The organism is Brevibacterium aurantiacum, from assembly GCF_007558825.1.
Classification (GTDB): domain Bacteria; phylum Actinomycetota; class Actinomycetes; order Actinomycetales; family Brevibacteriaceae; genus Brevibacterium; species Brevibacterium aurantiacum_A.
Map to the genome: position 1 here is coordinate 284,359 of NZ_VLTK01000004.1, position 56,576 is coordinate 340,934.

General features: G+C 64.3%; 54 protein-coding genes (2 of these 54 only partly in view). 21 read left to right on the plus strand and 33 right to left on the minus strand.

What is annotated here, in order from left to right; all coding sequences use genetic code 11:
* Window positions 1–179: the 3' portion of a helix-turn-helix domain-containing protein gene (locus FO013_RS08695; RefSeq protein WP_143922145.1), read on the plus strand. It extends 172 nt beyond the left edge of the window; only the last 179 of its 351 coding nucleotides appear in the window; its start codon lies beyond the left edge, outside the window; it ends in the stop codon at window positions 177–179.
* Between the two features lie 18 nt (window positions 180–197).
* Here FO013_RS08695 and FO013_RS08700 read toward each other — a convergent pair whose 3' ends face one another.
* The 5 genes from FO013_RS08700 to FO013_RS08720 form a co-directional block, all read right to left on the minus strand.
* Window positions 198–485, minus strand: a complete 288-nt coding sequence (locus tag FO013_RS08700; protein WP_143922146.1) for an SHOCT domain-containing protein — start codon at window positions 483–485, stop codon at window positions 198–200.
* Between the two features lie 118 nt (window positions 486–603).
* Window positions 604–1,278 carry a response regulator transcription factor gene (locus FO013_RS08705; protein WP_143922147.1) on the minus strand — a complete coding sequence of 225 codons (675 nt, stop codon included), beginning with the start codon at window positions 1,276–1,278 and terminating at the stop codon, window positions 604–606.
* Window positions 1,275–2,681 carry a sensor histidine kinase gene (locus tag FO013_RS08710; RefSeq protein ID WP_143922148.1) on the minus strand — a complete coding sequence of 469 codons (1,407 nt, stop codon included), beginning with the start codon at window positions 2,679–2,681 and terminating at the stop codon, window positions 1,275–1,277. The genes FO013_RS08705 and FO013_RS08710 overlap by 4 nt, the downstream gene beginning before the upstream one ends.
* Before the next feature lie 92 nt (window positions 2,682–2,773).
* On the minus strand, window positions 2,774–3,355 hold the full coding sequence (locus tag FO013_RS08715) for a ClpP family protease (RefSeq protein ID WP_143922149.1): 582 nt from the start codon (window positions 3,353–3,355) through the stop codon (window positions 2,774–2,776).
* Window positions 3,352–3,996 (minus strand): ClpP family protease, encoded by a 645-nt coding sequence (locus FO013_RS08720; protein ID WP_143922150.1) that lies wholly within the window; start codon window positions 3,994–3,996, stop codon window positions 3,352–3,354. Before FO013_RS08720 ends, FO013_RS08715 begins: the two co-directional genes overlap by 4 nt.
* A 154-nt stretch (window positions 3,997–4,150) precedes the next feature.
* Between FO013_RS08720 and FO013_RS08725 the strand changes: the two genes are divergently transcribed.
* Both FO013_RS08725 and FO013_RS08730 read left to right on the plus strand, forming a co-directional pair.
* Window positions 4,151–4,456, plus strand: coding sequence for a hypothetical protein (locus FO013_RS08725; RefSeq protein ID WP_143922151.1), 306 nt, complete (start codon window positions 4,151–4,153; stop codon window positions 4,454–4,456).
* Between the two features lie 176 nt (window positions 4,457–4,632).
* Window positions 4,633–5,448 (plus strand): YidC/Oxa1 family membrane protein insertase, encoded by an 816-nt coding sequence (locus FO013_RS08730; RefSeq protein ID WP_143922152.1) that lies wholly within the window; start codon window positions 4,633–4,635, stop codon window positions 5,446–5,448.
* Window positions 5,449–5,554: 106 nt separating this feature from the next.
* Here the strand turns inward: FO013_RS08730 and FO013_RS08735 are convergent, their stop codons facing one another.
* From FO013_RS08735 to FO013_RS08750, 4 genes are all read right to left on the minus strand, one after another.
* Window positions 5,555–8,107, minus strand: a complete 2,553-nt coding sequence (locus tag FO013_RS08735; protein WP_143922153.1) for an ATP-dependent Clp protease ATP-binding subunit — start codon at window positions 8,105–8,107, stop codon at window positions 5,555–5,557.
* Window positions 8,108–8,197: 90 nt separating this feature from the next.
* The gene (locus FO013_RS08740; RefSeq protein ID WP_260848066.1) at window positions 8,198–8,788 is read right to left on the minus strand and encodes a DUF3152 domain-containing protein; all 591 of its coding nucleotides are present in this window, start codon (window positions 8,786–8,788) and stop codon (window positions 8,198–8,200) included.
* Between the two features lie 292 nt (window positions 8,789–9,080).
* Entirely contained in the window at window positions 9,081–9,749 is a 669-nt protein-coding gene (locus tag FO013_RS08745; RefSeq protein WP_143922154.1) for a VOC family protein, read from the minus strand.
* Window positions 9,737–10,390 carry a VOC family protein gene (locus FO013_RS08750; RefSeq protein ID WP_143922155.1) on the minus strand — a complete coding sequence of 218 codons (654 nt, stop codon included), beginning with the start codon at window positions 10,388–10,390 and terminating at the stop codon, window positions 9,737–9,739. The genes FO013_RS08745 and FO013_RS08750 overlap by 13 nt, the downstream gene beginning before the upstream one ends.
* 82 nt (window positions 10,391–10,472) lie before the next feature.
* Here FO013_RS08750 and FO013_RS23240 point away from each other — a divergent pair, with 82 nt between their 5' ends.
* From FO013_RS23240 to FO013_RS08780, 7 genes are read left to right on the plus strand one after another with little or no spacing between them, the layout of a single operon-like run.
* Window positions 10,473–10,529, plus strand: a complete 57-nt coding sequence (locus FO013_RS23240) for a putative leader peptide (protein ID WP_353843990.1) — start codon at window positions 10,473–10,475, stop codon at window positions 10,527–10,529.
* Between the two features lie 52 nt (window positions 10,530–10,581).
* On the plus strand, window positions 10,582–12,291 hold the full coding sequence (locus tag FO013_RS08755) for a TIGR04028 family ABC transporter substrate-binding protein (protein WP_143922156.1): 1,710 nt from the start codon (window positions 10,582–10,584) through the stop codon (window positions 12,289–12,291).
* Window positions 12,288–13,343 carry an ABC transporter permease gene (locus tag FO013_RS08760; protein WP_143922157.1) on the plus strand — a complete coding sequence of 352 codons (1,056 nt, stop codon included), beginning with the start codon at window positions 12,288–12,290 and terminating at the stop codon, window positions 13,341–13,343. Before FO013_RS08755 ends, FO013_RS08760 begins: the two co-directional genes overlap by 4 nt.
* Window positions 13,340–14,203 carry an ABC transporter permease gene (locus FO013_RS08765; protein WP_143922158.1) on the plus strand — a complete coding sequence of 288 codons (864 nt, stop codon included), beginning with the start codon at window positions 13,340–13,342 and terminating at the stop codon, window positions 14,201–14,203. Before FO013_RS08760 ends, FO013_RS08765 begins: the two co-directional genes overlap by 4 nt.
* Window positions 14,200–15,888 carry a dipeptide ABC transporter ATP-binding protein gene (locus FO013_RS08770; protein WP_143922159.1) on the plus strand — a complete coding sequence of 563 codons (1,689 nt, stop codon included), beginning with the start codon at window positions 14,200–14,202 and terminating at the stop codon, window positions 15,886–15,888. Before FO013_RS08765 ends, FO013_RS08770 begins: the two co-directional genes overlap by 4 nt.
* Before the next feature lie 10 nt (window positions 15,889–15,898).
* Window positions 15,899–16,942 carry a putative FMN-dependent luciferase-like monooxygenase gene (locus FO013_RS08775; RefSeq protein WP_143922160.1) on the plus strand — a complete coding sequence of 348 codons (1,044 nt, stop codon included), beginning with the start codon at window positions 15,899–15,901 and terminating at the stop codon, window positions 16,940–16,942.
* Window position 16,943: 1 nt separating this feature from the next.
* Entirely contained in the window at window positions 16,944–18,287 is a 1,344-nt protein-coding gene (locus FO013_RS08780; protein ID WP_143922161.1) for an alkylhydroperoxidase domain protein, read from the plus strand.
* A gap of 6 nt (window positions 18,288–18,293) precedes the next feature.
* On the opposite strand, the gene FO013_RS08785 is transcribed toward FO013_RS08780, so the two are convergent.
* Window positions 18,294–18,911: a class I SAM-dependent methyltransferase gene (locus FO013_RS08785; RefSeq protein ID WP_143922162.1), complete on the minus strand. Its 618-nt coding sequence runs from the start codon at window positions 18,909–18,911 to the stop codon at window positions 18,294–18,296.
* Window positions 18,911–19,894, minus strand: a complete 984-nt coding sequence (locus FO013_RS08790) for an NAD(P)/FAD-dependent oxidoreductase (protein ID WP_260848067.1) — start codon at window positions 19,892–19,894, stop codon at window positions 18,911–18,913. Before FO013_RS08790 ends, FO013_RS08785 begins: the two co-directional genes overlap by 1 nt.
* Window positions 19,895–20,008: 114 nt before the next feature.
* On the opposite strand from FO013_RS08790, the gene FO013_RS08795 reads away from it, so the two are divergent.
* The gene (locus FO013_RS08795) at window positions 20,009–20,626 is read left to right on the plus strand and encodes a helix-turn-helix domain-containing protein (RefSeq protein ID WP_143922163.1); all 618 of its coding nucleotides are present in this window, start codon (window positions 20,009–20,011) and stop codon (window positions 20,624–20,626) included.
* Between the two features lie 6 nt (window positions 20,627–20,632).
* Here the strand turns inward: FO013_RS08795 and FO013_RS08800 are convergent, their stop codons facing one another.
* The gene (locus tag FO013_RS08800) at window positions 20,633–21,052 is read right to left on the minus strand and encodes a DUF779 domain-containing protein (RefSeq protein WP_143922164.1); all 420 of its coding nucleotides are present in this window, start codon (window positions 21,050–21,052) and stop codon (window positions 20,633–20,635) included.
* A complete protein-coding gene (exaC, locus tag FO013_RS08805; protein WP_143922165.1) occupies window positions 21,052–22,575 on the minus strand; it encodes an acetaldehyde dehydrogenase ExaC in 1,524 nt (507 codons plus the stop codon). Before exaC ends, FO013_RS08800 begins: the two co-directional genes overlap by 1 nt.
* A gap of 302 nt (window positions 22,576–22,877) precedes the next feature.
* On the opposite strand from exaC, the gene FO013_RS08810 reads away from it, so the two are divergent.
* Complete coding sequence (locus FO013_RS08810; RefSeq protein WP_143922166.1) at window positions 22,878–23,912, plus strand: BUD32 family EKC/KEOPS complex subunit; 1,035 nt, start codon at window positions 22,878–22,880, stop codon at window positions 23,910–23,912.
* On the opposite strand, the gene FO013_RS08815 is transcribed toward FO013_RS08810, so the two are convergent.
* The 4 genes from FO013_RS08815 to aqpZ all read right to left on the minus strand — a co-directional run bounded on the left by FO013_RS08815 (window position 23,909) and on the right by aqpZ (window position 26,240).
* On the minus strand, window positions 23,909–24,361 hold the full coding sequence (locus FO013_RS08815; protein WP_143922167.1) for an SRPBCC family protein: 453 nt from the start codon (window positions 24,359–24,361) through the stop codon (window positions 23,909–23,911). The genes FO013_RS08810 and FO013_RS08815 overlap by 4 nt on opposite strands.
* A 144-nt stretch (window positions 24,362–24,505) precedes the next feature.
* Window positions 24,506–25,129: a M23 family metallopeptidase gene (locus tag FO013_RS08820; RefSeq protein WP_143922168.1), complete on the minus strand. Its 624-nt coding sequence runs from the start codon at window positions 25,127–25,129 to the stop codon at window positions 24,506–24,508.
* An 8-nt stretch (window positions 25,130–25,137) separates the two neighbouring features.
* Window positions 25,138–25,470 carry a GNAT family N-acetyltransferase gene (locus FO013_RS08825; RefSeq protein ID WP_143922169.1) on the minus strand — a complete coding sequence of 111 codons (333 nt, stop codon included), beginning with the start codon at window positions 25,468–25,470 and terminating at the stop codon, window positions 25,138–25,140.
* On the minus strand, window positions 25,467–26,240 hold the full coding sequence (gene aqpZ, locus FO013_RS08830) for an aquaporin Z (protein WP_260848068.1): 774 nt from the start codon (window positions 26,238–26,240) through the stop codon (window positions 25,467–25,469). Before aqpZ ends, FO013_RS08825 begins: the two co-directional genes overlap by 4 nt.
* A gap of 179 nt (window positions 26,241–26,419) precedes the next feature.
* On the opposite strand from aqpZ, the gene FO013_RS08835 reads away from it, so the two are divergent.
* The gene (locus FO013_RS08835) at window positions 26,420–26,635 is read left to right on the plus strand and encodes a hypothetical protein (protein WP_143922170.1); all 216 of its coding nucleotides are present in this window, start codon (window positions 26,420–26,422) and stop codon (window positions 26,633–26,635) included.
* A 3-nt stretch (window positions 26,636–26,638) separates the two neighbouring features.
* Here the strand turns inward: FO013_RS08835 and FO013_RS08840 are convergent, their stop codons facing one another.
* On the minus strand, window positions 26,639–27,709 hold the full coding sequence (locus tag FO013_RS08840) for an AI-2E family transporter (protein ID WP_143922171.1): 1,071 nt from the start codon (window positions 27,707–27,709) through the stop codon (window positions 26,639–26,641).
* A gap of 107 nt (window positions 27,710–27,816) precedes the next feature.
* Here FO013_RS08840 and FO013_RS08845 point away from each other — a divergent pair, with 107 nt between their 5' ends.
* A complete protein-coding gene (locus FO013_RS08845; protein ID WP_143922172.1) occupies window positions 27,817–30,393 on the plus strand; it encodes a M3 family metallopeptidase in 2,577 nt (858 codons plus the stop codon).
* The gene (locus tag FO013_RS08850; protein WP_143922173.1) at window positions 30,368–31,117 is read left to right on the plus strand and encodes a queuosine precursor transporter; all 750 of its coding nucleotides are present in this window, start codon (window positions 30,368–30,370) and stop codon (window positions 31,115–31,117) included. The genes FO013_RS08845 and FO013_RS08850 overlap by 26 nt, the downstream gene beginning before the upstream one ends.
* Here the strand turns inward: FO013_RS08850 and tgt are convergent.
* Window positions 31,114–32,406, minus strand: a complete 1,293-nt coding sequence (gene tgt / locus FO013_RS08855) for a tRNA guanosine(34) transglycosylase Tgt (protein WP_222103592.1) — start codon at window positions 32,404–32,406, stop codon at window positions 31,114–31,116. The genes FO013_RS08850 and tgt overlap by 4 nt on opposite strands.
* A 21-nt stretch (window positions 32,407–32,427) precedes the next feature.
* On the opposite strand from tgt, the gene mmuM reads away from it, so the two are divergent.
* A complete protein-coding gene (mmuM, locus tag FO013_RS08860; RefSeq protein WP_143922174.1) occupies window positions 32,428–33,357 on the plus strand; it encodes a homocysteine S-methyltransferase in 930 nt (309 codons plus the stop codon).
* On the opposite strand, the gene FO013_RS08865 is transcribed toward mmuM, so the two are convergent.
* Window positions 33,332–34,732, minus strand: coding sequence for an FAD-binding oxidoreductase (locus tag FO013_RS08865; RefSeq protein WP_143922175.1), 1,401 nt, complete (start codon window positions 34,730–34,732; stop codon window positions 33,332–33,334). The two genes, mmuM and FO013_RS08865, sit on opposite strands and share 26 nt — an antisense overlap.
* A complete protein-coding gene (hisC, locus tag FO013_RS08870) occupies window positions 34,729–35,814 on the minus strand; it encodes a histidinol-phosphate transaminase (protein WP_143922176.1) in 1,086 nt (361 codons plus the stop codon). Before hisC ends, FO013_RS08865 begins: the two co-directional genes overlap by 4 nt.
* Window positions 35,815–36,030: 216 nt before the next feature.
* On the opposite strand from hisC, the gene FO013_RS08875 reads away from it, so the two are divergent.
* Window positions 36,031–37,506, plus strand: a complete 1,476-nt coding sequence (locus FO013_RS08875; RefSeq protein ID WP_143922177.1) for a malate:quinone oxidoreductase — start codon at window positions 36,031–36,033, stop codon at window positions 37,504–37,506.
* 143 nt (window positions 37,507–37,649) lie between these two features.
* Here the strand turns inward: FO013_RS08875 and FO013_RS08880 are convergent, their stop codons facing one another.
* The 3 genes from FO013_RS08880 to FO013_RS08890 form a co-directional block, all read right to left on the minus strand.
* A complete protein-coding gene (locus tag FO013_RS08880; RefSeq protein ID WP_143922178.1) occupies window positions 37,650–38,474 on the minus strand; it encodes a bifunctional allantoicase/(S)-ureidoglycine aminohydrolase in 825 nt (274 codons plus the stop codon).
* 72 nt (window positions 38,475–38,546) lie between these two features.
* The gene (locus FO013_RS08885) at window positions 38,547–39,854 is read right to left on the minus strand and encodes a DUF6986 family protein (protein WP_143922179.1); all 1,308 of its coding nucleotides are present in this window, start codon (window positions 39,852–39,854) and stop codon (window positions 38,547–38,549) included.
* 105 nt (window positions 39,855–39,959) lie between these two features.
* A complete protein-coding gene (locus FO013_RS08890) occupies window positions 39,960–41,339 on the minus strand; it encodes an NAD-dependent malic enzyme (RefSeq protein WP_143922180.1) in 1,380 nt (459 codons plus the stop codon).
* A 226-nt stretch (window positions 41,340–41,565) separates the two neighbouring features.
* Between FO013_RS08890 and FO013_RS08895 the strand changes: the two genes are divergently transcribed.
* Window positions 41,566–42,351, plus strand: a complete 786-nt coding sequence (locus FO013_RS08895) for an IclR family transcriptional regulator (protein WP_143922181.1) — start codon at window positions 41,566–41,568, stop codon at window positions 42,349–42,351.
* 115 nt (window positions 42,352–42,466) lie between these two features.
* Here FO013_RS08895 and aceE read toward each other — a convergent pair whose 3' ends face one another.
* From aceE to uraD, 4 genes are all read right to left on the minus strand, one after another.
* On the minus strand, window positions 42,467–45,220 hold the full coding sequence (gene aceE, locus FO013_RS08900) for a pyruvate dehydrogenase (acetyl-transferring), homodimeric type (RefSeq protein ID WP_143922182.1): 2,754 nt from the start codon (window positions 45,218–45,220) through the stop codon (window positions 42,467–42,469).
* Window positions 45,221–45,286: 66 nt separating this feature from the next.
* Window positions 45,287–46,171 (minus strand): factor-independent urate hydroxylase, encoded by an 885-nt coding sequence (gene pucL / locus FO013_RS08905; protein ID WP_143922183.1) that lies wholly within the window; start codon window positions 46,169–46,171, stop codon window positions 45,287–45,289.
* A 187-nt stretch (window positions 46,172–46,358) separates the two neighbouring features.
* Window positions 46,359–46,682 (minus strand): hydroxyisourate hydrolase, encoded by a 324-nt coding sequence (gene uraH, locus FO013_RS08910; RefSeq protein ID WP_143922184.1) that lies wholly within the window; start codon window positions 46,680–46,682, stop codon window positions 46,359–46,361.
* Complete coding sequence (uraD, locus tag FO013_RS08915; protein ID WP_143922185.1) at window positions 46,679–47,173, minus strand: 2-oxo-4-hydroxy-4-carboxy-5-ureidoimidazoline decarboxylase; 495 nt, start codon at window positions 47,171–47,173, stop codon at window positions 46,679–46,681. The genes uraH and uraD overlap by 4 nt, the downstream gene beginning before the upstream one ends.
* A 263-nt stretch (window positions 47,174–47,436) precedes the next feature.
* On the opposite strand from uraD, the gene FO013_RS08920 reads away from it, so the two are divergent.
* Together FO013_RS08920 and bcp are read left to right on the plus strand one after the other, a co-directional pair.
* Window positions 47,437–48,600, plus strand: coding sequence for a glycerate kinase (locus tag FO013_RS08920; RefSeq protein WP_143922352.1), 1,164 nt, complete (start codon window positions 47,437–47,439; stop codon window positions 48,598–48,600).
* Window positions 48,601–48,643: 43 nt separating this feature from the next.
* A complete protein-coding gene (gene bcp / locus FO013_RS08925) occupies window positions 48,644–49,111 on the plus strand; it encodes a thioredoxin-dependent thiol peroxidase (RefSeq protein ID WP_143922186.1) in 468 nt (155 codons plus the stop codon).
* Between the two features lie 78 nt (window positions 49,112–49,189).
* Here the strand turns inward: bcp and FO013_RS08930 are convergent, their stop codons facing one another.
* From FO013_RS08930 to FO013_RS08950, 5 genes are all read right to left on the minus strand, one after another.
* Window positions 49,190–50,032, minus strand: coding sequence for a PDDEXK family nuclease (locus FO013_RS08930; protein WP_143922187.1), 843 nt, complete (start codon window positions 50,030–50,032; stop codon window positions 49,190–49,192).
* Between the two features lie 327 nt (window positions 50,033–50,359).
* A complete protein-coding gene (gene allB / locus FO013_RS08935; protein WP_143922188.1) occupies window positions 50,360–51,739 on the minus strand; it encodes an allantoinase AllB in 1,380 nt (459 codons plus the stop codon).
* Window positions 51,740–51,981: 242 nt separating this feature from the next.
* The gene (gene gcl / locus FO013_RS08940; RefSeq protein ID WP_143922189.1) at window positions 51,982–53,778 is read right to left on the minus strand and encodes a glyoxylate carboligase; all 1,797 of its coding nucleotides are present in this window, start codon (window positions 53,776–53,778) and stop codon (window positions 51,982–51,984) included.
* A gap of 116 nt (window positions 53,779–53,894) precedes the next feature.
* Window positions 53,895–54,776 carry a 2-hydroxy-3-oxopropionate reductase gene (locus FO013_RS08945; RefSeq protein WP_143922190.1) on the minus strand — a complete coding sequence of 294 codons (882 nt, stop codon included), beginning with the start codon at window positions 54,774–54,776 and terminating at the stop codon, window positions 53,895–53,897.
* Window positions 54,777–54,820: 44 nt separating this feature from the next.
* On the minus strand, window positions 54,821–55,633 hold the full coding sequence (locus FO013_RS08950) for a hydroxypyruvate isomerase family protein (protein WP_143922191.1): 813 nt from the start codon (window positions 55,631–55,633) through the stop codon (window positions 54,821–54,823).
* A 307-nt stretch (window positions 55,634–55,940) separates the two neighbouring features.
* Between FO013_RS08950 and FO013_RS08955 the strand changes: the two genes are divergently transcribed.
* A protein-coding gene (locus FO013_RS08955; RefSeq protein WP_143922192.1) for a nucleobase:cation symporter-2 family protein crosses the window boundary here: on the plus strand, window positions 55,941–56,576 show its 5' end (the start). The gene runs 927 nt beyond the window's last position; only the first 636 of its 1,563 coding nucleotides appear in the window; it begins with the start codon at window positions 55,941–55,943; the stop codon falls past the right edge of the window.

Below are 56,576 nucleotides of genomic sequence, written 5' to 3' on the forward strand. Positions count from 1 at the left end.
GCCTCAAGGATCCATCGTCGGAGGTCATCGAGGCGATCGCCGTGGTTCTCGGCCTCGCACTCCCTCAGGTCCTCGTTCTCGCTGCGTCGTCCATGACTAGAGCTGCACCCGCGTTCGCAGTCAACGGGCGCTCAGTCCCGCTCAGCGGTGGGCGGGCGCAGCTCTCACTCGTGGCCTGATCCCACAGGCCGGTCGGCTCAGCTCGTCCCGGAATCAAGTTGGTTGGTTCTCAGCACTTCGAGCCGTGCCCGATACTCAGCCTCGTCGATATCGCCTTGGGCGAAGCGCTCAGACAGAGTCGCCTCCGCGTTCTTCGTCGATGCGAAACGGCCCTGAGCATCCGCCCAGGGTGGTCCCCCTGCTTGGCGCCAGCGACGCCGGTTGAGTGTGACGATGAGGGTGACGACCAATCCGATGATGAGCACCCAGAAGATCGGGATGAGGAAGAAGAGCGGCCAGGCCGCGGGTCCGTGTTCCATGTGCATGATGCCTCCTTGTCAGGAATCCACGTCCCTCGTGGATATGGCATCCATCCTTCGCCGACGGGTGCCACGGCGAATCCCCCACCGGGAGTCTCTTCAGGTACTCGCTGGGGATGAGTGCCTACTGGTCGCGCAGCCATCCTGGGGAGACCAACCCGGATTCATAGGCGAGCACGACCAGGTGGACCCTGTCGCGTGCGGCCGTTTTGGTCATGATGCGCGAGACATGGGTCTTCGCCGTCAGAGGGGAGAGGACCAGCCGGCCGGCGATCTCGTCGTTCGACAGCCCCTGACCGACGAGGGCGAGGACCTCACGTTCTCGCTGTGTCAGCACGTCGAGATGCTTTGCCGGCTCCGCCCGCAGGCCCAAGGACATCCTCGACAAGAGGTACCTGGTCACTTCGGGCGAGAGCAGCGCCTCACCTTCGGCAACGACGCGCACCGCTCTGATCAGGTCAACCGGCTCGGTGTCCTTGAGCAGGAACCCGCTGGCACCTGCCCTGACCGCGCGCACGATGTACTCGTCGAGGCCGAAGGTCGTCACCAGCACGACCCGCACATGACCGAGGCCTGGATCGGCTGCGATCGCCTCGGTGGCCCACAGTCCGTCACCGCCTGGCATCCGGATGTCCATGAGCACGACGTCGACCGGCGTCGCTGCAAGTTTCTCCAGCAGCTCTTCCCCACCGGAGGCCTGCACGCGCACGCTGATGCCCGGTTCCGCGTCCAGCAGCGAGGCGAAGCCGGCGCGGACCAGCTGGTGGTCATCGGCGATCGCCACCGAGATATCGCTCATACCTGAGCCTGCCGATCTGATCGTCCGTGTCCGCTGGTCCAGGGCAGCTGGACGCTGATGTGCGTGCCGCCCCCGCTCGCCGAGGTGACCTCGAAGCTTCCGTCGAGGAGCTTGGTCCTCTCCCGCATTCCGATGATTCCGGTGCCCGAGTTATCGTCTCGCCCGAGGCTTGCGTTGTCGGTTCCGTGGCCGTCGTCGCCGATCTCAATGTGAAGGAGCTCGCCGTCACGGGATACTCTGACGTTCGCCTGAGTGGCGTGAGCGTGGCGGACCACATTCGTCAGCGCCTCCTGCACGATCCGGTAGGCGGCCGCATCGGCGGCACTGCCGGGGTTCTCTCGAGTGCCGTCGGCTCTGAGTTCGCGCAAGTCATCGAGGCGGATGGATGGTCGACCCGTCATCGCGGCGATGAGGGCCGGCAGATCGTCGAGGCCAGGCACCGGGGCCAGCGGCTCGGCCCTGCCTTCGCCGACTGTGCCTTCGCCGACTGTGTCTTCGCCGACACTGGCCGGGTCGGGGTCGGCGGCGTCCGAGCGCATCGTGCGGAGCACGGAGCGAACCTCGTTGAGTCCCGTTCGGCTCAGCTCTTTGATGGCGGCGAGCGCGCGTCTGGCCTGCTCAGGGTCGCGGTCGATGAGGTGTTCGCCCACACCGGCCTGCACGTTGATCTGAGACAGCGAATGACCCAGCACATCGTGCAGGTCTCTGGCGATGCGCAGCCTTTCGGCCTCAATCACCTCATGGTGCCGGGCCCGCGCTTCCTCGGCCGCGATCCTCCTGCTCTCGCGCCTGCGTCGGGCGAAGGCTCCGATGCTCAGAGCAATGAGCAGACCGATCGTCGCAGAGGCCACGCGCCCCACCGACCAGTCGACTTCGAGGAAGGAGCCGAGCAGCAGGGCGCCCAACCAGACACCCGCCGCCGAGGCGATGGCCCAGATCTGGCAGCCACGGACCATGGCCATGACGAGAGCGAAGAGGAACGCCGCATAGAACGGTGTCATCTCAGGTCCGGTGAGCCCCTGCGCCCACATTCCGTCCGGACCCTCCCCTGACAAGGGACGATTGCGTGGACCGTGGGCCCACACACCGGAAAGGCTGGATCGTGCCAGTGCGGCCCACACGACAATGTCGACCAGCGTCAGCCCGGCGATGATCGCGACTCTCGGGCCCGGCCAGCGTGCGCACAGCAGGAAGATCACTGGGGACAGCAGGGCCACTGCGATGCGCACGCCGCCGACCAGAGCATCGGCACCATCGTGCGTGGCCATGAACACGGCAACGGGCAGCTGCAGCAGCAGAGCCAGGACGCTCAGGGCAACCAGGCGCAGTCGAGGCCGATGACGGGCACGACGATCAGAATCGGGGTCGCTCGCCTCGGCGGGGGCACGCCTGGATCGGCTCATCCTCCGATCGTAGTCACTGCTGCCGAATTCGGCGTCGTACCACGGGAGTATCCGACTGGACTTCCCGCGGAGTACAGCTGCCTGGGAGCACCTCAGAGGATCTGGTCGACGAGGCCGAAGTCCTGAGCCGCCTGCGCGTCGAGGACGAGGTCCCGGTCGAGGTCGGCATGGATCTGCTCTATGCTGCGCCCGGTCCCCTGCGCCAGCATCCGCTCGACCTCACGTCGTTGTCGGGCGATCTCATCGGCAGCGACGATGAGGTCGGGGATTGCTCCGCGTGCACCCTCGGCATGGGGTTGGCGCAGCACCACTCGAGCGTGTCCGAGCATCGAACGCTGACCGGGCTCTCCGGCTGCCAGGAGCACCGCGGCATCAGCGGCCGCTTGCCCCACACAGATGGTCGCCACCGGTGCCCCGATGTGGTGCATCGCGTCGTAGATGGCGGTCATGGCCGTCAGCGATCCGCCCGGTGAGTTGATGTACATCTGGATCGGAAGTTCGCGGCTGCTCGCCTCGAGGTGGAGCAGCTGCGCGATGAGTGTGTTGGCCACCCCGTCGTCGATCGGAACACCCAGGTAGATGATGCGGTTGCCCAGCAGGTGGGAATACACGTCGACGATCTTCTCCCCGCCACCCGAGCGGTCAACGACATTCGGAATCGTGTACTGGCTCATGGCGCACCGATCCCGCCGTGCAGGTCGGCTGGGGAGTCGACGACGCGGTCGATGAGCCCGTAGTCAAGTGCCTGCTCGGCGGTGAACCACCGATCACGCAGGGAATCCTCGAAGATGCGCTCATAGGTCTTCCCCGTCGCCTCGGCGATGCGGTGCAGGACCGAATCGCGGACGTTGCGCAGATCCCCGGACTGCAGTTCGATGTCAGCGGCGGCACCCCCGATGCCCGCCGATCCCTGGTGCAGGAGGATCCTGGCGTGGGGCAGGGCGAGTCGTCTGCCGGGTGTGCCCATCATGAGCACGAACTGCCCCGCCGAGGCGGCCCATCCGAACGCCACCGTGACCACGTCATTGGGCAGAGTTTCGATCGTGTCGGCGATCGCGTGCATCATCGGCACCGACCCGCCGGGTGAGTTGATCCAGAGGTGGATGTCGCTGTGGGGGTCCTCGGCGGAGAGGAGGACGAGGCGGGAGATGATCTCCATGCCGTTCTCATCACGCAGCTCCCCGTTGAAGACGACTGAGCGGTAGGCGTAGAGCATTCTCTGAGATTCGGGGATGGGCGTCAGTGTGGGGGCATCCTCCGGGTCGCCCCACCTCGGCGGGCTTGGGAGATTTCTGGTGTCGATTCGTGTGTTCATGTCATTACTGTGGCCCTCGCTTCGCCGGGCGGGAAGGTGTCTCCGCTCCAAGCGGGAGTGTGCCGCTGTGAGCAGACAGTGCCGCGTTCCCAGACGACGTGCAGTGCCGTCGTGATAAAATCAGGCGACGATTTCAACTGGAAGGTCGACCGGAATGCTGCTGAACCTGTGGATGACAGTTCAGTTCATCGTGGTGCTGTTGAGCGCCGATGTCGATTCGGTCATTCCCCAGTCGTCTATGCATCTGATCGTCCTCGTGCTTCTGGGCGCGGTGCTGCTGTCACCGGTAGCGCCCTGCGCGGCAAACGCTCTCCTCAGGGCTCTTTCCCTGGCTCCCCACGGCCCCTGGATGCGACGTGAGCGAACCGAAGTTCGCGAATTCCGCATACCTGAGGAACCCGGAACTCCGGGCACCGCGCAAGCCAGAGCCCCCTCCTTCGTCGTTCGCTCCTTCGCCTGAACGACGACTACATCGCCGTGCTCTGAAGCACGGTCTCTGACGTCACTCCCGCCTGCTCCTTGAGAGCCTGCCCGTGATGTCGCCATGCGTCGTTCCGTCCATGAACCCCCATGACGACATCACCACTGCTGCCTGCATGCCTATGCGCATCGGCGGCGCCCAGGAGGGCCCTCACCATGAACATCTACGAATTTCCACCCGTTGAACTGCTCGTCAACGCCGCCTATCGGATCGTCACCTGGCTCTCGACCCTGCTCGAACCACTGGCGGGCAGCGTAAGCGCCGCACTGGCCATCGTGGCGCTGACGCTCGTCGTCCGCGCCGTCCTCATCCCCGTAGGCCTGTCACAGGTCAGAGCCGGAATCACTCGACGTCGACTGGCGCCGAAGATCTCCGAGCTGCAGACCCGACACAAGAAGAATCCCGAGCTCATGCAGCAGAAGATCATGGAGCTCTACAAGGAGGAGAAGGCCTCCCCGATGGCCGGCTGCCTGCCCGTGCTCGCTCAGATGCCGGTGCTCATGGCCGTCTACGGAATCTTCATCCAATCCACGATCGGCGGGCATGCGAATGAGCTCCTCAATCATTCGCTGCTTGGCATCCCCCTCAACGCCGGCTTCGTCGGGCTCCTGGGAGGCGGGGATCTGACGGTGGTCAGCATTGCGGTCTTCGCTGTCATCGTCGCGATCATCACTGTCGTCGCCGCCCTGTCGCGGCATCTTCTCACCCCCGACATGCCGCAGACGCCGCCGGTCCAGGCTTCCACCTCCGATGGACCCGCTATGCCGGACCTCTCAGGAGTGACCAGGATGCTGAGCTTCATGCCGTTCATGACGGCGGTCATCGCCCTGTTCGTGCCGCTGGCGGCCACCCTCTATCTCATGACGACGACGGCATGGACCTTGGCAGAGCGTCTCGTGCTCAACCGTGCCCTCAAGGTCGACGAGCAGGACGAGTCCCAGCAGAAGGCGCAGAGCAGCTCGGCCGCCTGAGCGAACCGATGCAGGGTCAGGAGACAGTAACAGGGCCGGACCGGAAGACTTCGCTTCCGATCCGGCCCTGTGCCGTGCAGGTGATCACCCTGCAGGCGGCCCTGAATCAGGCTGCCACGGGGACCTCGGCAGAGCCTGCGATCACGCGCAGCGTTCCGTCTTCGACGGTGGCGCTGACGGTTCCGCCCTCTGACACCGCCTCGTTGACGAGGAGGTCCGCGATGCGGTCGTCGAGCTCACGCTGGATCACACGCCGCAGCGGACGAGCACCGAACTCGGGTTCGTATCCGGCATCGGCAAGCCATTCCACAGCATCCTCGGACACGCTCAGGCTGATGTCCTGGTGTGCCAGACGCTGCAGCGACTGCTCCAGCTGGAGACGGACGATGACGCGCAGCTGTTCACGATCGAGCCGCGAGAACATCACGGTCTCGTCGATCCGGTTGAGGAACTCGGGGCGCATGACTTCCTTGAGCTTGCCCATCACCTTCGCGCTCAGGTCCTTCTCGGTGACCTTCGCATCGGTGGAGCTGAAGCCCAGCGGGGTGCTGCCGGCCATGAACTCGGAGCCCAGATTGCTCGTCATGATGACGACGGTGTTCCGGAAGTCCACGGTTCTCCCCTGTCCGTCGGTCAGACGACCGTCGTCGAGGACCTGGAGCAGCAGATTGAATGCGTCCGGGTGGGCCTTCTCGACCTCGTCGAGCAGGATCACCGAGTACGGCTTCCGTCGGACCTGTTCGGTGAGCTGACCGGCTTCGTCGTAACCGACGTAGCCGGGAGGCGAACCCACCAGGCGCGATACGGTGTGACGCTCGCCGAACTCACTCATATCGAACCGGATCATCGCCGACTCGTCGTCGAAGAGGGTCGCGGCCAGAGACTTGGCCAATTCTGTCTTGCCCACGCCTGTGGGGCCCAGGAAGAGGAAGCTGCCGATGGGACGGTTCGGGTCCCCCATGCCCATCTGTGACCGGCGAACGGCCTTGGACACTGCGGTCACCGCATCGTCCTGGCCGATGACACGACCATGCAGGACCTCTTCGAGCTTGGCCAGTTTGGCCTTCTGTCCCTGAGTCATGTTCCCTGCTGGGATTCCCGTGGCACGGGACACGACCTGTGCGATCTGGTCGGCGTCGACGACGCCGGGAGCGGCGTCGACCGCAGCCTGCACCGTATCTTCGCCTGAGGCCTCGGCTGCATGCAGCTTCTCCCCAACACTCATGATCTCGTCGCGGAGTTCTCCTGCGCGCTCATAGTTCTCTTCGCCGATGGCCGTGCTCTTCTCGGTTTCGAGCCGCTCGATCTCCGTCCGCAGAGCCTGGGCATCGATCTTGGGACCACGACGCAGCGACAGACGAGCTCCCGCCTGATCGATGAGGTCGATCGCCTTGTCCGGCAGGAACCGATCATTGATGTAGCGGTCTGAGAGCTCCACCGAGGCGCGGATCGCCTCAGGCGTGTACGTCACGTTGTGGTGCTCGGCGTAGCGGCCCTTGAGCCCGTCGAGGATCGCCACAGCATCCTCGATGTTCGGTTCTCCCACGCGCACCGGCTGGAACCGACGTTCGAGAGCTGTGTCCTTCTCGATCGTGCGGTATTCCTTGAGAGTGGTCGCACCGAGCAGGTGCAGATCTCCTCGGGCCAGCCTGGGCTTGAGGATGTTGCCGGCGTCCATCGAGTTGGATTCGCCGTTGCCGCCGGCACCGACGAGGGTGTGGAGCTCATCGATGAAGACGATCATCTCCCCGTCCTCGGCGATCTCGTCGAGGGCACCTGTCAGACGCTCCTCGAAGTCGCCGCGGTAGCGTGTGCCCGCGAGCATTCCCGGCAGATCGAGTGCGATGACTCGTTTGCCGGACAGCTGCGCCGGGATCTCGCCGCTGTGGATGGCCTGAGCCAGTCCTTCGGCGATCGCGGTCTTGCCGACACCTGCCTCGCCCAGGAGCACCGGGTTGTTCTTGGTGCGGCGGGCCAGGATCTCAATCGTCTCCTGAATCTCATCAGTCCGTCCGATCACCGGGTCGAGCTCACCATCGGCGGCCAGAGCCGTGAGATCCGTGCCGAAGCGCTGGAGCATGGTCTCTTCCGACTGGCCCGCTCCGGGACCGCCTTGCGGATCGCCGGTCTCTGCAGCTTCGGCTCCGGCCTGCAGCCGCTCCTGCGTCACGCCCGCCTGGGCGAGGATGCGGCCGGCAGGCATCTCATGGTTGAGCACGAAGGCGAAGAACAAATGCTCCGGGTCGACATAGGTCGAACCGAATGCCCGGGCCACCTGGTAGGCGTCGAGCAGCGCACGCTGGCCCGAGCCGGTGAGCGTGAGCGCACCCTCGGACCTCGTGTTCGATGATGCGGGCAGGCGCTCCTCAACGGCGTGAGCGACCTGTTCGGGGTCCGCGCCCGCCTGGCGGATGGCCGTGACGCCTGGTTCGGTCTCAGCCATAGTGCGCAGGATGTGGAGCGCATCGACCTCGGACTGACCATGCTCTCTGGCATAGTCGGCGGCATTGTCGATGACCTCATGGCTGCGCTTACTCAGCAGCTTGTTGATGTCGACGCTGCGCCCCTGGCGTGAACCCTGCTGTCCCTGCAGGAAGCGAGCGAGGAACTCGTCGAACGAGTCGCCGCCGGAGCCCGCGGGTCCGAAGAATGTGGCCAATCTGACCTCCTGTTGAAACTTGAGCGTGTACGACTCAACCAACGATGAATGCGGTGGTCTTATTCCCGAGTGCCGTCCTCGACTTCCCGACTAGCCCTTAGAGGGCCAGCCGTTGGGCTCGCAGCCCTGCAGTCCTTTGGTCTGCTGCTGCATGAGCGGGGCGGTCTCGCCCGGCCCCGGGCAGGATTCATGGCCGTGGCCCAGCGCGTGGCCGACCTCGTGGTTGATGAGGTACTGGCGGTACTGGGTGGTGTCATCGAACTCATCGGTGGCAGACACCCAGCGCTTGGCGTTGAGGATGACGTCATTGCCGTTGCGGCAGGAGAGTTTGCCCAGGGTCCGCAGCGGCAGGCACATCGAGTCCACGGTGTCGGGGCTGGCGATGGAGATCATTGCATCCTCACCCTCGTCGACCATTTCGATCGATACATCGTCCAGGTCCTGCCAGCCGCGTTCGTCCTGGAGCGTCTTGATGATGAAGGCGCCCGCCTCGTCGACGTCGATCGGAAGATTGTCCTCAACGCGCAGCGCGACCTTGAAGGTCTTGCCCTGATCCCGGTTGGGTCCGGCCTCCTTCTTCGGTCGGTCCCACTCGCCGCTGCCCTTCACATCGATGTCGGACTCACTCACACCGGCGGCACCCGCAGAATCAACGTCGGGCTCAGCAGACTTGCTTGGCACCGGAGACTTCGCCGGCGACGTCGACTCACTCGGCTGCGCAGAGGCCGAACTACCACCGGACGCGACCGTCTCGCTCGAGGACGGTGCGGGCCTAGCCTCCTGCCCCGAGTCCGGCGCGCAGGCACTGAGCACAATGAGCAGGGATGCAGCAACAGCTGCCGAGGAGGCCCCCAGCCGAAGCGAGGCGCCCGACGACGATCGAGGCAAGCGCAGTGGACCTAGTGAATTGCGAGGAGTTGGCGACACTCTGCCGAGTCTAGCGTTTCACAACGCCACCCCTGCGGACTTTCGCTCAGAACTCGAGCACACCGCCGGGACCGCGCAGGCGTGCGTGCAGCCGGTACTCCTTGCCTTCGACGACCTGGGCATCACCGGCACCGAGCACATCGAGGACACGACGGGTATCCTCGGCGTCCGGGGATTCGATGGTGAACTCGAGGAGCTCCACCGACGGCAGGGACGCCTCGGCGGGGTGGGTCGACTCGCCCCAGTCGATGAGGAAGGGCTGGGTGCCCGTGCTCGGCAGCGGAGACCGAGAAGTCAGACGCCATTCGAGCAGCGTGCCGTCAGCGGTCTCTCGGGACATGTCACGGACCTCGCCGAAGTCGATCCCTTCGGTATTGGCCCCGGCAACCTTCGCGAGGAAGGCATGTGGGTGGATCGCCCAGGTCTGCAGCGTCAGGCCCTGCGCCAGATGCGCATCCAAAGGCAGGATGCCGTCTGCCGGTGGCTTCTGCTGTGCGTCGGGGCCCAGAATCTCAAGGTAGGTATGGGCGCCAGCCTCCCAGCCTGTTGGGGCAAGACCGACAAGATAGTTCGCGGTCCCTCGGCCGGGGTGACTTCCGCCGGCGACGGCGCGGACCCCGGTGAGGCGCTCGAATTCGGCAACCCCAGCTTCGAGCTCGGGCACCGTGATGATGAGGTGGTCAAGATTGGCGGGAATCGTACTCAGATCGTCCATGATCCACCGGGACCTTTCAGTGTGGCGTGCAGGGTTTCTGTGACTCCTGCCTCAACCTCGATGGTAGCCCCCAAGGATCGCAGAACTCTGGATGTTGTGTCCACATCTGGGCTCGTCGCCCAGAACCGCTCAAGGCGAACAGCGGGCATCGCCTGCCGCGCGGGATGCGGAGAATCCTTCCAGTCGATGAGGAAGGGCTGGATTCCGCCCAGTGCCAGCGGTGTCCGTCTCGTCAGCCTCCACTCGAGAAGCAGTCCCTCAGGGGTGCGGCGGGTCATGTCGTGAACCTCGCCGAGGTCGATGTGCGGTTCGATTGATCGTGCGGCTGAGGTGACGAGTCCGTCGAAGTCGGCCGGGTGGATTGCCCACCGCTGCACAGTGGGCTCGGTGATCCCCGTCAGGCGCGAAGCCGCGAGCGCCGGATCCTGTGCGGGGTCGGGACCGAGGATCTCAAGGTAGATATCGCGGCTGGCCCCGGCACCGACCCCCTCGAGACCAAGCAGAGCATTGGCCGTGCCCAGGCCCGGATGAGCTCCCCCGGGAATAGCTTCCACACCGAGTATGTTGTGATATTGCTCAACACATTCGGCGAGATTGGGCACGGCAATGACGAGATGGTCGAATTCCGGAGGCAGCAACATGACTCAATGTTAAGCGATCAGATTGACGCTCAGCATGCCGATGCGCTTAACTCACACTATGCAGACACTCCCAGGGGCCCGAATGCTGTGGCGTCGGATCCACATTGATCTCAAGAGGCTCACCAGCTCCAATTGTTGAGCACCTGACCACACCCCCAGCTCGGTTTCATCTGCACAAAGGAACACATTCCATGACGGACCTCCGTCCAGCCACCTCGGCGAACCTCGGTCGAGCCTACGGGCGACGAAACTTCCTCAGCCTCGGACTGGGGCTGGGCACGATCATCACGCTCAGCGCCTGCACCCCCACCGATGATGCTCCTCTGCCCGAGGGCGGCGACCCGGTGCAGGGTGGGGTCCTCACGTACTTCGAACCTCAGACCTGGACGCTGCTCTACCCGCCCTCGGTCGGGTTCTATCCCAACGGCGGCATCATGAACAACATCTCCGCGCGTCTGCTGTGGCAGGACCCGGAGACTCTTGAACTCCACCCCTGGCTGGCCACGCAGCTGCCGGAGATCAACAGCGATGCCACCCAATTCACGTTCACGATCCGCCGGGGCGTGACCTACTCCGACGGATCAGCGCTGACTGCGCAGAACGTGGCGAAGAACTTCGACCTCTTCGGACGCGGAGACGAGAGCCGCACTCTCCCGGTCTCCGAGCAGATCTCGAACTATGAGAGCAGCGAAGTCCTCGACGATCATCGGGTCCGCTTCCACTTCAGTGCCTCTTCCCCCGGCTTCGCCCAGGCGACATCGACGATGAATGCCGGTCTCCTCGCCGATTCGACGCTGGGACTCGACGCCGAGGGATTCGGTCCCGGCGGTGCCACGCAGATCCACACCTGCGGTCCGTTCCACATCACCGAGGAGACGATCGGAACGAAGCTCTCCGTGCGCGTCCGCGAGGACTACGACTGGGCGCCACCGCACTTCGAACACCAAGGCCGAGCCCACCTCGACGGCATCGACTACCTGGCCAACAATGAGTACTCGGTGCGCATCGGAGCCGTGCTCTCCGGCCAGGCCGACGGTGTCCGCGACGTCCAGGCCCCCGACGAACCTCGGGTGAAGGAGCAGGGCCTGAGCCTCTATGCCAAGGCAACGAACGGCATCAACAACAGCATCAACTTCCGTTTCCGGCACGAACTGCTGTCCGACCTCAAGGTCAGGCAGGCCATCATCGCCGCCGTTGACCGGCAGGAGATCGTCGACAAGCTCTTCACCCCCAACTATCCGTTGGCCACCGGGCTCTTGGCCAAAGGAGCCATGGGCTACAAGGACCAGTCCGGATCCTGGGTCCATGACCCCGAGGAAGCGAACCGACTGCTCGATGACGCAGGCTGGTCCGAACGCAACTCCGCCGGCTTCCGCGTCATGGACGGCCAGGTCCTGGAGCTGGCCGTCAACATCGCGCTGCCGCAGCCACGGTCGAATGAGGTGCAGACACTCATCCAGCAGCAGCTGCGCCACGTCGGCGTGCGCCTGTCCATCAACCCCGGTGACCAGTCCAAGCAGACCTTGGACGCCCTCGATCTCGATCGCGTACAGATCTACCATTCGATGGTCGCCCGCGCGGACTTCGACAATCTGCGGTCGAACTACTCCTCGGTCAACCGAGATGTCTTCCTCAACGGGAAGGACCGCGACGACGCCGACGATGAGAGCATCGATCCCGAGATCGACCGCCTGCTGGACGAACTCGCCTCGGAACCCGTGACGAAGAATCGGCAGAAGGCCGCGGAGAAGGTCCAGGACTACCTCGTTGAGAACGCCTATGTGCTGCCGTTCTTCGAAGAGCCACAGGTCTTCGCCTTCCGCCGCCGCGTCAACGGCTTCTCGACCGAACCGGTGGGCCGCCCCGACTTCTACAGCACATGGTTGGCAGGTCAGAGATGATCCTCGACGTCCGATACCTCTTCCTGCGCCTGGGACAGGCTGTTCTCGTCCTCCTCCTCGCATTCACCGCGGCCTTCATACTGCTCAGCCTCATCCCGGGCGACGGCGTCACCGCCAGGTTCGCCGACCCGGCACTGGGCCTCTCGGCGGATCAGATCGCCACGATCCGGACCGAGACCGGGGCCGATGAATCCTGGATCAGCCGCTACTTCCTCAGCCTGGGCGGGTTCCTCACCGGCAACTTCGGGTTCTCCGTCCAGACCGGGGCCGCCGTGTCGACGATCATCACCGCGGCCCTGCCCTCGACGGCGGTCCTCGCTCTGTCCGGGTTCACCTCAGCCTTGGTCCTGGCCGTGGTCATCGCGGTGCTGGCCACCTACGGTCCTTTTCGCTGGCTGCGGAAGATCCTCGACTCCGTGCCCAGCCTGTTCATCTCGATTCCCGTGTTCTGGCTCGGCATCCTGCTGATCCAGATCTTCTCCTTCCAGCTCGGGATCGTCTCCGTGGTCTCCCCCAGCCCCGCCGAGGCGCTCGTCCTCCCCACCCTGACCGTGGCGGTTCCGCTGTCGGCTCCGATCGCTCAGGTCCTCATCCGCTCCATCACCGATGTCAAGGCCTCCGGGTTCGTCAAAGTCACTTCGGCGAAGGGCGCGAGCGAACTGTGGATCCTCGTCCACTCCGTCGCCCGCAATGCGATCCTGCCCGGGCTGACGATCATCGGCCTGGTCTTCGGCGAACTCGTCGCCGGCGCGGTGGTCACCGAAACCGTGTTCGGGCGCAACGGCATCGGCCAGATCACGGCCCAGGCCGTGACCCACCGCGACAATCCGATCCTCCTGGCCGTCGTCGTCATCGCGACCCTGACGTACGTGGTCATCAACCTCATCGTCGACCTCCTCTATCCCGTCATCGACGTGCGCCTGCGCTCCGGGGCAGGGACCACCTCGGCGGGGAAGAAGCCTGCCGACGAGCCCACTCGCCGTGCGCTGACGGCGACCGCTGCCAGCGTCGGAGTCGACCTCGACTGGGACGAGAAGGACACTCACTCATGAGCCTCATCGACACCTTCGCCCGCACCCCAGGCACCGGCACGCCGCGTCGGCGCAGCCGCACCCGCACGAGCATCGGGCCCGCCACCATCATCGCCGGGCTGGTCCTGCTCATCGCCGTTCTGTGGGCACTCTTCCCGGGGCTGTTCACCCACCATGATCCCAATGACGGCGGAACCACCCCGGCACTGCTGGCCCCGAGCCTCGACCATTGGTTCGGCACCGACCAGACCGGCCGCGATGCCTTCACCCGCGTCGTCTACGGCGCATCTCAGTCCCTGCTGGCCGCGCTCGTGGCAGTGGGCGTCGGCCTTGTGGTGGGCACGGCGATCGGGCTCATCGCCGGCACCCGCCGCGGCTGGCTCGACGATGTGCTCATGCGCTTCATCGACGTGCTGCTCTCGATCCCCGCGATCCTGCTCAGCCTCTCGATCGTCATCGTCTTGGGCTTCGGCACCATCAACGCGGCCATCGCCGTCGGCGTCACGGCGATCGCCCAATTCGCACGCCTGTCGAGGTCAGAGGCGGTGCGGATCAACACAAGCGACTTCGTGGCAGCGGCCTATGGCTCGGGCGGCTCCTTCTTCTCCGTCCTCTTCCGCCATATCCTGCCCAACTCGATCTCGCCCGTCCTGTCCCTGGCCGTGCTGCAGATCGGATCCGCAATCCTCCAGATCTCGACCCTGGGCTTCCTGGGCTACGGCACTCCCCCGCCGACACCTGAATGGGGCCTCATCATCGCCGAGGGCCGCAACTTCGTGGCCACCGCCTGGTGGCTGACCGTCCTTCCCGGCTTCGTCGTCATGGCCATCGTCCTGGCCACCCATCAGATCGGCAACACCCTGCGAAAGGCGACATCATGACCGAGAGCGCACCGCTGCTGTCCGTCCAGGATCTCAGTGTCGCCTACTCCCGCCGAGGTGACTTCTCAGCACCAGCCGTCGACGGCGTCTCGTTCACCGTCGGTGCCGGGTCGATGACCGCGGTCGTCGGCGAATCCGGGTCCGGCAAGTCGACGACCGCGAACGCAGTCATCGGTCTGCTCCCGGAATCCGCGCAGATCACGGGTGGGCACATCCGCTTAGACGAGGTCGATCTCGGTACGCTGGGCGCCAGCGCCTGGCGGGGAGTCCGCGGCAGTCAGATCGGCTATGTTCCCCAGGACCCCGGCAGTTCCCTCAACCCCCTGCAGACCATCGGAAAGTCCGTCGCTGAGGCGCTGCGAATCCACAAGCGTGCCGACCGGAAGTCCGCCCGCGCCCAAGTCATCGACCTGCTGGCCAAGGTCGGCATCGACCGTCCGCAGATGCGAGCCGACCAGTTCCCGCACGAGCTCTCCGGAGGCATGCGTCAGCGGGTGCTTATCGCATCGGCCATCGCACTGCGTCCGCGTCTGCTCATCGCCGATGAGCCGACCTCGGCGCTTGACGTGACCGTGCAGAAACAGGTCCTCGATCTCCTCGATGGGCTGCGAGCCGAGACCGGGATGGGCGTCCTATTCATCACTCACGACCTGGCTGTCGCCGGTGAACGCGCCGATGATGTCGTCGTCATGCAGTCTGGAAAGGTCGTCGAGGCCGGCCCGGCAGCTCGGATCTTCTCCCACCCTGCGACCGACTACACCGCCCGACTTCTCGCCGATGCTCCGGCACTGAAGACGAAGGCGCGCCACACCGCGGCCGTCGGGGACTCGCAGGCAGACTCGTCGTCGGCAGCCTTCGTCGCCGTCGAGGGACTGACTCAGGTCTATGCCCGCAATGAGGATCAGGTCATCGGCGTCGACGACGTCTCGTTGAGCGTTCAACACGGGACCACACACGGGATCGTGGGCGAATCCGGGTCCGGCAAGACCACGACAGGCAAGGCCTTGGCAGGGTTCCTCACCCCGCAGTCCGGGCGCATTCGCATCGGCGATTTCGACACCGCTGATTCTGCGAAGGGCAAAGCCGCGCGCGTCCGCCGTCGTGACTTCCGGCGCAGAGTCCAATTGGTGCATCAGAACCCGTATTCGGCGTTGGATCCGAAGCACTCGATCCGGCAGATTCTGACCGAGCCCCTGCGCAATTTCCGCATCGGGACCAGAACTTCGCGTCCCGGACTCGTCTCCGAGGCCCTTGACCGGGTGTCGCTGCCTACAGAATTCATCGACCGGCGGCCGCAGGAGCTCTCCGGCGGTCAGCTGCAGCGCGTGGCGATCGCCCGAGCGCTCATCGCCGGTCCGGAGCTCGTAGTCTTCGATGAAGCGGTCTCCGCCCTCGACGTCACCGTGCAGGCCCAGATCCTGGACCTCCTCGACGAGCTCCAGGTGGAGCTTGGTCTCACATATGTCTTCATCTCCCACGATCTTGCGGTCGTGCGTCAGATCGCTGATACGGTGTCGGTGATGTCGCAGGGACGCCTGATGGAGAACGGACTGACGGAGGACCTCTTCGCCCGCCCGCAGACTCACTACACACGCACCCTAATCGACGCGATCCCCCACCCCGTGATGCTCCACGGCGGCGAGGACGCGAAGAATCCGACACCGCTCGCAGCCGCAGAAAGATGAGACCACCACGATGACGAACAGCTCCCCCGGACCCCGGCTCGGATTCTTCACCCGTCTGCTCGAGGACGCTCCAGCCGATCAGCGCTACCGGTTCGCACTCGAACAGATCCAGGCGGCCGAGACCCACGGATTCGATTCGGCCTGGGTCGCCCAGCACCACTTCTCCGCGGCCGAGGGTGGACTTCCCTCCCCGCTCGTGTTCCTCGCCCATGCTGCGGCGCAGACATCTCGGATTCGACTGGGCACGGCGATCATCACCCTGCCGATGGAGAACGGTGTGCGTGTGGCCGAAGACGTCGCGGTCACCGATGTGCTCTCCGGCGGGCGCCTTGAGATCGGACTCGGTTCGGGCGGAAACCCCAAGTCGTTCCCGGCCTTCGGCACCAGTTTCGATGTCCGGCGCGAAGTCTTCGCCGACAATCTCGCCGCGTTGAAGACTCTGCTGGCGGGGAAATCATTGGACACCGGACACACCCTCTACCCGCAGGCCTCCGGCCGGTCTGACGGTCGCAGACTCTCGGAACGCGTGTGGCAGGCCACCTTCTCCTCCGGCGGTGCCGGAGCGGCCGGTGCCGCGGGTGATGGCCTCATGCTCTCTCGCACGCAGCCCCGTGCGCAGGACAATCCAGGGGCGCCCCTCGACGAGGTGCAGCTGCCGGTCATCGACACCTATCTGTCGAACCTGCCTGCGGGGATCGAGCCCCGCATCCTCGCCTCCCGCACGGCCGTCCTCGCCGAGGCCAAGGATCTGCCGGCGCTGCGTGCGCTGACGGAACCGGCACTGCGGTCCGAGGCAGACCGCCTCGTCGGCTACGACACCTCGGGCCTGAGCCTCGAGGAGCTGTTCGTCGCCACGGATACCTTCCTGGGCACCCCCGAGCAGGTCATCGAACGCCTCGCGGCAGACCGTGTCCTCTCACAGGCCACCGACGTCAGCTTCCAGGTGCACTCGGTGCCCGCGACGAATGAGACCACCCTGCGATCCATCGAGCTGCTGGCCACCGAGGTGGCACCGGCTCTGGGACTGACATTGACGACAGAACAGGCGGCCTGACATGACCGACATCATCAACACCCTGGCGGGAATCGCCGCGCAGGATCCCCTCGATGCTCTCCGCGATCACCGTGCACAGGCCAAGGAGAATGCGCAGCTCAGCTTCGAAGCTCTCTTGGAACCTGCCGAGGCCGAGGGATTCTCCCAGCGAGATCGCTACGCCGTCGCCGCCTTCACCGCCGGGCTGCTGGGGTCTCCTGCCGCCGAGGAGTTCTACCGCGACCTCCTTCGCGACGAGGATGAGGTCGCCTCCTGGGCGATCGCCGAACTCCTCGACGAGGCTCTGCTCGAACTCGGCTCCCGGTCATCCGGGCACGGTCCCTACGGAATCTTCGAATCCGCTGCACTCGCTGACGAGAACGTCGTCGGACCATGGTTGTCGGTGGAGAAGAAGTCCACCGAAGCGCTTGGTCCACAGCTGGCCGCCGGGCTCGAATTCGCTCATCTTCTGGTCCTGCATCCGCGAGATTCTCGTCCCGAACATATGGCACTGCTCCTCGATGCCGGATGGGACGAGGATTCGATCGTCACTCTCGCGCAGCTTGTATCGTTCCTCAACTTCCAGATCCGCATCAGCACCGGACTGACGGCACTGGTCCACGCCCCGGCCGCTGCTCTGGCCCCCGTCGCAGACGAGACACAGGAAACGGTCGACGATGACGGCGGGACCACCTCGGCGAGGGAGCCGGCTGCCTCTTCGAAAGGCAGCGAAGCTCTGTCCCGGGTAGGCGATCGTGTCAGTTCCTACCCCGATCTCAAGCGGCCCTCATTGTTCCAGCAGTCCGGTTTGGGGTGGGTTCCCTGGATCGCGCCCGTCGCCGAGGCGGAGCTGAGCGATGTCCAGCGCGAGGCTCTGATCGAGGCGGGGCGGGCGAAGAACCCCTACTTCCGTTTGCTGGCCAGGGATCCTGCGGCTCTACGAGCCCGGACGCTGACCGATCTCGACATCTTCTTCAACACCACCGACGGAATCGGCCGGGCCGAACGCGAGCTTGCCGCGACCGTGGCCTCACGTCTCAACGGGTGCCTGTTCTGCGCCTCGATCCACTCGGATCGGGCCACGGAGGAATCCGGGCGCCGCGACCTGGTGCAGTCGCTGCTGGATACTGGCATTCACACACCGTCGAACCTCGGCGACCCGGTCTGGGACGCTGTCGTCGAGGCCTCCGCGGCGCTCACACTCACGCCCCAGGCGTTCGGCCCGGCGCATGTGGATGCACTGCGCGAGGCCGGTCTCAAGGACGGGGACATCGTCGACGTCCTCAACTGCGCGGCCTTCTTCAACTGGGCTAACCGGCTCATGCTCTCCCTGGGAGAGCCGGAGGTGCTGGCGCCCGGAAAGTGACCCGGCTCAACAGTCGCGGCCAGCCTTCACCACGACGTCGTCGATGGTGATTGCGCGGCCTCCAGGTCCGACCATCGTCCGCTGTGACTCTTCGGCGGTGACGACGGTCCAGACTGCTGGATCGAGACGATCCGTGATGGAGGCGGCGGTGGCTGAGGCTTCTGCAGGTGGATGAGATTCGCTATGGCCGCGGTGCAGGTGGCCGACGATGAGCAGGGTTCCGCCGGGTGCCACCCAGGAGGCGATGCGGTCGTAGAAGTCCAGCTGCCCCATCGCAGGATGCGCATAGTGGGTGGTGACCAGATCGTACTGCGTCTCCGGCACCCAGACGGACAGGTCAGCCCGGACCCATGCGATTCGCCCGGCCATCCCGGCAGCGGCCGCACGATCCTCGGCATAATTGAGCGCAGTGTCGGCGACGTCGGCGCCGGTGACATCCCATCCCCTGTCCGCCAGCCAGATGGCTTCTGCTCCGGCACCGCAACCGGCATCGAGGGCAGTCCCGGGTTCGAGCTCACCGATCTCGTGGACCAGGTGGGGGTTCGGATCGTCTGAACTCATCATGGGAGCTCGTTCGCCGTCCCAGATGTCATCCCAGTAGTTCTTATCGAATGAGTGAGTCATCAGCTTGCCCTCCCGGCCCGCTCGTCGTTCAGCTCTGCCACTGCACGGTCGAGGTCCTTGAAGATGAGATCGGTGTTGATGTGCTGGGCGGCGAGCGCTCCGGCTGCCGCCGCACCGCTGACCTGTGCTCCGATGTCCGTGGCGTTGCCGGCGACCCAGACACCCGGGACTGAGGTCAGTCCGAAGGATTCGGTGTCGATGAAAGCTCCTGCTGGATGTGCCGTGGGTTCGAGACCGATGCCCGCGAACAGTTCGCTGCGCGCGACCATCGGTGTGGCCACAACCACCGCGTCCACAGCAACGACCTGCCCATCGTCCAGGCGTACACCGGTGAGTGTATCGTCGATGATTTCGAGGCCCTCGATGCCGCCTTCGATCACTGGGATGTCGAGTGCCTGCAGCTTGATCTGCTCCTCCTCGCTCAGCTCGTGGTCTCCGGCGAAGAGCATCACCTGGTCGCTCCACTGGCGGAACAGGAATGCCTTGTGGACGGCCATCGGGGTGGTGACGAGGACTGCGATGCGGCCATCCCGAACCTCCCACCCATGGCAGTACGGGCAATGGAGCACGCCATGGCCCCACTGCTCGCGGACACCGGGGATCTCGGGCAGCTCGTCGACCAAGCCGGTCGCAATGAGCAGGCGCCTGCCTTCGACGGCGCTCCCATCGCGCAGGGTGAGCGTGAAACCGTCTTCAGCACCGCTGACTGCGACGACTTCATCGTCGATGATCTCCCCTCCGTAGCTGAGCACCTCTTCTCGTCCTCTCGTCAGCAGCTCCTGAGGACTGATGCCTTCGTGGCCCAGCAGGCCGTGCACTCCATCCGCGGGAGCGTTGCGAGGTTGACCCGCGTCGATCACGGTCACGCTCCTGCGTGCGCGGGCCGATGTCAATGCCGCACTGAGGCCAGCTGCTCCCGCTCCCACGATCACGACGTCTCGGATTGCGCTCTTATTCCCTGCCGCGCTCATATTCCCTGCCATGTCTCTCGTCCTCCCAAGAAATCAGGAACTGCCTCTGCGACGTTCCACTACCTCGATGGTGACAAGCATTACTCGCCATTGCAAATGCGTTTGCCGAATGGCAAAATTGTGAGCATGGATGAACTCATGGACCGCACCCTCGATGCTGTCGGACCACGCTTGAAGCAGCTGCGACAGCGCCGCGGCATCACTCTGACCGATCTTTCCGAAGAGACCGGCATCTCGATCAGCACACTGTCCCGGCTCGAGGCTGGTCACCGCCGCCCCAGCCTCGAACAGCTTCTGCCCCTGGCGCGCGCATTCGGTGCCACTCTCGACGAGCTCGTCGATGCTCCCCCGACCGGGGATCCGCGCATCAATCTGCGTCCGATCCCCAGTGGTGACGGTCGGACCATCCTGCCCCTGACTCGTCGGGCCGGGGGCATCCAGGCCTACAAATTCATCCTTCCCGCCGGGGACGACGAGGCAGTGCCCGAGCTGCGCACCCATGACGGCTATGACTGGGCGTTCGTCCTCAACGGCAGACTCCGACTCGTCCTGGGCGAACACGACCTCATCCTCGAACCGGGCGAGGCCGCCGAGTTCGACACTCGCACTCCGCACTGGTTCGGCGCCACCAGCTCAGGACCGGTCGAATTCCTCAGCCTCGTCGGCAAGCAGGGAGAACGAGCCCACATCCGAGCGGCACCGAAGCGCCACCTCGGCGCAGAGCAGAAGCGCCAGGCGAACTGACTGGCGTCAGCCGACGTCCATGAGCGTCGACCGGATGATGAAGCGATTGCCCGTCGGTGACTCGACGCTGAAGCCGCTTCCCCGTCCGGGCACCACATCGACCGTCAGATGTGTGTGCTTCCAGTATTCGAACTGCTCGACCGACATCCAGAAGTCGATGCCGGACTTCTCGCTGTCGTCGATGGGCAGTTCGAAGTGTCCGAGCAGGACGTCCGCATCGGAGGTGAGGAAGTCGCCTTCCGGGAAGCACATCGGCGAGGACCCGTCGCAGCAGCCACCCGACTGGTGGAACATCAGTTGACCGTGTTTGGCGACCAGTTCGCCGAGGAGGTCGACGGCGGCCTGTGTCATGGCAACCCGGGATTTCTCCTCCCCGCCGATGGTGGGGGTGGATTCCAGTGCTGCTGTCTGTGTCGATTCACTCATCAGAAAAATCCTTGTGCGTTCTCCGAGTAGCTGACCAGCAGGTTCTTCGTCTGCTGGTAGTGGTCGAGCATCATCAGGTGGTTCTCTCGGCCGATTCCCGATGATTTGTATCCGCCGAACGCGGCATGGGCCGGATAGGCGTGATAGTTGTTCACCCAGACACGGCCGGCCTGGATGTCACGGCCAGCACGGTAGGCGATGTTGCCGGTGCGGGCCCAGACGCCGGCCCCCAGACCGTAGAGCGTGTCGTTGGCGGTGGTGATGGCGTCGTCGTAGTCCTTGAACGAGGTCAGTGCTACGACAGGACCGAAGATCTCCTCCTGGAAGATCCGCATATTGTTCGAGCCCTTGAAGATGGTGGGCTGGACGTAGAAACCGCCTGAGAGATCTCCTTCGAGTTCGGCCTTGTCACCGCCGATGAGCACCTCGGCACCTTCGTCCTTGCCGATCTGCAGGTAGGACATGATCTTCTCGTACTGATCATTCGAGGCCTGCGCGCCGACCTGGGTATCGGTGTCGAGCGGATTGCCCTGCTTGATCGCACGCACACGCTCGACACCGGCTGCGACGAAGTCATCGAAGATCGACTCCTGGACGAGAGCGCGAGACGGGCAGGTACAGACTTCACCCTGATTGAGTGCGAACATCGCGAAGCCTTCGAGCGCCTTGTCGCGGTAGCTGTCGTCGGCGGCGAGGACGTCTTCGAAGAAGATGTTCGGTGACTTGCCGCCGAGCTCCAGGGTGACCGGGATGATGTTCTGCGAGGCGTACTGCATGATCAGACGACCGGTCGTCGTCTCACCGGTGAACGCGATCTTCTTGATCCGCTTGTTCGAGGCCAGGGGTTTGCCTGCCTCGACGCCGAAGCCGTTGACGATGTTGAGGACACCGGGTGGCAGCAGATCGCCGACGAGTTCAGCCAGGATGAGGATCGAGGCCGGAGTCTGCTCGGCGGGCTTGAGGACGACGCAGTTGCCTGCGGCGAGCGCCGGTGCCAGCTTCCACGTGGCCATGAGGATGGGGAAGTTCCACGGGATGATCTGTCCGACGACGCCGAGCGGTTCGTGGAAGTGATAGGCCACGGTGTCGTCGTCGATCTGCGACAGGCCACCTTCTTGGGCCCGGATCGCTGCGGCGAAATAGCGGAAGTGGTCGATGGCCAGTGGGATGTCGGCGGCCAGTGGTTCGCGGATGCCCTTGCCGTTGTCCCAGGTCTCGGCGACCGCGAGCATCTCAAGATTCTCTTCCATGCGATCAGCGATCTTGAGGAGGATGTTCGAGCGCTCGGTGACCGAGGTCTTCCCCCAAGCCGGTGCTGCTGCCCAGGCCGCATCGAGGGCGGTTTCGATATCGTCGGCGGTGGAACTGGGGATCTCTGTGAATGCCTGTCCGGTGACGGGAGTGATGTTGTCGAAGTAGTCGCCGTTCTTCGGCGGCACCCACTCGCCTCCGATGTAGTTCTCGTAGCGCGACTTGAACGTGACGAGCGAACCTTCGGTACCGGGTGCTGAGTAGACTGCCATGACACTCCTTCGTGTGAGTCCATCCGCTCGCATCGCACGCATTGTTTCGCGTGCAGGGCATGGTCGTGGTCGACTGCGCGGAGCGGACGAGTCCGTGTCCTCTCACCATAGGGCGGAGAGAGTGTACGAACAATAGCCTGCACGATTTCGAGGTGAACCTGCACGATTTCGAGGTGAAGTTGAGAGAATGACTCCATGGATGTCGGACCGTTCTCTCCCGCCGATCGCGAATCGCTCTATGCTCTCTTCACAAGAGCAGGCGAGGGATCACCCGGAAACACGATCGGCTTCAGCGTAAGGTCATGACTCCGCGCGTGGACAGTGCCCGTAGAATCTCTGCCGAGATCCACAGACTCGATGATTCACAGGTATGTGCGCTCGTCGACGCCGCTGAGATAGCAGGGGTCGGCATCGGTGGAACCACGAGAACTGCTGAGATCGATGGAGCTCCTGTCTTCATCAAGCAGCTTCCACTCACACACAGCGAAGCCTCGGATCCGACCGCCACCCGCAATCACACTGGACTGCCGTTTGTCAGCCACTACGGGATCGGGAGCCCGGCGCATGGTGTCGGGCGCGAGCTGTCAGCACACACGCTCACCTCCGATTGGGTCCGCTCCGGGGAGACAGACTTCTTTCCACTCCTGCTCGGGTGGAGAGTCGTCGAGCTGAAGTGCGAATCCGACCTCAGCGAATTCGACGGAGACGGCCCGAAGCACCGATGGGGCACCTCTTGGCCTCAAGTTGAGACGAAGCTCTCCGAGATGACGTCCGCGCCCACAAGTATGGTGCTCTTCCTTGAACATGTCCCTGAGACCTTGGGGTCGTGGGTGCGCCGAAGCGTGGCCGAAGGCAGCGGATCGACGGTGTTTGCTGAGGCCGTGGGACAGATCATCGATGCCACGGCGTGGATGGAGAAGCAGGGATTCCACCACTTCGACGTGCATCCGGGAAACATCCTCATCCACGACGGCAGACTGATCTTCACGGATTTCGGACTCTCGCTCCACCGCGATTTCGATCTCACCGCGGACGAGGAGTCATCGCTGTCCACTCATCGCGGCTTCGACCGTGACACCGGCCTCATGCACCTGTTTCACTGGACGCTGTTCGAACTCGGATACACCTCCGGGTCCAGGCGGTTGGAGCTGCTGCGTGCTGCAGCAGCTGATCCGGCAGCCTCAGCGCTGAAGCCGGTTCGCGCAGCTCTCGGTGGAAAGGGCGCCGACCTGATCGCTGAGCATGCGAGTGTCGCTGTCCGTATGACGGAGATGTTCGCCGTTCTCATGCAGGATGCGTTCGGCACCAGGTACGACAGACGACAAAGCTGGTTCTAGTCGGTTCTGATTATATTTCGCCGGAGGAGTTCGAGGCTGAAGTCCCACCCGTCGGCGAAGAAGTCACGCGCTTCGCCTCGGCGTTCGATTGGAATGTCGTCAAAGCAATGTACGATGGTCACCTTCGTATCCTTGCCCTGAGGCTGCAGCGTGATCTCGACACTGTCGGATCGGCCGAAGCGCCCATTCGTCCAACGAAGGATCGCGAAGCAGCGCCGCTCGTCGAAGACAGTGATCTCACCAGCGAGCACATACTCGTAGGCGCGGTCGCTGTAGTGCTCCTCGTAGGGGCTGCCGACTCGTGGTTCGAAGTCGATCTGCACTGTCGGCGGCGGACACCACCATCTGCTCAACCGAATCGGGTCTGCCACGTGCGGCCAGACCTGGGCAGCCGGCGCTTTGATCACCAGCGATCTGTCGAAGCCCCAATCCGGAAACTTGTCGGCCATGGGCACATTCTTCAGTGTCCGGCATCAAGCCACAAGGATGATTCAGATCGGCCGGTCGTACTCAGAGGCGGAGTCGGTGACCATGATCAAGTTATACCGATCATTGTTTATCACGTACATAAGGGCCAGTTGGTCGGCGGGTTCTCATTCGAGCGTTCTACCCGAGACGATCGAACCGTTCGACGGCAAGGCGCCTCTGAACGCAATGCGCGCAGCCACGGCGTGGTCAACGTCGACACGGTCGAACGCTTGGACATGTAGGTGCGGTTGGGTGCTGTTGCCGGAGTTTCCACACCGGCCGATCTCCTCGCCGATCTCAACGTGCTGCCCTGCCCGAACCCGTGTGCTGCGATGCTGGAGATGGCAGAGCGAGACTATACCGCCGAAGCATCTGATCATGACGTGATTGCCGGCGAGCGCAAGCCAGCCCGCGCCGGCACGGCGGGCCTGCGTCAGCGAGTATCCGATCGAAGGGACACCGCGGTACGAGAGATGATCACGCTCAGCGTCATGAGAGGCCACGACAGTTCCTGCGACCGGAGAGAGCACCGGACGGCCGAAGCCGACAAAGTTCTCCGGAGGTTCCGGACGGAGGAGGGAGTCGAAGGTGAAGGGCGCCGATCTCCCAGAGCCATCGACCGGCACGAAGTCGATTGCGTATGAGGTCGCGAAGAGGGTCGTGCCGTGACTCGGCACCCGGTCGGCGGGACTGTTCTGGACCAGCCATCGGCCGGTGAATGGGTAGTCCATATCGAGCAAGTCGGTCATGGGGTGGGTCACCTCGTGGAGTGCCCCCGCCGTACCGAGGAATACAGGATCATGTCGCGACGTTCGCCGCCGACCAGCTGACCGCAGTGACCGATCGCGAAATCATCGGTTCGACGCGCAATCGTGAAGGAGAAGCCAGCTCCCTCTGCATGACGACCCTGCTGGCGTTCGACCCAGTCACTGGCTTCCTGCATGGTGGCGTCTCCTGGCAGTGAACCCGTCTGCGGCACATAGGGATCGGTCGACAGCTGCCGAGCCATTGCGACGTCCCGCGCGTCCACTGCTCGCAGCAGAACCTGCCCAGAGACCAGTGCCTCCGCGGGCCAGGGTGGCAGCGTCATCCGCCCTCGGTGATCGGAACTTCGGCAGCCTTCGGGAACAGAAGATTATAGGTGAGTCCGGCGACGGCGGCACCAGCGAGCGGTGCGAGGAAGAACACCCACACCTGACCGAGCGCGTCTCCACCGGCGAATACCGCGACACCGAAGGAACGTGCCGGATTGACCGAGGTGTTCGACACCGGAATGGCCACGAGGTGGATGAGTGTGAGTGAGAGGCCGATCGCCAGAGGAGCCATTCCGACCGGGGACCTGTCGTCGGTCGCCCCGAGGATGACGTAGAGGAAGATGGCGGTGAGGACGAACTCGGCGACGAGGACGCTGACCAAGGAGAATCCGTTCGGGGAGAATTCTCCATAGCCGTTCGTCGCCAGTCCGTCCTTCGCAAGCGAATAGTCGGGATTGCCCGAGGCGATGAGGAGAACGACTCCACCGGCGACGATTCCTGCGACGAGCTGTGTGATCCAGTAGGGAACGGCGTCCTTGACCGGGGTCCTGCCCGCAAGTACACAGCCCAGCGTCACTGCGGGATTGAAGTGTCCACCGGAGACATGTCCGACGGCGTAGGCCATGACGACGACGGTGAGACCGAACGCCAGCGCGACGCCGAGGAATCCGATGCCCATATTGATGCCGTCGTCACCGACGACCTTTGCTGCGAATACGGCCGCGCCGCAGCCGCCGAAGACGAGGACGAAGGTGCCGAGGAATTCGGCGAAGATCTTTGAGACTAGGGTGGGTTTCTGCTGGAGCGCCATGATGATTGATCCCATCTGTGATGCGTGCCACATATCATGCCGTTTTCCATACTACAGGCACGTCTCAGCAGATGAGCCCAAGTTCCGCTGTCATTTCCTCTGACCGGGTGCGACGCAGGCCCACACCAACGGCATGACCATGATCAGGCAGGGCGTCCTCGGCGAGGGGACCGGCACTTGGTACGCTGACGAACATGAGCGATGTCGACAGCCCGGTTCTCCGCCTGATTCCATATCTCGCGGCATTCACGGTCGCGGTGTTCGTCGGCCTGCCTGTGATGGGCAACGGAGATCTGTTGACGGCCGTCGTCGTCATCGCGGTCGCATACTTCATGACCTACTACCTGGTCAGGTACGTCATCGGACTCATCGTCCGCAGCCGCCGAAACCGCACCGACGACCAGGACTAGCTGCTACCGCTTATCCTGCGCGGGCACGACGACCTTGCGGATGATGATCATTCCCGAGGCGGCCACGGGCACAGCGACCACGGCGCCGAGGACTCCGCCCAGGGTGCCGCCGGCGATGGCCGCAATGATGACGAGCGCACCGGGCACATTGACCGCGGTCTTCATGATGCGGGGGCTGAGCAGGTACGCCTCCACCTGCATGTACACGAGGTAGTAGATTCCGACGGCGATCCCCAGGCCGGGTGAGACCATGAGGCAGGATCCGGTGATGATGATCGCACCGGTGATCGGGCCGACGAGCGGGATGAGCGAGGCGAGGAACGCGATGAACGCCAGCAGCGCCGGCAGCGGGGCACCGATGATGGTGAGGAAGATCGCCGAGCACACACCGTTGACGATGCCCAAGGACACCTGTCCCAGAACGTAGCGTCCGATGGATCGGGTGACTTCCTCAGTGACGGATTCGACGGTCGGTCGGGAGCTCGCAGCGACGATGGAGAGCATGGCCGATTTGATCGTCGGCATCGTCACGGCGAAGTAGATGGTGAGGATGACGACGATGACGACACCGGCGAGGAAGCTGAGAATGCCGGCTCCGATGGACACGACCCCGCCGCCCAACGACACCACGTTCTTCGGGTCGGATGCCCACTCACCGAGGTTGGCGAAGATCTTGTCGAGATCGACGGCTCCGGTGAACCTCTGTTCGAGGTCGGCGACCCACCCCGTGGCCGCCAGGCTCGCGACGATGTCCGGAAGATCGCCAATGAACTGCTGGATCTGGCTGATGACGGCAGGGGCGATGAGCAGCACGGCCCCGGCGACGATGGCGAGGAACGCCAGAACGACGAGGACGACCGACAGGGACCGGGGCAGCTTGCGTTCGACCAGCCACAACACGATCGGTTCGAGGCCGAGCGCGAGGAACAGGGCCAGGCCGATGTAGATGATGACAGTCGCCACGGACTGCAGCGCCGTGATCAGCCCGAATGCGAGTCCCACTCCGAGCGTTCCGGTGAAGCCGACCCGGAATGCGCTGTTGAGAGTCAGCGTCTTTCCCTGCCCTTTGCCCATGGTGACAAGTGTAACCAGCGACCATGCGCTTCAGCGTGTTCACGCGTTAGGATCGAGGGCGAGACCTGGCACAAACCTTCAACCGTGTAGAAAGTGGTACGTCGACGATGAGCTCCGATCCGAACAGCATCGATGTCTGGGAGGCTTTCCTCGACCCACAGGGCGACTTCTCACTGCCCGACTTCTCCGCGGTCACTCCGGCATCACTGATCGCTGCGGTCAGGGCGGCCACCGACTTCGCGCGGTCCGAGGTCGAAGACATCATCGGTGATGAGAACGATCCGACGTTCGTGTCGACAACCGTGCGCTTCGAATCCGCGACCATTCCCATGGCCCGGATCGCGGCCGTGGTGAGCGCCGTGGAGTCGAATCATTTCCGTCCCGAACTCGCCGATGCCGTCGCCGAGGTGTGGGACCGCCTGTCCGCGGCACGGACCCGGATCTTCCTCGACGTCGATCTCTTCCACCGCATCGAACAGGTCCCCTCCAGCGATCTCAACCCCGAGGACAAGCGTCAGCAGGAGCTCACAGTCGAGGAGTTCGTGCGTGCGGGAGCCCGCCTCGGCGAAGAGGAGCGGGATCAGATGAGCACGATCGCGGCCGAACTCACGACCTTGGCAACCTCGTTCTCCCGTGCACTGCAGAAGGACACCCGGGATCTCGCAGTCCATCTCCGCGACGCGCAGCAGCTGACCGGGCTGAGCGAGGACCAGGTCGCCGCCGCCGCGACCCGGGCCGCCGAACGCGGCACGGACGGGTATCTGCTGCCGCTGAACAACTTCACTCAGCAGCTCGTCCTCGAGTCCCTGGAATCCGCCGAGACCCGCAGACTGGTGCTCGGCAATTCAACCTCGCGCGGCGCTCGAGGCGGCGAAGGCGACACCCGCACCCAGGTGGCCGACACCACAGCGCTGCGAGCGCTGCAGGCGAAACTGTTGGGATACCCCTCGTACTCTTCATTCGCAGTCGACAACCAGACCGCCGGCGGACCCGATGCGGCCGCGGACATCGTCTCCTCACTCATCGCCCCGGCCAACGCTCAGTTGGCGGCAGAGTTGGCGCAGGTCAAAGACCGCTACGGCCTCGATGATGTCGCATCCGAGGATGTCAAACACCAGCTAGCGCGATACCGGGCAGATGAGTTCGGCATCGATGCCGACGAGGTGGCCAAGTACTTCGAGTTCGACACTGTCCTCAAAGAGGGCGTCTTCCGCGCCGCAACGGGCCTCTACGGAATCACCTTCGCCCCACGCGAGTCAGTCGTCGGCTGGCACGAAGATGTTCGCTCCTTCGAGGTCACGGACGCCAATGAACGCACCCTGGGGCTCATCCTCCTCGACCCGTATTCTCGGGATACGAAGCGCGGCGGCGCCTGGATGGGCGAGTTGGTCACGAGTTCACGACTGACCGGGCACCTGCCTGTCGTCACCCTCTCACTCAACCTGGCCAAGCCCGGCGAGGGCCGACCGACGCTGCTCAACCCCACCGAGCTCAACACCTTCTTCCACGAATTCGGCCACGTCCTCCACGGCCTGTTCGCGAACTCGACCTACCCGTCGACAGCCGGCACCGCCGTTCCACGCGACTACGTGGAATTCCCATCTCAGCTCAATGAGATGTGGCGCTTCCACCCACAGGTCCTCCCCCACTACGCCAAACACGTCGACACGGGCGAGCCGATGCCCGAATCGCTGGTCACAGCCCTCATCGAAAGCGAGAAGTTCGGGCAGGGATTCGACACGACCGAATACCTCGCCGCGGCCATGCTCGACCTGTCGTGGCATTCCCTTGAAGCCGGCGAGCACATCACCGACGTCCTCTCCTTCGAATCCGAGGTCCTCGCCGCTGCCGGGTTCACCACTCTCGTTCCACCCCGTTATCGCACCACCTACTTCGGCCACATCTTCGCCTCAGGCTATGCCGCCGGCTACTACTCCTACCTCTATTCGGAGGTCATTGCGGCCTGGGTCAGCGAATGGTTCGACGCTCAAGGCGGACTCAACCGTGAGGCCGGCGATGCCTTCCGCGAAGCGATACTGGCCCCCGGCTTCTCCATCGATCCGATGAGCGCGATCGAACGGTTCTTCGGAACACGCCCTGATGTGGCGCCGCTGCTGCGCCGTCGCGGGCTGGCGGAGCCGGTGGAGGAACCGGTCGAATCCGTCGAAGAGCCCACTGAGGTCGAAGCCGTCGAACCACAGGAACACCGCAACCATGCTGAAGTCGCCAAGGTCCTCGAGGGGAAGGGGATCGAGCCGCAGATCAGACTCTTCACCGATGCCACGCCCACTGCAGCCTCGGCGGCGGAGAAGGTCGGTGTCGAGGTCGGCGCGATCGCCAACAGCCTGATCTTCGCCTCCGGCGGGGAGCCGGTGCTCATCATGACCTCGGGACGTCACCGCGTGGACACTGAGCACGTGGCCGGGCTCATCGGCGCGGACTCCCTTGACCGAGCAGACAAGGACCTCGTGCGCACCGCAACGGGCCAGGTCATCGGCGGTGTCGCGCCCTGTGGACACCCGCAGCCGATTCCCACGTATGTCGACACCGCGCTGAAGGACTATCCTGTTCTCTGGGCTGCCGCCGGCACACCGAATTCGGTGATGCCGCTTTCATACGAGCAGCTGCTGGCGATCACCGGAGGGAAGGAAATCACTGTTGTCGAAGAAGGTGCCGAAGGCTGAAGGCTCGGAAGAGCCGAGCCCTGAAGGCTCGAATGCGCTGAGCGCTGCGAGCAGATTTGCGGCCTTCGCCTCCTCCAGGGGGCGCTACTACGCGGTGATCCTCGCCGTGTTCTCGGCGATCCTCATCATCTCCAACATCTCCGCGACGAAGGTCATCGGGTTCGGACCCGTAGTCACCGACGGCGGTGCCTTCCTGTTCCCCATCGCCTACATCCTCGGCGACGTGATCAGCGAAGTCTACGGTTTCAAGGCCGCCCGCAAGGCCGTCATCACCGGCTTCGGGCTGCAGATCCTGGCGACCTTCGTGTTCTGGCTCGTGCTCATCTCACCGCCGGGACCGGGCTATGAGAACCAGGACGCGTTCGCCGCTGTCCTCGGCTTCTACCCACGCATCGTCGCAGCATCGCTGATCGGATACTTCTTCGGGCAGCTGCTCAATTCCTATGTGCTCGTGGCCGTGAAGAAGCGGATGGGCGAGCAGAAGCTATGGGTCCGTCTGCTGACATCGACGGGCGTCGGTGAGTTCGTCGACACCCTGCTGTTCTGCGTCATCGCCTTCGCCGGCGTCATCCCCGGCCTCGACTTCATCAACTACATCGTCTTCGGCTTCGTCTACAAGGTCGCCGTCGAAGTCATCCTCATGCCCGTCACCTACCGGGTGATCAAGCTGGTGAAGAAGCACGAGCCCAGCTACGAACTGCCCGGTGGCGGCGAGGCAGCCTAGCTGCGCTGCTTCGCGTAGTAGCGGCCGAGCACCTCGGTCTCGAGTGCGGAGAAGCGGCCCTCTTCCATGGACCGTCGGATCTCGGCGACGAGATTGACGACGAAGTACTCGTTGTGGATCGTGCACAGGGTGGAGAAGAGCATCTCCTTCGCCTTGTACAGATGCCTCAGGTAGGCCCGCGAGTAGTTCTCACAGGTGTAGCACTTGCAGTCCGGGTCAAGCGGGCCGAAGTCCCGTCGATACTTCGCTCCGGTGAGGTTGTAGCGCCCGTCGCGCGTGTAGATGGCCGCATTGCGGGCAACGCGCGAGGGCGAGACGCAGTCGAAGGTGTCAGCACCGGTCTTGATCGCCTCGAACAGGTCATCGGGCTCCGAGATGCCCAGCAGGTGGCGGGGTTTGTTCTCCGGCAGCTCCTCGCATACCCAGCGGATGATCGTGCCGAGATTCTCCTTCTCCAGAGCGCCTCCGATGCCGAAGCCGTCGAAGTCCATCGCGCCCAGGTCGCTCGCGGCCTTACGTCGCAGGTCCTCATACTGTGCGCCCTGGAGCACGCCGAACAGCGCCTGGTAGGGCCGGTGCGTGCGCGCTTCGGTCTGCCGCTTGTGCTCCTCGATGCAGCGCAGTGCCCACTGGCGGGTGCGCTCCAAGGACAGCACCTGGTAGCCGCGGGTGTTGACCAGCGTCGTCAGCTCATCGAAGGCGAACATGATGTCGGCGCCCAGTTCGTGCTGGACCCGCATGGAGACCTCGGGGGTGAAACGGTGCATGCTGCCGTCGAGGTGGGATTTGAAGGTCACGCCGTCGTCGTCGACATTCGACATTCGTTCCTTGCCGACGGCAACGAGATCATCGTTCTGCTCCCCCGTCGACTCCATCGAGATGACCTTCTTGAAACCCGAGCCCAGGCTCATGACCTGGAATCCGCCCGAGTCGGTGAACGTCGGGCCGGGCCAGTTCATGAATTTTCCCAGTCCGCCGGCCTCATCGACGAGCTCGGACCCTGGCTGCAGGTAGAGGTGGTAGGCGTTCGAGAGCACCGCCTGACCGCCGAATTCTTCCACCTCGTCGGGGCGCACGGCCTTGACCGTGGCCTTGGTGCCGACAGGAATGAACGCGGGAGTCGCGATGTCACCGTGCGGGGTGTGGATGACGCCTGTGCGCCCACCCTCGTCGAGGCGAGTTCCGATCTCGAACCCGAATCGGGAGCGGTCGTTGATGGCCGGGGCGTCGGCGCTGCCGTCGTTTGAGGAGGCTGTCTCAGATTCTGCGGAGGATTCGATTCGGGTCACCTGACAAGTTTAACTGGGAGCATGTCGACAACCTTCATCCAGATGCTCCGGGCCGCGGAAGTCAGCGGCGAACCCATCATCATCGACGGCGGCCTGGGCACTGCGCTCGAGTCCCGCGGCATCGATCTGCGCCATGAGCTGTGGTCGGCGGCCCTGCTCCGGGATTCCCCTGACACGCTCGGCGAGGTGCACGCCGACTTCATCCGCGCGGGTGCCCGGATCGTCACGACCGCCAGCTATCAGGCGACCCCCTTGGGTTTCGAGCGGGCATCGATCTCCGCCGAGGAGGGGCGTGGACTCATCGCGACCAGCGTGGAGGTTGCCGCCCGAGCTGGCGCCGCCCTCGTCGCCGGTTCCGTCGGACCGTATGGGGCCGCTATCGGCAATGGCGCCGAGTACACCGGCGACTACAGCTTGAGCGATGCCGAGTTCACTGATTTCCATCGCCCGCGCATCGAGGCCCTGGTCAGTGCTGGTGCCGACTTGCTGGCCATCGAGACTCAGCCCTCGCTTCCGGAAGCCAGGGTGCTCGCAGGACTGGCCGCAGAGTTCGGCGTTCCTGCGTGGCTGAGCGTGACCTTGGCCGATGGTCATCACATGGCCGACGGGACACCCCTGATCGACCTCGCCGAGGCGGTTGCCGGTTCACCCATGATCCGTGCACTGGGCGTCAACTGCGTGCGCCCATCGCTGGTCTCACCCGCACTGAAAGCTTTGGCGAGCGCCACGGACCTTCCGCTCATCGCCTATCCGAATTCGGGTGAGACCTACGATGCAGCGACGATGGAATGGCGCGAAGGTGCGGCGTTCGACGCCAGCCCGGCGCCCCTGTCATCGTGGGTGTCCTCCGGTGCCTGCATCATCGGCGGCTGCTGCCGGACGACGCCGGGCGACATCGCTTCTCTTGCCGCCTCGGCGAGAGAGCTCAGCCGAGCATCTTCCCCGGATTGAGGATCCCCGAAGGGTCAATGGCATCCTTGATCTGCTGATGCATCAGCAGTGCCCCGGCATCGAGCTCGTTGCTCAACCACTCACGCTTGAGGTACCCGACTCCATGCTCACCGGTGATCGTGCCACCCAGATCGAGACCGAGCTGCATGATCGCGGCGAACGCCTCCTGTGCCTGCGACACCTGATCCTCATCACCGGCGTCGAAGACGACAGAGGGATGCATGTTCCCATCGCCGGCGTGACCTGCGGTGGCGACCTCAACGTCGAATCGAGCATCGATGAGGCGCAGCTTCTCGAAGAACTCCCCGAGAGCCGAACGCGGCACGCAGACATCGTCGATGAGCTCTCCCCCACCACGCGTGTGCGCATACTTCTCCATCGCCGGCCCCACCGCACGACGGGCAGCGACAAGCATCTCGGAATCGGCCGGGTCATCGGAGACGAAGACCTCACTGCTGCCGTTGGCTTCGGCGACGCGCTGGAAGGCTTCGAGCTCCTCAACAGCTCCGGCGCCCTTGGCATTCGATTGGACAAGCAGCAGCGCACCGACATCGTCAGGCAGACCGAAGTCACCGTAGGCGTTGACCATCTTCACTGTGGGGCCGTCGAGGAGTTCGAGCAGCGACGGGCTGGCCCCTGACCCCATGAACTCCGTGACTGTACGACCGGCGGACTCAGTATCGGGAAACATTCCGACTGCGGTGATCGGCGAGGGCAGTGCCGGTTTCAGGGCCAGCGTCACCTCGACGATGGTGCCCAAAGTACCTTCGGACCCCACGAACAGGGCCGCCAGGTCCAGTCCGGCAACACCCTTGGCTGTCTGTCTCCCCAGCTTCGTCACGGTGCCGTCGGCGAGCACCACGGTCATGGCGCGCACGTAGTCCTTGGTCACGCCGTACTTCACACAGCACATTCCGCCGGCGTTGGTGGCGACATTGCCGCCGATCGTCGAGATCGCCACCGACCCGGGATCGGGAGGATAGGACAATCCGTGTTCGGCCAGCACCGTTTTGAGGTCCTGATTGATGACCCCGGGCTGGACCCGACAGGTCTGGTTGACCGCGTCGATCTCGAGGATCTCGTCCATCCCGGCGACATTGAGCAGCAGGCAGCCATCGACTGCGTTGGCGGCACCCGAAAGCCCGGTCCGTGCACCCTGAGTGACCACAGGAATGCGATGCTCGGTGGCGAAGACCATCACCGCCGCGACATCGTCGACCGTTCGCGCCCGCACCAAGGCCAGTGCCTGCCCGGCGGGGCAGAACAGGGCCCTGTCGACGGCATAGCTGTCGATGATATCGCGGTCCGTGACAAGGGCGCCGGGGCTCAGCCGAGCCTCGAGGTCCTGCATCGGAGTCTGGGCTGTGATGCTCATGCGGTTCTGGACTCTGCGAAGGACTTGGCCACCTCACGCACTCTCTCGAGTGCTTCGTCGGCGCCGATGCTGATCCGAACTCCCCCGCTCAGACGCCGGATGGCGACGGCCTGCTCGGCACACGCGGCTTCGAATGCCTGTGCATCCTCTGCGCCGAAGCTGACCCACACATAGTTTCCCTGGGAGTCGGAGACGGTGAGCCCGGCATCTCGCAGGTCCTGTTCGAGCTGGTCACGGGTGGCCGCGACCTCCTTGGCTCGGACGAGGACCTCATCATTGCGCGACAGCGATTCCTCGGCAGCGACCTGTGCCGCCGAGGTGACGCTGAAGGGTGCGATCACCTGACGCAATGCGCTTGCGATCCTCGGGTCGGCGACGCCGTAGCCCACACGCAGACCGGCCAGGCCATGTGCCTTGGAGAAGGTCCGTGCCAGCACCAGATTCGGGAACTTCCGGTAGGCATCCATCCCATCGACCACCTCGGCGGCGGTGGCGAACTCGAAGTAGGCCTCGTCGAGGACGACGATGACCTCGGCTGGGACCTCGGCCATGAAGCCGTCGAGCTCGGACGTCGAGACCGACGGTCCGGTCGGGTTGTTGGGCGAACAGAGCAGGATGAGGCGGGTCGTGTCATCGATGGCGGCGACCAGGCCCTGGAAGTCGTGCCGACCGTCTTCGAGCAGGGGCACGGGGCGCTTCTCCGCACCACGCGCCGAGGCGAGGATCGGGTACATCTCGAAGGAGGGCCATGGGTAGACGACCGAGGTGCCGGCTTCGAGGGTGATGTTCGTCAGTGCGGAGAGGATCTCTGAGGCCCCTGCGCCGGGGACGACCTCGGCCTCATCGACGTCGAGGTGGGCAGCGATAGCGGTCACCAGCTTCGTCGACTTCGGGTCGGGGTAGTTCGCGGGCACCCGCCCGGCGTCTGCGATCGCGTCGGTGACACCCGGCAGCGGTGCCAGATGGTTCTCGTTCGAGGACAGCTTGTACGGTTTCAGACCTGGTGCGCTGGCCGGGGGTTTGCCCGGCACATAGGGCGGGAATTCGGCCAGGGCATCACGAAGAAGGAAGTGATTCGACATGTGCCCATATTTGCACATCCTGTGGCGGGCGACACAAGGCGTCCAGGGGCTAAAAGTCCGAATGGTCGGAAAATGCCTCACGCTGCGGACGAACATCGGCTGTGAGGTTCCTCGCATGGGACTCCTGCGCCCGGGGGCGGGTTACTGGTTCACCTGACGCGGAGAGTAGTCTGTGAGTCGAATACTTGTAGTCAGTGACGAAGGATGAGAGTCGAAATGCCCTCAACGCAGGAAAAGGTTGACGTTGTCTTGATCGGCGGCGGCATCATGAGCTCCACTCTTGGTGCCATGCTGACCGAACTTCAGCCCGAATGGGATATCCGGGTCTACGAGAAGCTCGACTATGTCGCCGAGGAGAGTTCCGATCCGTGGAACAACGCGGGCACCGGACACGCCGCCCTGTGCGAGCTCAACTACACTCCTGAGGACGAGAACGGCCACATCGACCTCGCGAAGGCCTCGCAGATCAACGAGCAGTTCCATCACTCCCGCCAGTACTGGTCGCACCTCGTCGACAACGGCGTCCTGGCACAGCCGAAGTCCTTCATCAACCAGGTCCCTCACATCAGCTACGGCCGTGGCGAGAAGGGACGCGACTACATCAAGAACCGCTACGAGCAGATGGTCCGCAATCCGCTGTTCTCCGAGATGGAGTACACCGACGATCCGGACACCCAGGCCGAGTGGCTGCCGCTGATGTTCGAGGGCCGCGGACCCGGTCAGGTCAATGGCATCTCGCGCACGAAGATCGGCTCGGACGTCGACTTCGGTTCGCTGTCACATCAGCTGCTGAACTATGTCGGCGACAAGGGTGCCACGATCCGCACCAGCCACCAGGTCACCGACCTCGAACGCTCCTCCGACGGCTGGGTCGTCACCGTCAAGGACCTCCTCTCCCATGAGACCCACAAGGTCAACGCGAAGTTCGTCTTCGTCGGCGCCGGCGGCGGTGCTCTGCCGCTGCTGCAGAAGTCGGGCATCCCCGAGGGGCGCGGCTACGGCGGCTTCCCTGTCTCCGGCATCTTCCTGCGGACCTCGAACCCCGACCTCGTCGCCCGCCACCAGGCCAAGGTCTACGGCCAGGCATCCTTCGGCGCCCCGGCTATGTCGGTGCCCCACCTCGACACACGTGTCGTCGACGGCAAGGACTACCTGCTGTTCGGACCCTACGCCGGCTTCTCCCCCAAGTTTCTCAAGGGCGGCCGCTTCACCGACCTGCCCTTCTCAGTGCGCGGGAACAACCTGCCCACGATGCTCAACGTGGCCAAGGACAACACCGATCTCGTCACCTACCTCGTCTCCGAGCTGGCTGCGTCGAAGAAGTCCCGCTTCGAATCGATGCACGAGTTCATCCCGAACATCGACCCCAGCGACTGGGAGTTCATCCAGGCCGGTCAGCGCGTGCAGGTGATGAAGAAGGACTCGAACAAGGGCGGTGTGCTCAGCTTCGGCACCGAGCTCATCTCCTCCGCCGATGGCTCGATCGCCGCTCTCCTGGGCGCCTCGCCCGGTGCATCGACGGCAGTGTCCATCATGCTCAACCTGCTCAAGACCTGCTTCCCTCGCCAGTACAGCAGCTGGGAGCCTTCCATCAAGGACATGGTGCCTTCGCTGGGCCGCAACCTCGCCGACGACGAGACCCTGCTCAAGGAGCTCTCCGAGTACACGGCGCGCACCCTGCAGCTGATCTGATCGGCCGCGCAGGCGGCGGCGCCTGGCCGCGCAGCCGGCCGAATGCAGTAACCGCTTGCCAGAAGTGCCAGAGCACGTCACTTGTGCTCTACCCAGGCACTTCCGGCAAGCGGTTACTTCATTCACCCCAACGCTGGCTGCAGCTACAGCTCGACTTGGCGGTTGACGTCCTTGTAGAGCAGGTAGCGGAAGCGGCCCGGTCCACCGGCGTAGCAGGCCTGTGGGCAGAAGGCGCGCATCGAGATGAAGTCACCCTCCTGGACCTCGACCCAGTCGCCGTTGACACGGTAGACGGCCTTGCCCTCGAGCACGTAGAGGCCATGCTCCATCTCGTGGGTCTCGGCGAAAGGGATCACGGCACCGGGTTCGAAGGTCACGATGTTGACGTGCATGTCGTAGGCCAGATTGTCGGGATCTAACGGACGCGTCGTGCGCCACCGGTTGTCGGTGCCCGGCATCGCTGCGGGCTCGACATCGGACTCCTGGCCGAACTTGGCCTCCGGGTTCAGGCCGGCCACGGGCTGGTAGCGCTTGCGGATCCAATGGAAGCGTGCCGCCTCGGCGCCGGTGGACTTCACGCTCCACGTCGAGCCGGCGGGCAGGAAACCGTAGCCGCCCGGCGACAGGGTGTGGGCCTGGCCCTCGTGGGTGATCTCGAGCTCGCCGGCCATGAGGAAGATGAACCCCTCGACCTCGACCTGCGGCTCTGGCTTCTCGGCGCCTCCGCCCGGAGCGACTTCGAGGATGGTCTGTGAGAACGTCACCGCACCCCCGGCCACCGGCTTGCTCAGCACCCAGGAACGGGTCCCCGTCCATTCGGGCAGGTTCGAGGTCACGATGTCGCGCATGACTCCGCGTGGGATCACAGTGTAGGCCTCGGTGACGATCGCACGGTCCGTGAGCAGGTCCGTCTGCGGCGGGTGCCCGCCGGTCGGTGCGAAATAGGTGTAGGGGTCGCTCGTCGTCATATGTGCGGGTTCTCCTTCGGATCGGGGCTGGTCAGTGCCAGGTGGTTGTGTGTCGCCGAGGTTGGCGGCAGGTCACTCGGCCGCGCCGGTGGCGGCGATGTGGTTGAGAGTCGCGATCGACATCTTCGTCCGATCCGTCACGAACTCCTCGGTGTGGGCACCGCAGGACAGTCCACGGCCCAGGTAGCGGGCCAGCGCCCGTGCCGTCGCCGGCTCGTCGAGGACGGCTGAGTCCTCCTGGAACACGTAGTTGCGCAGTCGGGTCGCCGCACGCTCGGCCCCTTCACGATAGAAGCGGAATGTCGCGAGGAAGCGTGTGGGCAGCTGGTGCGGATGCATGTCCCACCCTTGGTAGATGCCGCGCTTGAGGTGCCTGCGGACCAGTCCGGCGTGCAGGCTCCAGGCTCGCTGGATCTCCTCGGGATCGCCGAGGGGCATGATGTTCGTCGAACCGTCGGAGAGGTGGACTCCGGTGCCGGCGACCGCGAGCATCATCTGATTCTTGGCGAAGTCGGCCACCGGGTGGTCCATGGCCTGATAGGCAGCGGCAACACCCATCGAAGCCGAATAGTCATAGGTGCCGTAGTGCAGGGAGGTGATGCGCCCGGCACCGGCGTCGAGGACGGGAGCCAGCGGCACAGTGCCGTCGGCGCCGAGGATGAGCTGCGGGGTCTCGACCTGCACCTCGAAGGTGATCGACCCCTCGGCGAGCCCGTGCTGGGCTTCGAGACCACGGCAGGCAAGGACCATGGCGGACACCTGGTCAACGGTGCTGACCTTCGGCAGAGTGAGGACCAGCGCCTTGGGCAGGGATCCGTGGGCAGCGATCACCTCGGCGAGGAACAGGTCCAAGGTGCGCAGACCGCGCGCCCGGGTATCGGCCTCCATGCATTTGAACCGGATCCCGAAGAACGCCGGTGCGCCCGTCTCGCTCAGTCCTGCGATCGCGTTGCGCGCGGCCTGACGGACACAATCGTCCTCGGTCTCATCACCACGATCTCCGAACCCGTCTTCGAAGTCCATCCGCAAGTCCTCGATCGGTTCGACGGCAAGCTTCTTGGTGACCGCCTCGGCGAGCATCTCCGCTTCCCGGGCGACCTGGTGCAGATTGGGCATCGACTGGCTGTCGGGAGCCAGCGTCTCCTTGCGGGAGGCGATGATGACGCGTTCGGCCAGTTGGACCATCCCGCCGTTGGCTTCGACGCATTCGAGTGCCTGCTCACCCCATTCGCGGGGCAGGGTCGGAGACGAGAGGTGCCCGGGGACGTAGACGGTGTGCACGGGCTGCCTGACCTCGCGCTCGCCGGGATACCGCGTGCTCAGCAGCTCGTCCGTGTCCGCCAGGAGTGAGTCGATGTCGGCCAACGTTGATTGATCCAATTTCACATTCTCTTTCGTAGCATCATTGCGCGGGAGGACTGGTCTTCCAATATTGTCTCTCATAAAACAGCGACCGGCCCCCTGTTTCAGGAGACCGGTCGAAGATCAGGAGGAGACAGCGGCGACCGCCTCCGCCACCTTCTTCGCCACTTCGGGGTCGAAGACCGACGGGACGACGTAGCCCGGATGGAGTTCGTCTTCGGGAATGCACGAAGCGATCGCGTCCGCCGCGGCGACCATGATGTTCTCGTCGATGTCGGTCGCCTCGGCGTCGAGGAGTCCGCGGAAGATGCCCGGGAAGGCCAGCACATTGTTGATCTGGTTCGGGTAGTCGCTGCGTCCGGTGGCCACGACGGCGGCGTACTTGAGCGCCTCGGCGGGGTCGACCTCCGGGTCGGGGTTGGCCATCGCGAAGACGAGGGCGTCCTTGTTCATGGCCTGGATGTCAGCGCCGTCGAGCACGTTCGGAGCAGAGACGCCGATGAACACATCGGCGCCGACGACGGCTTCCTTCAGTGTGCCGTCGAAGCCCTCGGGGTTCGTGTTGCGCTGCAGCCACACCTTGTGCTCAGTGTCGACTGTCGACTTCGGCCCGATCGCGCCGTCGCGGCCGCAGGCGATGATGTTCGCAGCACCCGCGACCTGGAGCAGCCGGATGATCGCATTGCCGGCAGCGCCGACGCCGGAGACGACGATGCGCTGATCTTCGAGCTTGCGGCCCACGACCTTGAGCGCGTTCTTCAGCGCGGCGAGCGTGACGATGCCGGTGCCGTGCTGGTCATCGTGGAAGACCGGAATGTCGAGCTCGGCGCGGAGCCTGGCCTCGATCTCGAAGCAGCGCGGGGCGGAGATGTCCTCGAGGTTGATGCCGCCGTAGGCCGGGGCGATGGCCTTGCAGATCGAGATGATCTCCTCGGTGTCCTTGGTATCCAGCGCCACGGGCCAGGCGTCGACACCGGCGAACTGCTTGAACAGGACAGCCTTGCCCTCCATCACCGGCATCGCTGCTTCGGGCCCGATGTCGCCGAGGCCCAGCACTGCGGTTCCGTCGGTGACGACCGCAACTGTGTTGCGCTTGATCGTGAGGCGACGGGCATCGGCCTTGTTCTCCGCGATGGCCATGCACACACGGGCCACGCCCGGGGTGTAGGCACGGGAGAGGTCGTCGCGGTTGCGCAGAGGCACCTTGGGCGTGGATTCGAGCTTACCGCCGAGGTGGAGCAGGAAGGTCCGGTCGGAGACCTTGTGGACATCAACCCCATCAAGAGTGTCGAGTGCAGCCGATACCTCGTCGGCGTGTGCGACATCGCGGGTATCGGCGCTGACGTCGATCATCACCGTATGCGGGGTGGATTCGACGACGTCGAGCGCGGTGATCGCGGCGCCGGTGGCTGCAGCGGCGGCTACGAGGTCGGACGTCGATGTCCGACCGACCGCAGTCTCCACGCGAAGAGTGATTGAGTATCCGGGGCTTGGAACAGCCATGGGAGTTATCCTCTCTGATAAGTCTTTTCCGTAGTACGGATAATATCTTCTGTATAGTGGAAAATCTAGCCAGAACTGCCTCCAACGGAAACTTTCTTCCATTTCGGGACTAGACTGAGGGGCAGTTTCGCGCAGCGATGCTGGTTTTCATGTCGTCGGCACTCATCGTCGAACTGCCACACAAGTCAATGAACACGAATCCAATGGACGAGGAAGAGGAACTGGGATGACCAGCAATGATACGAAGGCCCCTGCGATCCGCCAGACGAAGGGCGGCGTCCAGTCCGTCGAGCGCGCCTTCGGGTTGCTCGAGTGCATCGCGAACTCCTCCGGCTCTGCCACGCTGAGTCATATAGCCGCCGAGGTGAGCCTTCCCCTCCCGACGATTCACCGCCTGCTCAACACTTTGGTCAACCTCGGCGTGGTGCGTCAGCTGCCCAACCGCGGCTATGCGCTGGGGCCGGGACTGATCCGTCTGGGCAACCTCGCCGGCGCCCAGCTGGGCGCCATCGCCCGCCCCTACCTGCGCACCCTTGTAGACGAACTCGGCGAGTCCGCGAACGTTGCAACCATCGACGGAGACATGGTCGTCTACGTCGATCAGGTGGCCTCGCAGCACCAGATGCGGATGTTCACCGAGGTGGGCCGCCGTGCCCATATGCACGACACCGGAGTGGGCAAGGCGATGCTCGCCGGGCTCGATCCCGAGCAGGTGCGTCACATCGTGACGACTGCCGGGATGCCCACACCCACCCAGTACAGCATCGGCACCGTGGCGGATCTCGAGGCCGAGCTCGTGCGCATCCGCGACCGCGGGTACTCGATCGACGAGCAGGAACAAGAGCTGGGTGTGCGCTGCTTCGCGATGTCGATCCCCGATGCCCCCGCTCCCCTGGCCATCTCCGTGTCCGGGCCCATCAGCCGCGTCGACCAGGCCTTCTCAGATCGCGCCATCCCGCTGCTGCGATCGGCCGCCGAGGCGATCTCAGCCGACATGCGCGGCGGCTCCTAGGCACAGCACTCCCGCCCTGTACACCGAATAACGGGTGGCGTGTCGAGAAACGTCTGTGCAATCACGTTTCTCGACACGCCACCCGTTTTTCGCGGTGCCGCTCAGGCTGCGGGGGTCAGGAATCGCCTCCGGCGGTGCCTGAGGTTCCTGCGTTGACATCGTTCAGGCGATACTTCTTCGCCGCCTCAACCGGCACCGAGCGAGCGATCTCGCCGCGGTCGGCCAGCAGCTGCAAGGTCCGGACGACCATCGAGTGCGCATCGATCTTGAAATGGCGCCGGGCGGCGGCACGCGTGTCTGAGAACCCGAAGCCGTCGGCACCAAGGGTCGCGAAGTCCTGGCTGAGGAACGGACGGATGAGGTCAGGCTGCGTGGAGTCGAAGTCGCTGGTGGCGACGATCGGCCCTGCCTCGGCGCCCAGGCGCTCGCGCACATAGGGCGTACGCGGCTCGGCTTCGAAGTTCTCGAGCTTCTCGGCCTCGCACTTCAGCGCATCGCGGCGCAGCTCGGCCCATGAGGTCACCGACCAGACGGCCGCATCCACGCCCCATTCCTGAGCCAGCAGACCACGGGCCTCGAGTGCCCACGGGACTGCGACTCCCGACGCGAGGAGCTGAGCCTGCGGACGATCGGCGGCCCCCGCCTCGGCGCCGGTGCCGGCATCTGCCACTCGGTGGATGCCGCGCAGGATCCCATCGACGTCGACATCCTCGGGTTCGGCCGGCTGCAGCATCGGCTCGTTGTACACGGTCAGGTAGTACATGACATTGCGGGCATCATCGCCGAGGTCGTGCTCGCCGTACATGCGGTGCAGACCATCACGCATGATGTGGCCGATCTCGTACCCGTAGGCCGGGTCATAGATCCGCACCGCAGGGTTGGTCGCGGCCAGCACGGGTGAGTGTCCGTCGGCGTGCTGCAGGCCCTCACCGGTCAGCGTCGTTCGACCGGCTGTGGCGCCGATGATGAAGCCGCGGGTCATCTGGTCCCCGGCGGCCCAGAAGGCGTCGCCGGTGCGCTGGAACCCGAACATCGAGTAGAAGACGTAGATCGGGATCATCGGCTCGCCGTGCGTCGAATACGAGGTGCCGGCGGCGGTGAATCCTGCGGCCGCACCGGCCTCGTTGATGCCGACGTGGAGCAGCTGACCCGAGGTCGCCTCCTTGTAGGACAGGAACAGTTCACGGTCGACTGCCAGGTAGTTCTGCCCGTTCGGGTTGTAGATCTTCGCGGTCGGGAAGAACGCATCGATGCCGAAGGTCCGGGCCTCATCGGGGATGATGGGCACGATCCTGTTGCCGATGCCCTTCTCGCGCATGAGGTCCTTGAGCAGGCGCACGAAGGCCATCGTGGTCGCGGCCTGCTGATGACCCGAACCCTTCTTGGTCTGCGAGAAGGCCTTGTCGGACACGGCAGGCAGGGTCTTCTTGCTGTTCTCGGGCTTGCGATTGGGCAGGAATCCGCCCAACTTGGACCGCTTCTCCAGCATGTATTGGACTTCTTCAGCGTCATTGCCCGGGTGGTAGTAGGGCACCGCGTAGGGGTCTTCGTCGATGACCTTGTCGGTGATCGGGATGTCCATCCGATCGCGGAAGGCCTTGACGTCGGCGGCCGTGAACTTCTTCATCTGGTGCGTGGCATTGCGCGACTCGAAGGTCGTGCCCAAACCGTAGCCCTTGACCGTCTGGACGAGGACGACTGTCGGCTTGCCCTTCGTGTTCACGGCCTGCTCGTAGGCGGCATAGACCTTGTGATAGTCGTGACCGCCGCGCTTGAGGTTCCAGATGTCGTCGTCGCTCAGGTGCTCGACGAGGCCCTTCGTCACCGGTGAGCGGCCGAAGAAGTTGTCGCGGATGAATCCGCCTGACTCGGCCTTGAAAGTCTGGTAGTCACCGTCGAGGGTCTCGTTCATGATCCGGACCAGCTCGCCGGTGTGGTCGGCGTCGAGCAGCGAGTCCCATTCGCGGCCCCAGAGGACCTTGATGACGTTCCAGCCGGCGCCGGTGAAGACCGCTTCGAGCTCCTGCACGATCTTGCCGTTGCCGCGCACCGGTCCGTCGAGTCGCTGCAGGTTGCAGTTGATGACGTAGGTGAGGTTGTCGAGACCCTCGTTCGCGGCCAGCTGGAGCGCGCCGCGTGATTCCGGCTCGTCCATCTCGCCGTCGCCGAGGAAGGCCCAGACGCGCTGATCGGAGGTGTCCTTGATGCCGCGGTTATGCAGGTAGCGGTTCATCTGCGCCTGGTAGATCGAGTTGATCGGACCCAGACCCATCGACACGGTCGGGAACTGCCAGAAGTCGGGCATCAGGCGCGGGTGCGGGTAGGAGCTCAACCCGTCGGGGGCCTTCGAAGCCTCCTGCCGGAAGCCGTCGAGCTGCTTGTCGCTCAGGCGGTTTTCGAGATATGCCCTGGCGTACATGCCGGGTGAGGCGTGCCCCTGGAAGAAGACCTGGTCGCCGCCGCCGGAATGGTCCTGGCCGCGGAAGAAGTTATTGAACCCGATCTCGTAGAGGGTCGCGGCACCGGCGTAGGTCGAGATGTGACCGCCGACGGAGATCTCGGGGCGCTGGGCTCGGTGGACGAGCATCGCGGCGTTCCAGCGCAGCCATTTGCGGTACTTGCGCTCGAGGCGCTCATCGCCCGGGTAGGCAGGTTCCTGATCGGCCGGGATCGTGTTGACGTAGTCGGTGGTCGTGACCTTGGGCTGGGCCACCGAGTTCGATGCGGCACGTCGGCGCAGGGCCTCCATGATCTCGGCCGCACGCAGAGTTCCACGCTGGTTGACGAGCCCCTCCCAGGACTCGAGCCACTCGTCGATCTCTTCGTCACCGGTTCCCCTCGGGATCGCCGAGGTTGTGTCCTGGGTCATAGTTCTCCCTCTCAAACACGTCAGGCCCACGGGAAGGTGTTCCCGTGGACCCGACTATGGAAATTATCAGCAGAAGCCGGCGATCTGCGCCCAGGCGTCCTTGTTCTCCTCCACCCCGTCACGGGTGAAGGTGGCCTCGATCAGCCCGTAGGGCCGATCAGCGACGATGAGCACTTCGTTCGGGTTCTCCAAGCCGAAGCGTTCGATGTCGTAGAGGAAATGGTGCTTGTTCGGGCACGAGAAACGGATCTCGTCGATCTCCGGCACAGCCTCGATGACCTTCTCACCCATCTGGTACAGGGTGTGCTGCAGGGCATGCGAGTAGTGGTCGGTGAACGAGTCGAGGATGATCTCCTTGACTTGTCTGTACACGCCTTCGAAGTCGAGATCCGTGGAGTTGTAGATCCAGCGGGTCGCGATGTCGGTGGCGAGGATGCGGTCGTCGGTCTCCGGCAGGGTCGTGTACTTGTCCTTCGGGTAGCCGACGAAGCCTGATTCGGTGGTCTTGAGCACGGTCAGCCCGTAGAAGCCGGAAATCAGGTTGGTGGTGTCGCCGTCGCGGGTGAGCACCGCGGTGCGGGTCTCCGGCGCTGACTTGTAGAAAGAGTGATTGTGATCGTTGATGCGCGACCAGCCGTACTCCTCGGCTGCCCAGCGTCCGCCGGTGACCCAGTCGAAGTTGGAGGTGAAGTGCTCGCCGAGCCCGAGGAGGAACTGCTCGGGTGAACTCACTCCGAGTTCCTTGGCCTTGGCGAAGACCGTGTTCTTCTGGGTGTCGGTGGCGACGACGTGTTCGTTGTTGCCCTCGGTGTGCGCGGTCTCGAAGTCGCCCCACAGCTGGGAGGTGACGTTGAGGTCGCGGATCTCGTGACGTTCGGAGTCACGGTAGACCCGCATCAGACGATTCTCCGCCTTGCCGTACTGATTCGTCGTCAGTTTCACCTTGCTCATCTTCTTGCTCCTGTTGCCTATGCCAGCGACCGCGCCGCACTCGTCACCGAGTCCGACATGGCCGCTGTGACCAATTGATTTGCGAGGTCACCGGGCGTCGGACCCGGCGAACTTCGGCGGTTTGTTGAGGATCATGATCCTGCAGGGGGCCTGCTTCCCCTGATGTCTTTTGGGTGTTGCCGTCCGCTCAGCTTCCCCGGTAGGTGCTGTACGCGAACGGGCTCAGCAACAATGGTATGTGATAGTGCGCCTCGCCTGCCTTGACCGTGAAGTCGATCGTCACCTGGGGGTGGAAGTGATCCTGTCCCTGGGCCTCGAAATAGGCACCGGTACCGAATACGATCCGATAATCACCGGTGCCGAGGTGGTCCGGTCCGAATTCCGAGACACGACCGTTGCCGTCGGTGCGGGCGTTGGCGAGTACTTCGGTGCCGGAGTAGAGCGTGACCTCGAGGTCGGCGGCAGGGGTGCCGAGCGTGGAGTCGAGAGCGTGGGCGGAGATGAAGCTCATGCGAGGAGTCCTTCGAGTCTGAGTGCGGCGATCTGGATCAGCTGTTCGCCGACCTCGGCGAGTTCGTCGGTGTCGGTGTTGGCCATGCGGCGCTGAAGTTCGGCGAGGATCTCCTCGGGGCTGCGACCGGCTGCGCGGATGAGGAAGACGCGGTCGAAGCGCTCTTCGTAAGCGGCGTTGCCCGCGGCGAGACGCTCCTGGACGTCACCGTCGAGGGAACCGAGGCCAGCCTGTTCACGGGAGGACAGAGCCGCCTCGGCGGAAGAGCCCTCAGCCCTCTCACCGATCCTGGGATGGTGGGACATGGCCTGGTTGATCTCGTCGTCGGTCAGTGGGGTCGCACTGGTGCGGGCAGCCTCGCGGGCAGCTTCCACAGTGGAGAACGGCCGCGCTGCGACGACCCCGTCGATCCACCGGTTGACATCGAGGCACGGACGCAGTCTCGCGCGGGCGTCATCGGTCGACAGCTGATTGAACTCGCCTAGGTCCACATTGACCTCCTGAGAAAATCGAGATGGTGAACCACTGAGAATGTGTTTCACATCACGGAAGACTGTTTCCATTTAACTGCTTCGAGTTTGGCCCCAGGTCCGCGCTAAGTCAAATTCCATGGTCGACGCCGGCAGCCCTTTCCAGAGGATTTGGAAAAGTTATTCCACAAAGCGGATAATGAAGGCAGAGTCCCTCGCGCAGTCCGCGTTCTGGGCACTTGGCCATCGTTTTCTCGACAATGAGGTTGAATGACGTCATGAGCATGGAAGCACCCACGATCGTCTGCGCGCCCGATTCCTTCAAGGGTTCGGCCGGCGCCCCCGCTGCCGCTGCGGCCCTGGCTCGCGGTGCCCGCCAGGTGTTCCCCGACTCGCAGATCACCGACCTGCCCTTCGCCGATGGCGGTGAGGGAACGCTCGATGCCCTGCTGGCCGTGTGGGGCACCCCGGCTCGCTCAAAAGAGGTCGTCGATGCCCTGGGCCGACCGACTACGGCCCTGTTCGGCATCTCCGCTGATGGGAAGACCGCGGTCATCGAGGCGGCTCAGGCCAATGGTCTCCCCCAGGTCTCCGACGTCGCCCTCGCGCCCGAGCGCGCCGATACATACGGGGTGGGCCTCATCGCCCGCCACGCCCTGGACCAGGGGGTGGAGGAGATCCTGCTGTGCATCGGCGGCTCAGCGAGCACCGATGGCGGCGTCGGCATCGCCTCGGCCTTGGGCGCGGCCTTCGCCGACTCCTCCGGTGCGCCCATCGCTCCCGGTGGCGGCGGGCTGTCCTCCTTGGCCGGCGTCGATGTCTCCGCATTGGATCCGCGTGCCCGCGAGGTCCGCTGGCGCGTCGCCGTCGACGTGGACAATCCACTCACCGGCCCTCGTGGTGCCGCCGCAGTCTTCGGTCCGCAGAAGGGCGCCGATGCGGCGTCCGTCGCCGTCCTCGACTCGGGATTGGCCCACCTCGCCGAGGTGCTCGCCGGCTCGGCTGCTCAGGCTGAGTCCTTGGCGGCGACACCGGGCTTCGGTGCCGCCGGCGGAATCCCTCTGGCCCTGACGAGCCTGCTGGGCGCCGAGGTCGTGCCCGGGTCGACGATGGTCGCCGAGGCCGTGGGCCTGACCGAGGCCCTGGCCGCCGCCGACATCGTGCTCACGGGCGAAGGATCCTTCGATTCCCAGTCTCTGGGCGGGAAGGTCGTCGCGGCCGTACGCGACTATGCCCCCGCCTCGGCGAAGATCATCGTCATCGCCGGCCGTGTCGCCCTCAGCCCAGCCGAATGCCGCGAGGCCGGCATCACTGCGGCCCTCTCGATCGCACCTGGCCCCGCCGACCTCGCCGAGCTCTCCCGCCGCGCCGAAGAACTCATCGAAGCCACCGCCGCCCACGCGTGCGCGCTCGTGGGCGCGGGCGTCGTGGGCGCGCAACGGAACTGACCACCAAGGACACCAGAAGTCACCTACGAAAGGACTCACCACCATGAGCACACAGCTCGAAGTCGGACAGACCGCACCGAACTTCTCCCTGGCCGATGCCAGCGGGAAGACCTACTCGAAGGCGGACTTCGCCGGGCAGAAGGTCATCCTCTACTTCTACCCGAAGGCCGCGACGCCTGGCTGCACCACCGAGGCCTGCGACTTCCGCGACAACCTCTCGTCTCTGGCCGCCGCCGGGTTCCAGGTGCTCGGCGTCTCCCCCGATGACGCCGAGGCGCTGCAGGCGTTCACCGACGACCAGAACCTGACCTTCCCGCTGCTCTCGGATCCGGGTGCGGAGCTGGCGAAGCAATACGGCTCGTTCGGTGAGAAGACGGTGGGCGGCAACACCTTCGAAGGCACCCTGCGCTCAACCTTCGTCATCGCCGAAGACGGAACTCTCTCCGACGTCGAATACAACGTCGACGCCGAAGGCCACGTCGCCCGCCTCCGTGAGAAGCTCGGCGCCTGAACCTCAGCATCTCCCTCAACCTCCCCGACGTCACTAATACCGCGCGGCGCCGCGACCCTTTAGTGACGTCGGGGAGGTTTAGCGTGCGACAACTCGTTCAGCCACGATCCGCTTGATGTCCTCAAAGGGCGCCACGAGGAAGAGCTGCTTCCATGTCAGATGAACGACCCTGTACCCGAGTGCGACCAGTTGCGCATCACGAACCTTTTCATCCTCAAGCGCCTTCCGAGGAGTTCTGGGACCCATGGAGTATTTCGCGAGGCCGTCCACCTCGATGATCACCTTCGCCGCACGATGACAGAAGTCGACACGGGCGAATACATGTCCGTTCCGGTCCCTGAACTCCACCTGCGGATCAAATCCACCTATGCCATGTTCGAAGAATCGTGCGGCGGCGACTGACTCTGCCGGTGACTCGCGCCGCGCATCCGATAGATCCAGCGCACAGCGCGCTCTCCTCTGAGCACGTGCTGCGTCGCGTTCCGCGAAGGCTGTCCGAATCTCTTCCATCGATGTCAGCCCCCGACTCAGAGCATGATCGATCATCGCCACCGCCGTTGCCAGTTCATAGGTCAGCGCGACGTCGACAATGGTCCGTTCAAGCGTTGTCACCCTGTAAATGCCGATCGTCATGACGTCCCCGGGCATCAGAGGTACGTTTCGGACTCGAAGATGACGATGCTTGCGCGAAGCGCCGCGCCTGATGACCTCCACCCGCTGTTCGGGAACGACGACAATCGGAAGCCCGTGGATGAGAGCGGCTGAGAGATGTGAGAAGACTTCGCGTCGCCGCTTCGACCGCCCTGCTGACTCTTCCTCGTTGACCTTCTCTGCTCGAGCGCGCACTAGGGCCTTGAGATACTGCTCAGCGTCTCTGCGGTCATTGAAGAGCTCGAATTCCTGGGCATGTCCCTCACGCACAGCAGCCCAGATGCCTTCATGCTCGACTTTCTCGCACGTTCGCTCGACCGCATAGCGACCCCGAGCGACTCGGCGGACACAGCATCGTTCAGCTCGCGCCAGCTCTCGTTTGGTGAATCCAGAACGTAACAGTCGCGCCGTAGTCATTATCGAATACATACTGCAGATAATGACAACAAACAGCACCATTCGCCACATCAACGTAAAAACTGTGGATAAACCTGTGGATGACGCCGGCAATGAATCGACAAAACCTCCCCGACGTCACTAATCACTCGCGGCGCCGGGCGCAAATAGTGACGTCGGGGAGGTTTAGGGAGGCGGGCCTCAGCGGGCGCGGAGGAGGCGGCCCTGGGGCTCGTCGAAGTCCACGGGTGCGCCGCGGAGGATCGTCTGCTTGACGGCGCCGCGGACGGCACGCGTGTCGTAGGCGCTGATCTGGTTGCGGTGGTAGAGCTCTGCGGCGTGAACAGTCCACTCCTCATCAGGGGCGAAGACTGCGAAGTCCGCGTCGTTGCCGAGCGCGATAGCGCCCTTGTTCTTCACTCCGGCCACGGATGCGGGGGCACTGGACATCCAGGCCACCACCTCGGCGAGGTCGATTCCGCGCTTGGCGGCCTCGGTCCACACGAGCGAGAGGCCCAACTGCAGGGAGGAGATTCCGCCCCAGGCCGCACCGAAGTCACCGGTGTCGAGGAGTTTGAGCTCGGCCGTCGAGGGCGAGTGGTCGGAGACGATGCAGTCGATCGTGCCGTCGACGAGCCCCTGCCACAGCGCTTCGCGGTTGGATTCCTCGCGAATCGGCGGGCAGCACTTGTGCGTCGTCGCGCCGTCCGGGATCTCCTCTGCGGTGAAGACGAGGTAGTGGGGGCAGGTCTCGACGGTGAGCTTCACACCCTCGGCCTTGGCCTCCGCGATCTGAGGCAGCGCGTCTGCCGATGACAGGTGCAGGATATGGGCGCGGGCGCCGGTCTCGCGGGCGGCATCGATGACGCGGGCGATCGCAACGTTCTCGGCCTCACGCGGGCGGGAGGCGAGGAAGTCGCTGAATTTTCGCCCTGAATTCTTCGGGGCGTCGGCCATGACCGAGTGGTCCTCGGCGTGGACGATGAGCAGACCGTCGTACTTCGCGAGTTCCGCCAGGTCGGCACAAAGCTCTTCGGGCTCCAGCGGCGGGAACTCGTCGACCCCTGAGTCTTCGAGGAAGCACTTGAAACCGTAGACGCCGGCATCGAAGAGGGGTTTGAGGTCACCGGTATTGCCGGGGATTGCTCCGCCCCAGAAACCCACGTCGATGAATGCCTTGGACGCCGCGACCTGGCGCTTGATGCCGAGTGATTCGACGTTGACCGTCGGCGGCAGGGAGTTCAGCGGCATGTCGACGATCGTCGTCACGCCTCCGGCGGCTGCGGCGCGGGTGGCGCTGGCAAAACCCTCCCATTCGCTGCGGCCGGGGTCATTGACGTGCACGTGCGAATCGACGAGGCCCGGCAGCAGCACCTGTGAATCGTCGAGCTCGACGACCCGTGCATTCGCCGAGGTGCTCCCGCTCAGTCCAGCTCCCTCGGTGGCGATCTCGACGATTGCGCCCTCACGCACACCGACTTCGGCGGCGCTGACACCCTCGGGCAGAACGGCCCGCTGTGCCCTGATGACCAGGTCAAAAGCTTGGTCGGCGGCCTGTGTTCCGGCGTCATCGACGTTCATGCATCCTCCTCATTCACCCAACCGGGGACGGCCGGGGCAGTTCACCCGGCGATACCAGCCGGGGCCGTAATCCTCGGCATCTGAGCCGAGGATGTCATACAAGTCCCCGAGGGGTCGGAATCGTGCATCCGACTCCCTCGGGGTCATGGTATACCAATTGTGACCTGGCCGACATCGAGCTCTTCGACCGCGAGCTCTTTGACGGCGAGAGCCGACAACATCGGGTCCCGTCGACCCGAAGCCTACTTCGCCGCGGCCAGTTCGCCCATCGGCGTCAGCGCCGTGGGCGCATCGGCCGGAGTCTGGGCAAGGACGTCGAACTCATTGATGCTGTCCAGTGCCGCTCCCATCGAGATGTTCGTGACGCGCTCGAGGATGACCTCGACGACAACGGGCACCTGGTGCTCGTCCATGAGTTCCTTGGCCACCCGCAGGCCCTCACCGATGAGCTCCGGATCCTCGACGCGCAGCGCCTTGCACCCCAGCCCCTGCGCGACGGCCACATGGTCGACCCCGTAGCTCGCGGCCTCTCCCGAGGAGTTGATGTTGTCGAAGGCAAGCGACACCTGGTAATCCATGTCGAAGCCGCGCTGCGACTGTCGGATGAGCCCCAGGTAGGAGTTGTTGACGACGACGTGCAGATAGGGGATCTTGTGCTGTGCGCCGACTGCCAGCTCCTCGATCATGAACTGGAAGTCGTAGTCACCGGAGAGCGCGACAACCGTCTCCTCCGGCTTGGCCTTCGCCACCCCCAGCGCAGCCGGTCCGGTCCACCCCAGAGGCCCGGCCTGACCCGCGTTGATCCAGTGGCGCGGCTTGTAGACGTGAAGCATCTGCGCACCGGCGATCTGGCTCAGGCCGATCGTCGACACATAGGTCACGTCCTCGTCGAAGGCGGAGTTCATCTCCTGGTAGACACGCTGCGGTTTGATCGGCACTTCGGTGTAGTTGGTCTTGCGATGCTCGGTGGACTTGCGCGCCGTGCACTCGCCGGCCCAGCCGGTGAAGTCCGGCAGGCTCGCAGCCTCAGTCCGACCGCGTGCCGCGGACAGCAGCGCATCGAGCGCGGCACCGGCATCGGAGACGACACCGTAATCGGGTGAGAACACACGCCCGATCTGCGTGGGTTCGATGTCGATATGGACGAACTTCCGACCGTTGCGGTAGACCCCGAGGTCACCGGTGTGACGGTTGGCCCAGCGGTTGCCGATGCCGATGACCAGATCTGACTCCAGAAATGTGGCGTTGCCGTAGCGCACGTGGGTCTGGATGCCGACCATGCCCGCCTGCAGCGGGTGGTTGTCGGGGATCGTGCCCCATCCCATCAGCGTCGGGGAGACCGGGATCGAGGTCGCCTCGGCGAATTCGACGAGCTTGTCCGCGGCATCGGCGTTGAAGATTCCGCCGCCGGCGATGATGAGTGGGTGCGACGCGGCGGCGATGAGGTCGAGGACCTTCTCCGCCTGCGCCGAGGTGGCCGCTGGTCGCACAGGCACCAACGGCTCGTAGGTGTCGATGTCGAAGTCGATCTCGGTCTGCTGGACGTCGATCGGCAGGTCGATGAGGACCGGGCCGGGCCGAGCCGAGCGCATGAGCTGGAAGGCCGACTGGAAGACGCCGGGGACCTGCCCTGCCTCGAGCACGGTCTTGGCCATCTTGGTCACGGGCTTCGCGATCGAGGCGATGTCCACTGCCTGGAAGTCTTCCTTGTCCAGGACCGCGACGGGAGCCTGTCCGGTGATGCACAGGATGGGCTGCGAGTCCGCGGCTGCGGCGTAGAGGCCGGTGATCATGTCGGTCCCGGCAGGGCCCGAGGTGCCGAGGCAGATGCCGATGTTCCCGGCCGCCGCCCGCGTGTACCCATCGGCCATGTGTGAGGCCCCTTCGACGTGGCGGGCCAGCGTGTGGCGGATTCCGCCGTGGGCCTTCATCGCTGAGTACAGCGGGTTGATGGCCGCGCCCGGCAGGCCGAATGTCTGGGTAGCGCCTTCCTTTTCGAGGATGAGCACCACCGCGTCAACTGCGCGCATACGTGTCATTGTTCTTCCTTCGCTCAAGCGGCCCACGTTCGAGCGGACCGGGTTCAGCGGCCCGCCATGGGCCGAGTTCAGTGAGCCGGCGACGACGCTGTCGCCGGCTCGGTTCGTGGTGGTGTCTACTTCTTCCCTGAGAGCTGCTCGACGACGGTGAAGAGGCCCGAGTGGTCGAGTCCCCCATTGCCCTGCTGGACGGTCGAGGCGACGAGCTGCGCGACGGCCGATCCGAGTGGGATCGCGACGCCGGCCTCGCGGGCTGCGGCGGTGACGATGCCCATGTCCTTGTGGTGCAGCGCCAGTCGGAACCCGGGGTCGAAGGAGCGGTCGAGCATCTTCTGCCCCTTTTGCTCGAGGACCTTCGATCCGGCCAGTCCCCCACCGAGGACCTGCAGCGCCGAGGTGGTCTCGACCCCGTAGGCCTCAAGGAAGACGACTGCCTCGGCGAGGAGTTCGATGTTTCCCGCGACGATGAGCTGGTTCGCGGCCTTCACGGTCTGGCCCGACCCAGAGGGCCCGACGAGGACGATTGTCTTGCCGACCGCGTCGAAGACATCGGCTACCGCATCGAAGTCAGCCTGTGCGCCGCCGACCATGATCGACAGTGCGCCGTTGATCGCTCCTGCCTCACCACCGGAGACCGGTGCATCGAGAGGCTTGAGTCCCTTCTCGGCCGCCTGATCGGAGAGGCTCTTGGCAACGTCGGGACGGATGGTCGAGTTGTCGATCCAGTACGCGCCGGCCTCGGCGTGGGCGAGAATTCCGTCCTCGCCGGTCAACACGTCTTCGACGTCCGGGGAATCCGGGACCATGGTGATGATGACGTCGGCACCGTCGACCGCCTCGGCGATGGTGCCTGCGGCCTGGCCGCCCGCTTTTGCGAGTTCGGCGGCCTTCTCGGGTGAGCGGTTGTACCCGCGGACGGTGAAGCCGGCGCCGACGAGATTCTTGGCCATCGGCAGGCCCATGATTCCGAGTCCGATGAATGCGATTGTCTTGCTCATGTTCGTGTCCTATCTGGTGCGGAAAGCTGGAGGTGGAGGCAGATTCAGTTCGCGAGCCATTCGAATGCGGTGGCGCGGTCCTGCTTGTATTCGAGGGCGATGGAGCCGGTGTAGCCGAGTTCGTAGGAGCGGTCGATCCAGTCCTGCAAGGGCAGCTCGCCCGTACCTGGTGCTCCGCGGCCGGCGGCGTCGGCGATCTGGATGTGTCCGAACTTCGCGGCGTCGGCTTCGATGACTGCGGCCACGTCGTCGCCGTTGATCGACATGTGAAAGAAGTCGGCGAGGACGGCGATGTTGGCAACGCCCTGAGCACGGACCCGCTGGACCACCTCGGCGGCATCTGAGGCGCGCTTGAGCGGGTAGTCATCAGCTCCGGAGACGGGCTCGACAAGGACGGTTCCCTCGATGGCGGCCACGGCGTCGGCCGCGAACTTGAGGTTCTCGAGCCCGACCTCGTCCTGCTCCTCGGGCGCCTGGCCTTCGGTGCGCAGACCGTAGAGGGCGTTGAAGGCTCGGCAGCCTGTACGGCGGCCGATCTCGACGACGATCTCGACGTTGGCCGCGAAGTCCGCTTCTGCGCCCTTGATCGAGACCATGCCCCGGTCGCCGGCGGCCATGTTCCCGGCCCAGAAGTTCAGGCCCCTGAGTTCGACTCCGGCCTTGTCGAGTGAGGCGATGAACTCATCGACCTCCGCCGAGGTGGGCCTCGGGTTGCCGTCGAAGGGCCACCAGAACTCGACCTGGCTGAAACCGGCGTCCTTGGCGGCCTGAGCCCGCTCCATCACGGGCAGTTCGGTGAGCAGGGTGGAGCAGTTGAGGATGTAGCTGTCGGCATTGGTGAAATCGAATGTCGTCATGGGATTCTCCTTCGCGTCTCTGCGAGTGCGGATTCATTGTTTTCCGTATTGTGGAAATTACTTTCCGTTTTATGAAATCAAGCATAAGCAGGCGATAGAGACGGAGTCAACCCTCCAGTGCGGGTAAGTCAGAAATCTTCGGAACCGGCTCGCCGCCAGGCATTTGCCCCCAGCGCCGAAACCAGCTAACCGAATCGCCTATTTGACTTCACGGAAAAAGAGGCAGAACGTAGTGCACATCACACTTTATGGAAGAGTGAATCCACGATACGGAAGAGTAATGAGGCTTACTCCGGAAGGTTGAGATATGACCGATAATTCGACGACGAAGTCCCTCCCGCCCGGGTCCAAGCGACCCGAAGACGCATGGCTCCCTGTGCCCAAGCTCTTCGCCTACGGGCTCCAGCATGTCCTCACCATGTACGGCGGCATCATCGCGGTGCCCCTCATCATCGGCAAGGCAGCCGGCGTCGACGGCGACCAGCTCGTCGCCCTGGTCACCGCCAGCCTCTTCGTCGGCGGCATCGCCACGCTGATCCAGAGCATCGGGATCCCGCTGGTCGGGTCCAAGCTGCCGCTCATCCAGGGCGTCTCCTTTGCCGGTGTCGCGACGATGCTCGCCATTCTCACCGGTGGCGGCAGCCTCAGCGACATATTCGGCGCGGTCATCGTCGCCAGCATCATCGGCTTCGTCGTCGCTCCGTTCTTCGCGCGGATCATCCGCCTCTTCCCACCTGTGGTCACCGGGGTGGTCATCACGGCCATCGGTCTCACGCTCATCCCGACAGCGGCCGATTGGGCCATGGGCGGCGATGAGGCCGCTGCGGACTACGGTTCCGTGCAGAACATCGCCCTGGCCTTCATCACCTTCGCCGTCATCCTGTTGCTGAGCAAGGTCGGCTCGGCCGCCATCTCGCGGCTGTCGATCCTGCTCGGCCTCGTC

Coding starts and splice junctions, on each gene's coding strand:
- FO013_RS08700 (WP_143922146.1), bottom strand. CDS start 485: ATGCACATGGAACACGGACCCGCGGCCTGGCCGCTCTTCTTCCTCATC.
- FO013_RS08705 (WP_143922147.1), bottom strand. CDS start 1,278: ATGAGCGATATCTCGGTGGCGATCGCCGATGACCACCAGCTGGTCCGC.
- FO013_RS08710 (WP_143922148.1), bottom strand. CDS start 2,681: ATGAGCCGATCCAGGCGTGCCCCCGCCGAGGCGAGCGACCCCGATTCT.
- FO013_RS08715 (WP_143922149.1), bottom strand. CDS start 3,355: ATGAGCCAGTACACGATTCCGAATGTCGTTGACCGCTCGGGTGGCGGG.
- FO013_RS08720 (WP_143922150.1), bottom strand. CDS start 3,996: ATGAACACACGAATCGACACCAGAAATCTCCCAAGCCCGCCGAGGTGG.
- FO013_RS08725 (WP_143922151.1), top strand. CDS start 4,151: ATGCTGCTGAACCTGTGGATGACAGTTCAGTTCATCGTGGTGCTGTTG.
- FO013_RS08730 (WP_143922152.1), top strand. CDS start 4,633: ATGAACATCTACGAATTTCCACCCGTTGAACTGCTCGTCAACGCCGCC.
- FO013_RS08745 (WP_143922154.1), bottom strand. CDS start 9,749: ATGGACGATCTGAGTACGATTCCCGCCAATCTTGACCACCTCATCATC.
- FO013_RS08750 (WP_143922155.1), bottom strand. CDS start 10,390: ATGTTGCTGCCTCCGGAATTCGACCATCTCGTCATTGCCGTGCCCAAT.
- FO013_RS08755 (WP_143922156.1), top strand. CDS start 10,582: ATGACGGACCTCCGTCCAGCCACCTCGGCGAACCTCGGTCGAGCCTAC.
- FO013_RS08760 (WP_143922157.1), top strand. CDS start 12,288: ATGATCCTCGACGTCCGATACCTCTTCCTGCGCCTGGGACAGGCTGTT.
- FO013_RS08765 (WP_143922158.1), top strand. CDS start 13,340: ATGAGCCTCATCGACACCTTCGCCCGCACCCCAGGCACCGGCACGCCG.
- FO013_RS08770 (WP_143922159.1), top strand. CDS start 14,200: ATGACCGAGAGCGCACCGCTGCTGTCCGTCCAGGATCTCAGTGTCGCC.
- FO013_RS08775 (WP_143922160.1), top strand. CDS start 15,899: ATGACGAACAGCTCCCCCGGACCCCGGCTCGGATTCTTCACCCGTCTG.
- FO013_RS08780 (WP_143922161.1), top strand. CDS start 16,944: ATGACCGACATCATCAACACCCTGGCGGGAATCGCCGCGCAGGATCCC.
- FO013_RS08785 (WP_143922162.1), bottom strand. CDS start 18,911: ATGACTCACTCATTCGATAAGAACTACTGGGATGACATCTGGGACGGC.
- FO013_RS08790 (WP_260848067.1), bottom strand. CDS start 19,894: ATGGCAGGGAATATGAGCGCGGCAGGGAATAAGAGCGCAATCCGAGAC.
- FO013_RS08795 (WP_143922163.1), top strand. CDS start 20,009: ATGGATGAACTCATGGACCGCACCCTCGATGCTGTCGGACCACGCTTG.
- FO013_RS08800 (WP_143922164.1), bottom strand. CDS start 21,052: ATGAGTGAATCGACACAGACAGCAGCACTGGAATCCACCCCCACCATC.
- exaC (WP_143922165.1), bottom strand. CDS start 22,575: ATGGCAGTCTACTCAGCACCCGGTACCGAAGGTTCGCTCGTCACGTTC.
- FO013_RS08810 (WP_143922166.1), top strand. CDS start 22,878: ATGACTCCGCGCGTGGACAGTGCCCGTAGAATCTCTGCCGAGATCCAC.
- FO013_RS08815 (WP_143922167.1), bottom strand. CDS start 24,361: ATGGCCGACAAGTTTCCGGATTGGGGCTTCGACAGATCGCTGGTGATC.
- FO013_RS08820 (WP_143922168.1), bottom strand. CDS start 25,129: ATGACCGACTTGCTCGATATGGACTACCCATTCACCGGCCGATGGCTG.
- FO013_RS08825 (WP_143922169.1), bottom strand. CDS start 25,470: ATGACGCTGCCACCCTGGCCCGCGGAGGCACTGGTCTCTGGGCAGGTT.
- aqpZ (WP_260848068.1), bottom strand. CDS start 26,240: ATGGGATCAATCATCATGGCGCTCCAGCAGAAACCCACCCTAGTCTCA.
- FO013_RS08835 (WP_143922170.1), top strand. CDS start 26,420: ATGAGCGATGTCGACAGCCCGGTTCTCCGCCTGATTCCATATCTCGCG.
- FO013_RS08840 (WP_143922171.1), bottom strand. CDS start 27,709: ATGGGCAAAGGGCAGGGAAAGACGCTGACTCTCAACAGCGCATTCCGG.
- FO013_RS08845 (WP_143922172.1), top strand. CDS start 27,817: ATGAGCTCCGATCCGAACAGCATCGATGTCTGGGAGGCTTTCCTCGAC.
- mmuM (WP_143922174.1), top strand. CDS start 32,428: ATGTCGACAACCTTCATCCAGATGCTCCGGGCCGCGGAAGTCAGCGGC.
- FO013_RS08865 (WP_143922175.1), bottom strand. CDS start 34,732: ATGAGCATCACAGCCCAGACTCCGATGCAGGACCTCGAGGCTCGGCTG.
- hisC (WP_143922176.1), bottom strand. CDS start 35,814: ATGTCGAATCACTTCCTTCTTCGTGATGCCCTGGCCGAATTCCCGCCC.
- FO013_RS08875 (WP_143922177.1), top strand. CDS start 36,031: ATGCCCTCAACGCAGGAAAAGGTTGACGTTGTCTTGATCGGCGGCGGC.
- FO013_RS08880 (WP_143922178.1), bottom strand. CDS start 38,474: ATGACGACGAGCGACCCCTACACCTATTTCGCACCGACCGGCGGGCAC.
- FO013_RS08890 (WP_143922180.1), bottom strand. CDS start 41,339: ATGGCTGTTCCAAGCCCCGGATACTCAATCACTCTTCGCGTGGAGACT.
- FO013_RS08895 (WP_143922181.1), top strand. CDS start 41,566: ATGACCAGCAATGATACGAAGGCCCCTGCGATCCGCCAGACGAAGGGC.
- aceE (WP_143922182.1), bottom strand. CDS start 45,220: ATGACCCAGGACACAACCTCGGCGATCCCGAGGGGAACCGGTGACGAA.
- pucL (WP_143922183.1), bottom strand. CDS start 46,171: ATGAGCAAGGTGAAACTGACGACGAATCAGTACGGCAAGGCGGAGAAT.
- uraH (WP_143922184.1), bottom strand. CDS start 46,682: ATGAGCTTCATCTCCGCCCACGCTCTCGACTCCACGCTCGGCACCCCT.
- FO013_RS08920 (WP_143922352.1), top strand. CDS start 47,437: ATGGAAGCACCCACGATCGTCTGCGCGCCCGATTCCTTCAAGGGTTCG.
- bcp (WP_143922186.1), top strand. CDS start 48,644: ATGAGCACACAGCTCGAAGTCGGACAGACCGCACCGAACTTCTCCCTG.
- allB (WP_143922188.1), bottom strand. CDS start 51,739: ATGAACGTCGATGACGCCGGAACACAGGCCGCCGACCAAGCTTTTGAC.
- gcl (WP_143922189.1), bottom strand. CDS start 53,778: ATGACACGTATGCGCGCAGTTGACGCGGTGGTGCTCATCCTCGAAAAG.
- FO013_RS08945 (WP_143922190.1), bottom strand. CDS start 54,776: ATGAGCAAGACAATCGCATTCATCGGACTCGGAATCATGGGCCTGCCG.
- FO013_RS08950 (WP_143922191.1), bottom strand. CDS start 55,633: ATGACGACATTCGATTTCACCAATGCCGACAGCTACATCCTCAACTGC.